This is a genomic window from Cylindrospermum sp. FACHB-282, assembly GCF_014697195.1.
GTDB lineage: Bacteria > Cyanobacteriota > Cyanobacteriia > Cyanobacteriales > Nostocaceae > Cylindrospermum.
Genome location: NZ_JACJRJ010000041.1, coordinates 1 through 56,365, shown reverse-complemented (window position 1 = coordinate 56,365; position 56,365 = coordinate 1). Strand labels below are relative to the sequence as shown.

Annotated in this window: 65 protein-coding genes (1 of these 65 cut by a window edge); 6 read left to right on the top strand and 59 right to left on the bottom strand. The window is 43.8% G+C overall.

Annotation, left to right across the window (positions count from 1 at the left end; translation table 11 throughout):
- The 8 genes from H6G32_RS19720 to H6G32_RS19685 form a co-directional block, all read right to left on the bottom strand.
- Nucleotides 1-150, bottom strand: partial view of a chemotaxis protein CheB gene (locus tag H6G32_RS19720; RefSeq protein ID WP_190461286.1) — the 5' portion only. It extends 510 nt beyond the left edge of the window; the window shows 150 of its 660 coding nt (coding positions 1-150); its start codon is at nt 148-150; its stop codon lies beyond the left edge, outside the window.
- 98 nt (nt 151-248) lie between these two features.
- Entirely contained in the window at nt 249-1,067 is an 819-nt protein-coding gene (locus tag H6G32_RS19715) for a peptidase (RefSeq protein ID WP_190461284.1), read from the bottom strand.
- Between the two features lie 19 nt (nt 1,068-1,086).
- Nucleotides 1,087-1,320: a preprotein translocase subunit SecG gene (secG, locus tag H6G32_RS19710; protein ID WP_190461282.1), complete on the bottom strand. Its 234-nt coding sequence runs from the start codon at nt 1,318-1,320 to the stop codon at nt 1,087-1,089.
- A 70-nt stretch (nt 1,321-1,390) separates the two neighbouring features.
- Nucleotides 1,391-2,989: a 2,3-bisphosphoglycerate-independent phosphoglycerate mutase gene (gene gpmI, locus H6G32_RS19705; RefSeq protein WP_190461280.1), complete on the bottom strand. Its 1,599-nt coding sequence runs from the start codon at nt 2,987-2,989 to the stop codon at nt 1,391-1,393.
- Nucleotides 2,990-3,209: 220 nt separating this feature from the next.
- Nucleotides 3,210-4,904 (bottom strand): ABC-F family ATP-binding cassette domain-containing protein, encoded by a 1,695-nt coding sequence (locus H6G32_RS19700; RefSeq protein ID WP_190461278.1) that lies wholly within the window; start codon nt 4,902-4,904, stop codon nt 3,210-3,212.
- A 321-nt stretch (nt 4,905-5,225) separates the two neighbouring features.
- A complete protein-coding gene (locus tag H6G32_RS26855) occupies nt 5,226-5,321 on the bottom strand; it encodes a DUF29 family protein (protein WP_255502571.1) in 96 nt (31 codons plus the stop codon).
- Nucleotides 5,322-5,464: 143 nt separating this feature from the next.
- Nucleotides 5,465-5,827 (bottom strand): helix-turn-helix transcriptional regulator, encoded by a 363-nt coding sequence (locus H6G32_RS19690; RefSeq protein ID WP_190461276.1) that lies wholly within the window; start codon nt 5,825-5,827, stop codon nt 5,465-5,467.
- 251 nt (nt 5,828-6,078) lie between these two features.
- Nucleotides 6,079-6,441, bottom strand: coding sequence for a helix-turn-helix domain-containing protein (locus tag H6G32_RS19685; RefSeq protein ID WP_190461274.1), 363 nt, complete (start codon nt 6,439-6,441; stop codon nt 6,079-6,081).
- A 190-nt stretch (nt 6,442-6,631) separates the two neighbouring features.
- Here H6G32_RS19685 and H6G32_RS19680 point away from each other — a divergent pair, with 190 nt between their 5' ends.
- Complete coding sequence (locus tag H6G32_RS19680) at nt 6,632-7,078, top strand: hypothetical protein (protein ID WP_190461271.1); 447 nt, start codon at nt 6,632-6,634, stop codon at nt 7,076-7,078.
- A 9-nt stretch (nt 7,079-7,087) separates the two neighbouring features.
- Here the strand turns inward: H6G32_RS19680 and prfA are convergent, their stop codons facing one another.
- The 31 genes from prfA to rplC all read right to left on the bottom strand — a co-directional run bounded on the left by prfA (nt 7,088) and on the right by rplC (nt 25,273).
- Nucleotides 7,088-8,188, bottom strand: a complete 1,101-nt coding sequence (prfA, locus tag H6G32_RS19675; RefSeq protein WP_190461269.1) for a peptide chain release factor 1 — start codon at nt 8,186-8,188, stop codon at nt 7,088-7,090.
- 125 nt (nt 8,189-8,313) lie between these two features.
- Nucleotides 8,314-8,553 carry a 50S ribosomal protein L31 gene (gene rpmE / locus H6G32_RS19670; protein ID WP_190461268.1) on the bottom strand — a complete coding sequence of 80 codons (240 nt, stop codon included), beginning with the start codon at nt 8,551-8,553 and terminating at the stop codon, nt 8,314-8,316.
- A gap of 111 nt (nt 8,554-8,664) precedes the next feature.
- Entirely contained in the window at nt 8,665-9,081 is a 417-nt protein-coding gene (rpsI, locus tag H6G32_RS19665; protein ID WP_190461266.1) for a 30S ribosomal protein S9, read from the bottom strand.
- Nucleotides 9,081-9,536, bottom strand: coding sequence for a 50S ribosomal protein L13 (gene rplM / locus H6G32_RS19660; RefSeq protein WP_190461264.1), 456 nt, complete (start codon nt 9,534-9,536; stop codon nt 9,081-9,083). The genes rpsI and rplM overlap by 1 nt, the downstream gene beginning before the upstream one ends.
- Entirely contained in the window at nt 9,536-10,459 is a 924-nt protein-coding gene (truA, locus tag H6G32_RS19655; protein ID WP_242046662.1) for a tRNA pseudouridine(38-40) synthase TruA, read from the bottom strand. The genes rplM and truA overlap by 1 nt, the downstream gene beginning before the upstream one ends.
- Nucleotides 10,460-10,645: 186 nt before the next feature.
- Nucleotides 10,646-10,996: a 50S ribosomal protein L17 gene (gene rplQ / locus H6G32_RS19650; RefSeq protein WP_190461262.1), complete on the bottom strand. Its 351-nt coding sequence runs from the start codon at nt 10,994-10,996 to the stop codon at nt 10,646-10,648.
- Nucleotides 10,997-11,029: 33 nt separating this feature from the next.
- The gene (locus H6G32_RS19645; protein WP_190461260.1) at nt 11,030-11,977 is read right to left on the bottom strand and encodes a DNA-directed RNA polymerase subunit alpha; all 948 of its coding nucleotides are present in this window, start codon (nt 11,975-11,977) and stop codon (nt 11,030-11,032) included.
- 344 nt (nt 11,978-12,321) lie between these two features.
- Nucleotides 12,322-12,717 carry a 30S ribosomal protein S11 gene (rpsK, locus tag H6G32_RS19640; protein WP_015208451.1) on the bottom strand — a complete coding sequence of 132 codons (396 nt, stop codon included), beginning with the start codon at nt 12,715-12,717 and terminating at the stop codon, nt 12,322-12,324.
- Nucleotides 12,718-12,774: 57 nt separating this feature from the next.
- Nucleotides 12,775-13,152, bottom strand: a complete 378-nt coding sequence (gene rpsM, locus H6G32_RS19635; RefSeq protein ID WP_190461258.1) for a 30S ribosomal protein S13 — start codon at nt 13,150-13,152, stop codon at nt 12,775-12,777.
- Nucleotides 13,153-13,263: 111 nt separating this feature from the next.
- Entirely contained in the window at nt 13,264-13,377 is a 114-nt protein-coding gene (gene rpmJ / locus H6G32_RS19630) for a 50S ribosomal protein L36 (protein ID WP_010998333.1), read from the bottom strand.
- 99 nt (nt 13,378-13,476) lie between these two features.
- A complete protein-coding gene (infA, locus tag H6G32_RS19625) occupies nt 13,477-13,701 on the bottom strand; it encodes a translation initiation factor IF-1 (RefSeq protein WP_006276978.1) in 225 nt (74 codons plus the stop codon).
- 217 nt (nt 13,702-13,918) lie between these two features.
- On the bottom strand, nt 13,919-14,473 hold the full coding sequence (locus tag H6G32_RS19620; protein ID WP_190461256.1) for an adenylate kinase: 555 nt from the start codon (nt 14,471-14,473) through the stop codon (nt 13,919-13,921).
- Nucleotides 14,473-15,786, bottom strand: a complete 1,314-nt coding sequence (gene secY / locus H6G32_RS19615) for a preprotein translocase subunit SecY (protein WP_190461254.1) — start codon at nt 15,784-15,786, stop codon at nt 14,473-14,475. Before secY ends, H6G32_RS19620 begins: the two co-directional genes overlap by 1 nt.
- Nucleotides 15,787-15,863: 77 nt before the next feature.
- Nucleotides 15,864-16,313 (bottom strand): 50S ribosomal protein L15, encoded by a 450-nt coding sequence (gene rplO / locus H6G32_RS19610; protein WP_190461252.1) that lies wholly within the window; start codon nt 16,311-16,313, stop codon nt 15,864-15,866.
- A 48-nt stretch (nt 16,314-16,361) separates the two neighbouring features.
- A complete protein-coding gene (rpsE, locus tag H6G32_RS19605) occupies nt 16,362-16,889 on the bottom strand; it encodes a 30S ribosomal protein S5 (protein WP_190461250.1) in 528 nt (175 codons plus the stop codon).
- Nucleotides 16,890-16,989: 100 nt separating this feature from the next.
- Nucleotides 16,990-17,352, bottom strand: a complete 363-nt coding sequence (gene rplR, locus H6G32_RS19600) for a 50S ribosomal protein L18 (RefSeq protein ID WP_190461248.1) — start codon at nt 17,350-17,352, stop codon at nt 16,990-16,992.
- A gap of 2 nt (nt 17,353-17,354) precedes the next feature.
- Nucleotides 17,355-17,903 carry a 50S ribosomal protein L6 gene (gene rplF, locus H6G32_RS19595; protein WP_190461246.1) on the bottom strand — a complete coding sequence of 183 codons (549 nt, stop codon included), beginning with the start codon at nt 17,901-17,903 and terminating at the stop codon, nt 17,355-17,357.
- A gap of 89 nt (nt 17,904-17,992) precedes the next feature.
- The gene (gene rpsH, locus H6G32_RS19590) at nt 17,993-18,394 is read right to left on the bottom strand and encodes a 30S ribosomal protein S8 (RefSeq protein WP_015208459.1); all 402 of its coding nucleotides are present in this window, start codon (nt 18,392-18,394) and stop codon (nt 17,993-17,995) included.
- Nucleotides 18,395-18,414: 20 nt separating this feature from the next.
- On the bottom strand, nt 18,415-18,963 hold the full coding sequence (gene rplE / locus H6G32_RS19585; protein ID WP_190461244.1) for a 50S ribosomal protein L5: 549 nt from the start codon (nt 18,961-18,963) through the stop codon (nt 18,415-18,417).
- Nucleotides 18,964-19,032: 69 nt separating this feature from the next.
- Entirely contained in the window at nt 19,033-19,383 is a 351-nt protein-coding gene (gene rplX / locus H6G32_RS19580; RefSeq protein WP_242046658.1) for a 50S ribosomal protein L24, read from the bottom strand.
- Nucleotides 19,383-19,751, bottom strand: coding sequence for a 50S ribosomal protein L14 (rplN, locus tag H6G32_RS19575; RefSeq protein WP_015208462.1), 369 nt, complete (start codon nt 19,749-19,751; stop codon nt 19,383-19,385). Before rplN ends, rplX begins: the two co-directional genes overlap by 1 nt.
- Nucleotides 19,752-19,793: 42 nt before the next feature.
- Nucleotides 19,794-20,045, bottom strand: a complete 252-nt coding sequence (gene rpsQ / locus H6G32_RS19570; RefSeq protein WP_190461242.1) for a 30S ribosomal protein S17 — start codon at nt 20,043-20,045, stop codon at nt 19,794-19,796.
- Nucleotides 20,046-20,051: 6 nt separating this feature from the next.
- Entirely contained in the window at nt 20,052-20,279 is a 228-nt protein-coding gene (gene rpmC, locus H6G32_RS19565; protein ID WP_190461240.1) for a 50S ribosomal protein L29, read from the bottom strand.
- 3 nt (nt 20,280-20,282) lie between these two features.
- On the bottom strand, nt 20,283-20,708 hold the full coding sequence (rplP, locus tag H6G32_RS19560; protein ID WP_015208465.1) for a 50S ribosomal protein L16: 426 nt from the start codon (nt 20,706-20,708) through the stop codon (nt 20,283-20,285).
- Between the two features lie 94 nt (nt 20,709-20,802).
- On the bottom strand, nt 20,803-21,570 hold the full coding sequence (gene rpsC, locus H6G32_RS19555) for a 30S ribosomal protein S3 (RefSeq protein ID WP_190461239.1): 768 nt from the start codon (nt 21,568-21,570) through the stop codon (nt 20,803-20,805).
- Between the two features lie 52 nt (nt 21,571-21,622).
- Nucleotides 21,623-21,976, bottom strand: a complete 354-nt coding sequence (gene rplV, locus H6G32_RS19550; protein ID WP_190461237.1) for a 50S ribosomal protein L22 — start codon at nt 21,974-21,976, stop codon at nt 21,623-21,625.
- Between the two features lie 71 nt (nt 21,977-22,047).
- Nucleotides 22,048-22,326 carry a 30S ribosomal protein S19 gene (rpsS, locus tag H6G32_RS19545; RefSeq protein ID WP_015208468.1) on the bottom strand — a complete coding sequence of 93 codons (279 nt, stop codon included), beginning with the start codon at nt 22,324-22,326 and terminating at the stop codon, nt 22,048-22,050.
- Between the two features lie 241 nt (nt 22,327-22,567).
- Nucleotides 22,568-23,431, bottom strand: a complete 864-nt coding sequence (gene rplB / locus H6G32_RS19540) for a 50S ribosomal protein L2 (protein WP_015208469.1) — start codon at nt 23,429-23,431, stop codon at nt 22,568-22,570.
- A 109-nt stretch (nt 23,432-23,540) separates the two neighbouring features.
- Complete coding sequence (locus H6G32_RS19535) at nt 23,541-23,855, bottom strand: 50S ribosomal protein L23 (protein WP_190461235.1); 315 nt, start codon at nt 23,853-23,855, stop codon at nt 23,541-23,543.
- Complete coding sequence (rplD, locus tag H6G32_RS19530) at nt 23,848-24,480, bottom strand: 50S ribosomal protein L4 (RefSeq protein ID WP_190461232.1); 633 nt, start codon at nt 24,478-24,480, stop codon at nt 23,848-23,850. Before rplD ends, H6G32_RS19535 begins: the two co-directional genes overlap by 8 nt.
- Nucleotides 24,481-24,631: 151 nt before the next feature.
- Entirely contained in the window at nt 24,632-25,273 is a 642-nt protein-coding gene (rplC, locus tag H6G32_RS19525; RefSeq protein WP_190461231.1) for a 50S ribosomal protein L3, read from the bottom strand.
- A 985-nt stretch (nt 25,274-26,258) separates the two neighbouring features.
- Here rplC and H6G32_RS19520 point away from each other — a divergent pair.
- Complete coding sequence (locus tag H6G32_RS19520) at nt 26,259-26,735, top strand: NAD(P)H-quinone oxidoreductase subunit N (protein WP_190461229.1); 477 nt, start codon at nt 26,259-26,261, stop codon at nt 26,733-26,735.
- Nucleotides 26,736-26,842: 107 nt separating this feature from the next.
- Nucleotides 26,843-27,463: a Uma2 family endonuclease gene (locus H6G32_RS19515; RefSeq protein WP_190461228.1), complete on the top strand. Its 621-nt coding sequence runs from the start codon at nt 26,843-26,845 to the stop codon at nt 27,461-27,463.
- Nucleotides 27,464-27,588: 125 nt separating this feature from the next.
- Here the strand turns inward: H6G32_RS19515 and H6G32_RS19510 are convergent, their stop codons facing one another.
- The gene (locus H6G32_RS19510; protein WP_309232612.1) at nt 27,589-29,403 is read right to left on the bottom strand and encodes a tetratricopeptide repeat protein; all 1,815 of its coding nucleotides are present in this window, start codon (nt 29,401-29,403) and stop codon (nt 27,589-27,591) included.
- A 380-nt stretch (nt 29,404-29,783) separates the two neighbouring features.
- Here H6G32_RS19510 and H6G32_RS19505 point away from each other — a divergent pair, with 380 nt between their 5' ends.
- Nucleotides 29,784-30,323: a DUF3172 domain-containing protein gene (locus tag H6G32_RS19505; RefSeq protein ID WP_190461226.1), complete on the top strand. Its 540-nt coding sequence runs from the start codon at nt 29,784-29,786 to the stop codon at nt 30,321-30,323.
- Here H6G32_RS19505 and H6G32_RS19500 read toward each other — a convergent pair.
- From H6G32_RS19500 to nfi, 11 genes are all read right to left on the bottom strand, one after another.
- Entirely contained in the window at nt 30,320-31,051 is a 732-nt protein-coding gene (locus tag H6G32_RS19500) for an AMIN domain-containing protein (RefSeq protein ID WP_190461224.1), read from the bottom strand. The genes H6G32_RS19505 and H6G32_RS19500 overlap by 4 nt on opposite strands.
- 78 nt (nt 31,052-31,129) lie before the next feature.
- Entirely contained in the window at nt 31,130-31,639 is a 510-nt protein-coding gene (locus H6G32_RS19495) for a hypothetical protein (protein WP_190461222.1), read from the bottom strand.
- Between the two features lie 8 nt (nt 31,640-31,647).
- A complete protein-coding gene (locus H6G32_RS19490) occupies nt 31,648-33,840 on the bottom strand; it encodes a cation:proton antiporter (RefSeq protein ID WP_190461220.1) in 2,193 nt (730 codons plus the stop codon).
- 576 nt (nt 33,841-34,416) lie between these two features.
- A complete protein-coding gene (locus tag H6G32_RS19485) occupies nt 34,417-35,010 on the bottom strand; it encodes a cation:proton antiporter domain-containing protein (protein WP_309232611.1) in 594 nt (197 codons plus the stop codon).
- A 409-nt stretch (nt 35,011-35,419) separates the two neighbouring features.
- Nucleotides 35,420-35,854 carry a hypothetical protein gene (locus H6G32_RS19480; protein WP_190461218.1) on the bottom strand — a complete coding sequence of 145 codons (435 nt, stop codon included), beginning with the start codon at nt 35,852-35,854 and terminating at the stop codon, nt 35,420-35,422.
- Between the two features lie 277 nt (nt 35,855-36,131).
- A complete protein-coding gene (locus tag H6G32_RS19475) occupies nt 36,132-36,854 on the bottom strand; it encodes a GDSL-type esterase/lipase family protein (RefSeq protein ID WP_190461217.1) in 723 nt (240 codons plus the stop codon).
- Between the two features lie 292 nt (nt 36,855-37,146).
- Nucleotides 37,147-37,818, bottom strand: a complete 672-nt coding sequence (locus H6G32_RS19470) for a Coq4 family protein (RefSeq protein WP_190461215.1) — start codon at nt 37,816-37,818, stop codon at nt 37,147-37,149.
- A gap of 127 nt (nt 37,819-37,945) precedes the next feature.
- Complete coding sequence (locus H6G32_RS19465; protein ID WP_190461213.1) at nt 37,946-39,805, bottom strand: alpha-amylase family glycosyl hydrolase; 1,860 nt, start codon at nt 39,803-39,805, stop codon at nt 37,946-37,948.
- A 333-nt stretch (nt 39,806-40,138) separates the two neighbouring features.
- Nucleotides 40,139-42,094, bottom strand: coding sequence for an FHA domain-containing protein (locus H6G32_RS19460; RefSeq protein WP_190461210.1), 1,956 nt, complete (start codon nt 42,092-42,094; stop codon nt 40,139-40,141).
- A 104-nt stretch (nt 42,095-42,198) separates the two neighbouring features.
- On the bottom strand, nt 42,199-42,771 hold the full coding sequence (locus H6G32_RS19455; protein ID WP_190461208.1) for an FHA domain-containing protein: 573 nt from the start codon (nt 42,769-42,771) through the stop codon (nt 42,199-42,201).
- Nucleotides 42,772-42,880: 109 nt separating this feature from the next.
- Nucleotides 42,881-43,546, bottom strand: a complete 666-nt coding sequence (nfi, locus tag H6G32_RS19450; RefSeq protein ID WP_190461206.1) for a deoxyribonuclease V — start codon at nt 43,544-43,546, stop codon at nt 42,881-42,883.
- A gap of 542 nt (nt 43,547-44,088) precedes the next feature.
- On the opposite strand from nfi, the gene H6G32_RS19445 reads away from it, so the two are divergent.
- Complete coding sequence (locus H6G32_RS19445) at nt 44,089-45,261, top strand: hypothetical protein (RefSeq protein WP_190461204.1); 1,173 nt, start codon at nt 44,089-44,091, stop codon at nt 45,259-45,261.
- Nucleotides 45,262-45,483: 222 nt separating this feature from the next.
- Here the strand turns inward: H6G32_RS19445 and H6G32_RS19440 are convergent, their stop codons facing one another.
- From H6G32_RS19440 to purC, 8 genes are all read right to left on the bottom strand, one after another.
- Complete coding sequence (locus tag H6G32_RS19440) at nt 45,484-46,275, bottom strand: endonuclease (protein ID WP_190461203.1); 792 nt, start codon at nt 46,273-46,275, stop codon at nt 45,484-45,486.
- Nucleotides 46,268-47,593, bottom strand: a complete 1,326-nt coding sequence (locus tag H6G32_RS19435; RefSeq protein WP_190461201.1) for a DNA cytosine methyltransferase — start codon at nt 47,591-47,593, stop codon at nt 46,268-46,270. Before H6G32_RS19435 ends, H6G32_RS19440 begins: the two co-directional genes overlap by 8 nt.
- Nucleotides 47,594-47,650: 57 nt before the next feature.
- The gene (gene lpxB, locus H6G32_RS19430; protein WP_190461199.1) at nt 47,651-48,811 is read right to left on the bottom strand and encodes a lipid-A-disaccharide synthase; all 1,161 of its coding nucleotides are present in this window, start codon (nt 48,809-48,811) and stop codon (nt 47,651-47,653) included.
- A 75-nt stretch (nt 48,812-48,886) separates the two neighbouring features.
- Nucleotides 48,887-49,705: an acyl-ACP--UDP-N-acetylglucosamine O-acyltransferase gene (gene lpxA, locus H6G32_RS19425; RefSeq protein ID WP_190461197.1), complete on the bottom strand. Its 819-nt coding sequence runs from the start codon at nt 49,703-49,705 to the stop codon at nt 48,887-48,889.
- Nucleotides 49,706-49,951: 246 nt separating this feature from the next.
- Nucleotides 49,952-50,479 (bottom strand): 3-hydroxyacyl-ACP dehydratase FabZ, encoded by a 528-nt coding sequence (fabZ, locus tag H6G32_RS19420; protein ID WP_190461195.1) that lies wholly within the window; start codon nt 50,477-50,479, stop codon nt 49,952-49,954.
- 80 nt (nt 50,480-50,559) lie between these two features.
- Complete coding sequence (gene lpxC / locus H6G32_RS19415) at nt 50,560-51,411, bottom strand: UDP-3-O-acyl-N-acetylglucosamine deacetylase (protein ID WP_190461193.1); 852 nt, start codon at nt 51,409-51,411, stop codon at nt 50,560-50,562.
- A gap of 390 nt (nt 51,412-51,801) precedes the next feature.
- Entirely contained in the window at nt 51,802-54,243 is a 2,442-nt protein-coding gene (locus H6G32_RS19410; protein WP_190461191.1) for a BamA/TamA family outer membrane protein, read from the bottom strand.
- Between the two features lie 172 nt (nt 54,244-54,415).
- A complete protein-coding gene (gene purC, locus H6G32_RS19405) occupies nt 54,416-55,153 on the bottom strand; it encodes a phosphoribosylaminoimidazolesuccinocarboxamide synthase (RefSeq protein ID WP_190461189.1) in 738 nt (245 codons plus the stop codon).
- Nucleotides 55,154-55,918: 765 nt separating this feature from the next.
- Between purC and H6G32_RS19400 the strand changes: the two genes are divergently transcribed.
- A complete protein-coding gene (locus H6G32_RS19400) occupies nt 55,919-56,182 on the top strand; it encodes a DUF7219 family protein (protein ID WP_190461187.1) in 264 nt (87 codons plus the stop codon).
- Nucleotides 56,183-56,365: the final 183 nt, after the last annotated feature.

Below are 56,365 nucleotides of genomic sequence, written 5' to 3'. Positions count from 1 at the left end.
TTTCTTATGGTTACAGAACTGTAAATATTGATGATTTGCAATAATTACAGCCCAATCATTTAAAAAACCATTTTTATGCAGTGCTTGATTAATCTTTTCAAAAGTACCCTGATTAACCGTAGAACCACCAATACAAAGAATTTTAGTCATTAGTTAATCCTTATTTAATAGCAAATTTTACTTTTTATTAGCTAATTCATTATTTTAGCGTTCTTCTTGGCGGCTTTGCGGCTTTGCGTGAGGTAAATTCAATCCTTCCCCAACACAGACCACCCCAAACTCGTAGGCTGTTCATAAACCCGCTTTAAAGTATTCACATCTCTAATAGAAATAGATGGCGGTGTGCGAACTTGGGAAAAATAAAGCGCATCAGTTTGTAACTGACTATGACCCCAAATTCCCAAAGCATGACCTAGTTCATGACGGGCTGCTGCTAATAAATATTCACCTGTTTGACTAGGATTTAATAGAATAGTAAAACGGTGATTTAAAATATTATTTTTAATGTAAAACTCGTAAGTAGTTAGAGCAGAACGCGCACTCTTAATTTTGCCATCGGGCGAAAACTGAAGCGGTGGGGCTTTTCGCACAATTGTAATATCAGCAAGTTCCGGCTGTTCAACTATTACTAAAGGTAAATAAATACTCCACTCCTGCACCGTTTGCAAAACGCTGTTAACCCATGCTTGGGATTGTTTCTCATTAACAGCTTTTGGTGCTTCTACCTTAACCCGCAGGGGAAATTTTGACCAAACTAAATAACCAACTTGGGTGGATGTAACTTGAGAAAAGTAATCACCACTGTTAGTTTTATCTTGCCACTGGGCCAATGTGGGCGGTAGGGGATGAGGTTTTTGTATTAATGTTTCGCCTAAACTGTAACTTGTAGAGATGTTGCTGACAACGTCTCCACATTTGTAGGATTGATTCAAAACGGCACTTGATTGGGAGTTAGTAAAAATAACTAACAGCCCTGTGCCTATAAATAAGACCAGGGCTGTTAAACACCGCTGTAAAAATAGATTTTTTTGGGTGTTAGATTTCGGGTGTTGGGTGATTTGCCCCATTTCCCTATCTCCCTATTGCCTATTTAGGCAACCAGCCGGCACTTAAAACCACTGTTAAACCTAGAAAAATCACTACTAATGCCCAAGTAACTCGGTTTAATGTATTTTCTGCACTCTTGGTGCTGCTGAACAACTGGGCTTGTCCACCAATGGAGCCAATACCATCACCTTTGGGACTATGGAGTAACACTAGGATAATTAAACCAAGGGCAGCAAATGCCCAAATACCTTGCACGACGGAACTAACTGTCATAAAAATTTGTAGGAAGTGGAGTGAGAAAACAGCTAACACTCAAAAGTTAACTGTTTTCTCTGAATCTATTCTACAGCCCTATTTGCGCGGGTGTACGAGTGCGTTGCAAGTCATATTCTGCAACTTTTAAAAGCGATCGCCCTGTCATTTCTGATGGCTGAGGCAGCTGTAAAATCTCCAGAATTGTGGGGGCAATGTCGGCTAGCTTACCATCGTTTCGCAGTTCGACGTTTGTGCCATATCCGGGGATTTTGACTTTCTCCCCTTCTACCAGGATGAAGGGAACTGGATTGGTAGTATGAGCCGTCCAGGGATTACCGTCATCATCTAGCATATACTCAGCGTTGCCGTGGTCAGCAGTAATAATTGTTGTCCCGCCGGCTTTGCCTATGGTATCAATCAGGCGACCCAAACAGCGATCTACCGTTTCAATGGCTGTAACTGTAGCTGGGATCTGTCCAGTATGCCCTACCATGTCTGGGTTGGCATAGTTCATCACCACTAGGGAGTAGATGCCCTGTTGAATAGCAGCGATCGCCACATCTGTGACAGCAGCAGCTGACATCGCTGGTTCTTTGTCGTAAGTTGCTACCATTGGACTACTGACTAGTTCCCGGTCTTCTCCAACAAAAGGTTCTTCCAAACCTCCATTAAAGAAGTAGGTAACATGGGCGTATTTCTCTGTTTCGGCGGTGCGAAACTGTTTGAGTCCATGATTGGCAATGATTTCCCCCAGAATGTTACTCAAATTCTGCGGCGCAAAAGCTACAGACACTGGTAACTCTGGATCATATTGAGTAAAGGTGACAAAGGACAGTGGGGTAATTTGCTGTCTTTCAAAACCGTTAAACTTGGGACTGACAAGCGCCTGAGTCAGTTGTCTAGAGCGGTCGGGGCGGAAATTGAAAAATATGACCCCATCCCCTGGTTCAATAGCGCCGGGGGCAATTCGTACTGGTAGAACGAACTCGTCGGTCACCCCTTCGGCGTAAGATGCTTGCAAGACTTGCACCGCCGTGAGTCCGTTACCTGCACCATCTTGTGAGATTACATCGTAGGCACGTTGGACTCGATCCCAACGGCGATCGCGATCCATTGCGTAGTAGCGACCGCTGATGGTGGCTATTTGCCCAACCCCGTTGCGGTCTATGTAGTCTTGTAGTTGACCGATTGCTTTTTTGCCCTCAGAGGGCGCAGTGTCACGACCATCGGTAATGGCGTGGATACAAACTTGTGAAAGTTGCTGATCCTTAGCTAAGTCAAGTAGTCCAAATAGATGGGTAATGTGGGAATGTACCCCTCCCTCAGAACAAAGCCCTACTAAATGCAACTTGCCATGGCGATCGCGAACTTCCTGGCAAATTTTGACAAGTGCTGGGTTTGAGGCAATAGAACCGTCTTCTACTGCATCGGAAATGCGTACCAGTTCTTGGGGTACTACACGCCCAGCGCCAATATTCAAATGACCAACTTCCGAGTTGCCCATTTGACCTTCTGGCAACCCTACGGCTTTTCCTGATGTGCAGATGAGGGTGTGGGGATAAGCCGCCCATAAACTTTCCACGATTGGAGTTTTAGCAGCGACAATGGCGTTTCCTCGTGTCTCCTCACAGTAGCCCCATCCATCTAAAATGACTAGCACCACAGGAGCAACAGGTGCTTTGGTCATAGTAAAATTGCCCTTTACTTTTTGTAATATCCGCATGATACCACTGCTAATCACAGCTGCAAGTTAATTTCTGCTGATTAACTTCTTTTATTAATGACTTGCAGTTGTTTAGATATCTTTAAATATCGCTAACTTTTGCGAGTTTTATGCAATAGCCGGCAATTAGTGATTACTTTGGTAGTAGCACTCAAGCGCTACTACCAAGCCCTTACCCAGTGCCTCATTTACCTTTCGTAGTAGATTTAGCAGCTTTTGCCGCTTTTTTGGCAGCTTTTTCGGCAGCTATTGCTGCTAACTTTGCCTGTTCTTTTTCTTCGGCAATTTTCTGGAGATAGTAATGATAATCTCCTAAGTAAACTCGGAATTCACCATCACGAATTTCCACAATTTTATTAGCTACTTGAGAGATAAAATAGCGGTCGTGGGAAACTACAATTGCCGTGCCATCATAGTTTTGTAGTGCTTCTTCCAACATCTCTTTAGCTGGAATATCTAAGTGATTGGTCGGCTCATCGAGAATTAGTAAATTCGCTGGACGCAAGAGCATTTTTGCCAATGCCAAACGAGCTTTTTCTCCCCCACTCAATGCCGCAACTTGCTTAAATACAGTGTCACCAGCAAACAAAAAGCGTCCCAAGAGTGTGCGGACTTCTTCATTTTTCCAGTCGGGAACTTCATCATGGATAGTTTCCATGACAGTTTTCTTTAAGTCCAAAGCTTCCGCCTGATTTTGCTCAAAGTAACCGGGGATGACGTTGTGATCACCTAATTGAACGCTGCCTTCTGTAGGTGGTTCCATACCCATAATCACGCGCAACAGCGTAGATTTGCCGGCACCGTTGGGGCCTAAGAAAGCAATGCGATCGCCTCTTTCAATCAAGAGATTCGTTGCCAAAAACAGGATTTTATCATCATAGATATGGGTTAAATCCTTAATTTCCACCACTTCCCGTCCGCTGCGGGGTGCGGGAGGAAAGCGGAAGTGTAGGGTTCTGACACCCGCAATCGGTGCTTCAATGCGCTCAATTTTGTCTAGTTGTTTTTCCCGGCTTTTCGCTTGGGTACTGCGGGTAGCACTGGCGCGGAATCTGTCTACAAAGGTTTGCTGCTTTTCTAGTTCTTTCTGCTGGCGTTCGTAGGCGCTAAGTTGTGCTGATTGATTTTCGGCTTTTTGTTGTAGGTATGCTGAGTAATTGCCGAGGTAACAAGCAGAAACGCCACGTTCAGTTTCCACAATTTGGTTGCAGAGACGGTCAAGGAACTCTCGGTCATGGGAAACTATCACCATTGGGGTAATTAGCCCTCTGAGGTAATTTTCCAGCCACTCAATGGTTTCTAAGTCTAGATGGTTTGTCGGTTCATCCAGCAGCAATAAGTCGGGTTTTTGCAGGAGGATCTTACCCAAACTCATCCGCATTTGCCAACCGCCGCTAAAAGCACTGACGAGGCGATCGCCATCTTCTAACTGAAAACCCATTTCTGGTAAAATTTTTCCAATCCGTGAGTCTAAGTTGTAGCCGTCCAAAGCTTCAAACTGCCGCTGTAAGCGGTCCAATTTATGGATTAGTTCATCCAGTTCTTCTGGATTAGCCGCTTCCATCTCTTGCGGTATATGAGCTAAAGCCATCTGGACTTCGTTGGCTTCTTTGAAAACAGTCCAAAATTCTTCTCTTACCGTGCGGGTGGGGTCAACCTCAAACTCTTGGTTGAGGTAAGCTATGTGTAAGCTAGAAGGGCGAATGATTTCGCCAGCAGTGGGTTCCATTTCCCCAGAAATAATTTTCAGTTGAGTGGATTTTCCCGCACCGTTGACGCCGACTAAGCCAATGCGATCGCCTGGTTTAACTTCCCAGTTAATATCTTTGAGAACTTCGCCTGTAGGATAAATTTTACTTATATGTTCTAGTCTTAGCATGAAGTATGTCTCAGGTAGGTGATAAGTTGGGGAGGAGTGCTAACGCTTTGTCCAAATCTTAACAAAATTTAACTACAAATACTCCCTTGATTATTTCACAGCAGCAATTAGGCATAAATCCTATTGCATCCCTCTCAAGACACATTTTTTGCCACTTCCCTCACTTTTTTTACACTGAAATCTAAACCCTCAGCAAGTTGTTCGCTTTAACTATCACTTGAAGAATGCTGCCTCCGCAACGCTCTGCCTCGCCTTTGCGTGAGACTAAATTCATCCTGTTAATCAGCAACGCCAAAAAGGGAGTAGGGACTTTCAGTTAATTTACCAATACTGCTGTCTCCCCAAAGCTTGAATTTCCTCTTGCAGGTTTCGCCAGTCTACTTCCAGAACTAGCCTCTGCTCTAAAGCTTTAGCCAGCTGCTGTGTCCTTCCCTAGAAGTTTTGGTCATACAAAAAAGGTTTGTCCATATCCATAGAGTTGAATCTTTGCAACAAAGGACATCACATTTAACATAGAGAGAACCGCATCGCTAAATTTGTAACTATTAATTTAAATAAATTTAACTAGTTTTTGCCCCATCTACAGACGCCTCAGCAGCAGCAGCCAATCTATCCATTACAGCTCTACCAATTATTGCTACTTCACTTAATGGCATAGACCTGATGTGCTTTACCATCTGGTTTACATCTGAGGATTCTGATGTAGGTTTAAGACCAAGATAGTTAAGCAGTTCTTCCATTGTGTAGCCTGCTCTATCTGCGATGTTAGCTAAATTATGTGTATCTGGAATCGAATCTCCCTTTTCCCATAGCTGCACCGCAGTAGCAGAAACGCCCAGAAGTTTCCCAAAGCCCCTCTGACTCATGGAGCCACGAGCAAGTTTCACTACTTCAATCAGTTTATTCCTAGCTTCTAAATCCACAACTGTAATATTTCTTCCACTGTACTTACTAGGGTTTTTCTCGACTATAAATATTTTATTTAGGTATTTACAACTTGGCTTGCCAATGCTAAACTAAATCTAGAATTGTAAGTTGCAAGTTTAAGTGCAGGTTTATCCAGAAAAACAGTCAGACTAACTTATTTTATCGTGGAACGTTCTAGCAGCCAGCTTTTAGTCAAATCTTAGGAAAAGGGTTATGTTCGGTGCATCATATCATGTTCAGTAATTATTTAACTAGCTTTTGTCCCATCTCCCAAAGACTCAGCGACAACAGCAAATCGTTCCGCAGCAGCTTGAGCAATCTGAGCTACTTGGTTTAGAGGCATATGCTGGATTTGTCTCAAAATTAGACTCAAATCGGAGGCTTCTTGTATTGGCTTACCATCCAAGCAGCTAAGTAATTCATCGAGTGTATAACCAGCTCTGGCTGCGATTTTCACCAAATATTCTGTGTCTGGCACGTTCACGCCCTTTTCCCACAACTGAACAGCAGTAGCAGAAACCCCCAAAAGCTTGCCAAACCCGCGCTGACTCATGGAACCACGAGCTAGTTTGATGATTTCAACCAGTTTTTCTCTGCTTTCAATGTTCACTGCTTATGTAGCTACTCAACTGCATTTACAAGTCTAGTGAGCCAACACTACAACTTTAGTTTATTATTGACATTTTTTGTTGTAGTTGGTATCCTAAAATGAAAGTTGTCGATATAAAAGTTTTAATTTAATTATTAGCTAACACTAGTAATACTTTGGGCCTTACTGCCAATAATTTCAACGGTGAATCATGTTTCGTAAGCCACGCACAACTAACCAATATCGCCGCAAAGGTAAAAACTTAATAACCGCTAATAAGATTAAACCAGAACAGTGGCAAATTTCCAATAACGAGGCCAAAGAAGCTCTAAAAGCCAAAGGCTACAAAGTTAAGCAAATCAAGAAAATCCACTGCCTAAAGCATCAAGTGTCTATTTCCTTCTGGGATACAAAAGGTAACATTTGCAGCAGCTTTTTCAGCTACCGGATTTTTGCTCGTTGGCAAAAAGAAGCAGAAAAGTTAATTTACCACTGCTCAAACCTAAAGGAGTGGACGAAATTAAATCACATCATGCAGTACGAATTTGCTTATTATAGTTATCCCAGTGAAATAGAAGATACACTTAGCACGGCATTAGAAAACCGCCTATATGTGTTAAAAGCAACTTTTCAACAAGCGGTTTTCCACGTTATTTAACAGCGGTAATTAGCTAGCAGTACCGGAAACGGCTAACTCTGCCAAACGTTCCTGCTGGTCTAGAGATATACAAGATTGGATAACAGTCTCTATATCGCCTTCTAGCACAGGGTTTAGGGAATAGTTTTGACCTAAACGGTGGTCAGTAACTCGGCTGTCTTTATAGTTGTAGGTACGAATTTTTTCTGAGCGTGATCCTGTTCCAACTTGCGATCGCCTCATAGAAGTTACAGCTTCTTGTTGTTCGCGTAACTTGATTTCGTACAGTTTCGCCCGGAGAATTTGCATCGCCCGTTCTTTGTTTTGCAACTGGCTGCGCTCTTCTGTACAGAAAATACGGATACCAGTAGGTTTGTGGAACAAATCAGCAGCGGTTTCCACCTTGTTGACGTTTTGTCCACCAGCGCCACCAGAGCGAGCTGTGCTCATTTCAATATCCTTCGGGTCAATATGGATTTCTACTTCATCCACCTCCGGCATAATTGCCACAGTGGCTGTAGAAGTGTGTACCCTTCCGCCAGCTTCAGTTGCAGGCACCCGCTGCACACGATGCACTCCAGCTTCAAACTTCAGCTTGCTGTAAACGCTATCACCTTGAATTTCTAGAATTGCCTCTTTAACGCCGCCCATTTCCCCCTCAGACTCGCTTACCAACTTGACTCGCCAATTTTGGGTTTGGGCATAGCGCGTGTACATTCGGACTAAATCCCCAGCCCAGATACTGGCTTCATCGCCACCAGTGCCAGCGCGAATTTCCAACATGATATTTTTATCATCATTAGGGTCACGGGGCAGCAGCAAGATTTTCAAGCGGCTTTCTAGGTATTCCAGCTTTTGACCCAGTTCCTCTACTTCCAGGGCTGCCATTTCTTGCCACTCTGGATCGCCATTGGCCTCTTTGAGTACCTGACGCGCTCCGGCCAAGTCTTCTTGGACAGTTCTCCAAGTCTCATAGGTATTTACTACCTCTTCCAAGGAAGAACGAGACTTGGCAATTTTTTGATATTCATCAGGGTTTTTGGCAGTATCGGGGTCAGCAAGGCGACGTGTTAATTCATTGAAGGTTTGTTCAACGGATTTTAGTTTCTCCAGCAGGTATGTTTCAGCCATAACGAGTGCGTTCACCTAGTGTGTGCGGAGCACATTCGCTCCTTAAAATAACAAGTTGGCTTGAGCATTAAATGACAATCGACCCAGCAGATGCAGGGCCGTCGTTAACAGCTACAGCCAACCGGCTACTTTTTATCTGTGTCCTCAGCGCTTTGAGTGCTGCTCATGCCATATTTACGGAGGAAGCGCTCCACTCGACCCTCGGTGTCAATAATCTTCTGAGTACCAGTGTAAAATGGGTGGTTCCCAGACCAAACGTCTACGTGCAGTTCTGGCTTTGTAGAACCAATGGTCATTACAACTTGACCGTTGCAGTAAACTTTAGCGTCTGGATACCATTTGGGATGAATATCAGATTTAGCCATTGTCTTTTTTGTGGTGAATCTATATCAATTATAACTTTCCGTCTTTGGGCGCTTGTATAACTTCAGATTTTAGATTGTTAGATGAATCCAAAATCTAAAATCCAAAATTGATTAGCGCTTGGAGTACTGAGGTGCTTTTCGGGCTTTGTGCAAACCGTATTTTTTCCGTTCTTTTGCCCGAGGATCACGAGTCAAGTAGCCTTCAGTTTTCAAAGGTGAGCGGTTATCTGGGTCTAGTTGGCACAGAGCGCGAGCAACACCCAGACGAATGGAATCTGCTTGTCCGGTCAAGCCACCACCTTCTGCTTTCACCAAAATGTCATATTCATTTTCTAGTCCCAAAGTCTCTAAGGGCGCTTTGATGACTCCCAGGTAATTAGCGTTGAATTGGAAGTACAATACTCCATCCTTGCCATTGACAACTAGCTTACCTTCACCGGGAACCAGGCGTACCCGTGCTACTGAGCACTTACGACGACCAGTCCCCCAGTACACAGCGCGACCGCTAGTAGTTTCTACTGCTACCATTAATTTTCTTCTCCAGGAATTGTATTAATGTTTAATTCTTTGGGTTGTTGAGCCTCGTGGGGATGAGTGGGGCCAGCGTAGACTTTTAGTTTGGTAAACAACCGCTTACCCAGGCTATTTTTGGGCAGCATCCCTTTGACAGCATGTTCTAAAATCCTTTCAGGTAGGCGCTGTTGCAGCTTGGCGAAAGTTTCCGTCTTCATCCCACCGGGACGACCAGAATGGCGATGGTATATCTTTTGGGTGCGCTTTTTGCCCGTGACTGCTACTTTTTCGGCATTGATCACAACGACGAAATCACCTGTGTCTAGGTGGGGAGTATATTCGGCCTTCTTTTTCCCTCTCAGGATCATGGCGATTTCGCTGGCCAGGCGACCGAGGCGTTTATCAGTAGCGTCTACTACGTACCACTCACGCTCAAGGGAATCTTGAGAAGGAAGGTATGTTTTGTTCATTAGGGTTGTAATTTTCTTGCTTGTGTGGAATTAAGATAAACGGTTTGGGTAGGGGAAGATGTACCCCAATCCTCCAGGGAATGTTCTCCTGGAATATTTATAGGACAGACGAACTGTGGCAGGGTGTCATACCAAATCTCTCTGTTCAAGGGAAAATCTGGATAGCCAACTCGCAATAAGCATAGTCCTTGGGGAGGTGCGGCATATTTCACTTCTTCCCGGCGTTGTTCTTTCCAGAGTTCGGTGAAGCTAGCCAGCGTGCGTTGCCCAGAACCTACTTGTACCAGCATCCCTACCAACAGACGCACCATCCCATACAAAAATCCATCTGCCTGAATTTCAATATGGAGAAATGGCCCACTGCGACGGCACTCTGCTGCTTGCACCTCTACCCAAGAATGCGATCGCTTCGACCCTGCACGGTGAAAAGCAGCCAAATGATGCTTTCCCATCAGAGGTTTTAGTGCAGATTGGATTAAGGATTCATCTAGAGGTGCATGATAATAATGCCAACTGAATGGTCTCACGAACAAGTTCGGTAGATTTTCAGTATAGAGTGTATAGCGATACCGTCGATAGGCTGCACTAAAGCGAGCGTGCCAACGGTCATCTACACTAGCTGAACCCCTGATTAATATATCGTGGGGCAGATAGCCGTTAAGTATTGTTGCCCACTTATGAGCAGGAATTAAACTTGTAGCTTCAAAATGGGCTACCTGAGCTGCTGCATGAACTCCGGCATCAGTTCGCCCAGCGCCATGTAAAGTCACATGATGGCCCAGAACAGTAGCTATAGCTGTTTCTATCTCTTCCTGAACTGTTCGCTGTGCTTTTTGCCTTTGCCAACCGTGAAAACGAGTGCCTAGGTATTGTATTACCAAGGCTACTCTGTAACTCGGTATAGACTGACAGCTTTCTAACATACAGGTTTTGTCTTTTGTCATTTACAGCGTATTTCAGGTAACTGTGGTACACCAATTTTTATCAGCAGTTGCATAGTTATTTTTTGAGGCAATTTGTGAGTCATCTGTTGGTGTACTTCATTTACCTGCAAAGCGCTGCATCATTTGTCCACGATTCTTGATCAATGACTAATGACTAAAATCTGATTAGACCAGTTCAATTATTGCCATCTCAGCATGATCGCCCCGACGCGGCACGGTATGCAGAATGCGAGTATAACCGCCTTGGCGGCTACCATACCGAGTGGGAGCTTGCTCAAACAGAGCATGAACCAGTTGTTTATCGTAGATGTAGCCTAGGGCTTCCCGGCGTGCTGTTAAGGAGCCATTTTTGGCTAGGGTGATCATTTTGTCCACTTCACTTCGCAATACTTTAGCTCGGATTAAAGTAGTGGTGATCCGACCATGACGGATTAGTTCGGTGGTCAGTGCCCGCAACAGAGCGCGGCGCTGGTCAGCTGGTTTACTGAGTTTTTTGACCCGACAACGGTGACGCATAATAATGCACTATGAATTATTAACGGTTTTGTCTTAGCTGTGTTTAGAGCTTCTTTCTTGGGGCAGGGTAATACCTAAGCGTCGCTGTAAAGCTTCAACTACCTCTTCGGCTGACTTCTGACCAAAGTTTTTAATTTCCAGGAGGTCTTCTTGGGTGTAATCCAACAAGTCTGCCACAGAGTTAACTTGTGCTCGTTTCAGGCAGTTATATGCCCGTACAGAAAGTTGTAACTCTTCAATGGGAATCTGGGCAGTTGGGTCATCTGGTATCTCAGAACCCGTGTCTGTTGGTTCAAGGGAAATATCTTTCAACGGGTTGAATAAATCTACCAAGATACCAGCTGCTGAGGATAACGCCTCTTGAGGCGAGATACTGCCATTTGTCCAAACTTCCAACAGCAGGCGGTCTTTAGTGATCGAGTCATCCCCACGGGCTTCTTCGACGCTATAGTTGACTTTTCGCACGGGCATAAAGACTGAGTCGATTTGTAGAAAGTCCAAAGATGTGGCTTCCTCACGCCCTCGCTCTACGGTGCGATAACCTTTACCTCTCTCGATCCGAAATTCCATTTCCAGCTTGCCGCCATCAGCTAGGGTGGCTACATACTGGGTTGGATCTATGACTTCTACTTCACTTGGCAAATCAAAATGTGCCGCAGTAATTGTTGCTGGACCGTTAACGAGTAACCGACCAATTTGGGGTTGAGAAGAATAGCTTTTGAGTATGACTTCCTTCATTTTCATGAGGATTTCCAACACATCTTCCCGCACGCCCGGAACTGTGGCAAACTCGTGGGAAACGCCGGCTATCCTTACTGCTGTAACTGCTGTACCCTCTAGATTGGAGAGTAAAACCCGCCGCAGTGCGTTACCAACCGTTGTTCCTTGACCACGCTCCAGAGGTTCCAGAACAAATTTACTGTAATGGCTTCGACTTTCCTCAGTATTAGACTCTACACATTCAATTTGAAACTGCGCCACGGAGTAGCCTCCCTTTTAAGGTGCTGCTAGCAGGCAAATCAATTGCCTCTCGAATTTACTTCATACCCTGAGCTTCTGCCGAAGTCTATCAAATGGCCAACATTCAATGCTGGTTGAATTTGACGCCCCTATTTAGCTCACAGGTGGTGATATTATTTTGGGTTGTCCGAAGTTTAGCAGCCCTCCCTGCGGGAAGATCTGATGCGCTTTTGGTTACCCAAGCCGTCTGAAGTTCTTTAGTATTCACCCTGCGAAAGCAGTTTATACGTTAAACGCCCAAGCAGCTATTGCAGGTGACTTACCTTAGCTTTAACTTCTTGCCTTCAGTACCTAATAGGTTTTGTTTAAACTCGACGGCGTTTGGGCGGACGGCAACCATTATGGGGAATAGGGGTAATATCCCGAATGAGTGTAATTTCCAGTCCTGCACCTTGGAGCGCCCGGATAGCGGTTTCTCTACCTGCTCCTGGTCCACTGACCATTACCTCAATTTGACGCATCCCTTGATCGATAGCTCGACGTGCTGCACTTTCAGCGGCGGTTTGTGCGGCGAAGGGAGTTCCCTTTTTAGCTCCCTTAAATCCACTAGAACCAGCACTTGCCCAGGAGATGACATCTCCATTTTGATCAGTAATGGTGACAATGCTATTGTTGAAAGTAGACTGGATGTAGCCAATGCCGTTGGGCACATTCCGTTTTTGCTTTTTGCTCCCAGATTTTTTAGTTGGTTGTCTTGCCATATTTGTTTCGTGAATTTAGGAGGGTACAACTTGCTCTCATTTGCAAGCGGGAAAAAATTATTTACCAGGGGCCTTCTTCTTACCAGCCACTGTCTGCCTTCTCCCACGTCGGGTTCTGGCATTGGTACGGGTTCTTTGTCCTCTTACTGGTAAGCCCATGCGATGACGACGGCCCCTATAAGAGCCAATGTCAATTAAGCGCTTGATGCTCATTGCTTCCAAGCGCCGCAGATCCCCTTCAACTTGATAGGTTTCTATCTCCCCACGCAGAGCCGCTACATCGGCATCAGTTAAGTCTTTAATGCGGGTATCTGGGTTTACTTTGGTTGCTGCAAGAATTTTTTGCGACCTTGATAACCCAATTCCGTAAATGTAAGTTAGACCTATCTCGACGCGCTTATCGCGTGGAAGGTCTACTCCGGAAATCCGTGCCACAATGAATATCTCCCTCTTGTTCTCGTAATTACAGTTAACAAAACGTGATTAATCGCGTCTTTTCGTTTTCATGGTGATTTTAGGCTGCACCTCACTCTGGTAGTCAGATCGCTATCCTTGACGTTGCTTGTGTTTAGGATTAACACATATCACCATGACGCGACCACGGCGCCGAATCACGTTACACTTTTCACAAATTTTCTTGACTGAGGCTCTGACTTTCATGCCTTTTGTACTTGACTCCAAATAGTAAATTATAGCATTTTTAGGGAAAATAGTTCAGTTAGGAAAAGGCGGGTTTATGGTAAAATTATTTGCATAAATTTACTTTTTCCTTAGTCTATAGGTAATTCTGCCTTTTGTCAGGTCGTAGGGAGTTAACTCCACTTTGACGCGATCTCCCGGTAAAATCTTGATGTAATTGCGGCGAATTTTTCCAGAAATGTGTGCCAGGACGTTAAAGCCATTGTCCAAGTCAACGCGAAACATTGCATTGGGCAATGACTCAGTGACAGTGCCTTCCATTTCAATCAGATCTTGCTTAGACAATTTGTTTTTTCCTCAACTCAACAGTCTCCTGTTCTGTAGCAGTACCTTCGTCTGCACAAGAACACAATTTGAGAAATATATCAACGGTTTATTAATATATCTTAGCTAAAATTGACCAGCTTCTTGCCTAAAGATGGAAGCATGGGGGCTGTGGGGGAGTGAGAAAAATTTTGAATTTTGAATTTTACATTCCCCCTTCTGCCTTTATCTTGTTTTGCTAGGCAGATATTACCTGTTTCAGTGCGTTAGTGACTTCTTCTTGGGACTGATTGCCGTTGACAGTCAGGAGCTTTTGGCGATCGCCGTAATAGTCAATCAAGGGTGCAGTCTCAGCGCGGTACACTTCTAAACGACGACAAATCACTTCTTCGCTATCATCTTTTCGTCCCCGACCTAGCAACCGGGCGATGACCACTTCATCTGGTACATCCAAGTTGACTACTCTTTCGTCACCTTGACTGATTTGATCCAGCAGTTCCCCCAAAAAAATAGCTTGTGTCACTTTGCGGGGAAAGCCATCAAGAATCCAACCCGATTTGGCATCTGGTTGATTGAGGCGCTCCTGTACCAAATCCTGTACTAGCTGGTCAGGAACTAACTCACCGCTATCAACATAACTAGCAGCCCTGATTCCTAAAGGGGTTTGCTCAATCATTGCTTGCCGTAATATTTCACCCGTAGAGATGTGGGGAATATTCCAGAATTCAGCCAATGTTTGAGCTTGAGTTCCTTTTCCAGCTCCAGGTGGTCCCAAGAAGATTAATCGCGTCACTATTGTTTCACCATTCCTTCATAGCGCTGAGAGATTACGTAAGTTTGTATTTGCCTTGCTGTGTCAATTGCCACACCAACCAGTATTAATAAAGAGGTGGCACCCAAACCCCTAAATGTTGGTACACCTAAAGCTCTTTCCACTGCAGTGGGGATTATCGCCACCAAGCCTAAAAATACCGCACCCAAAAAAGTGAGTCTGTTGGCTACGCGCTCAATATACTCACTTGTCGCTTTACCTGGACGAATGCCAGGAATACTAGAACCCATTTTCTTCAGGTTCTGCGCCACATCTACTGGGTTGAGAATCAACGACGAATAGAAGTAGCTGAAAAAAACTATGGAAATCATGTATACCAGGGCATAGACCCAAGAGCCAGTGCCACTTGGACTCAGATAAGTGTTAACGATATTCGCCAATTCGGCATTTTTGGTAAAATTGGCTATCAGCAGTGGCAAACTCAGGATGGCAGCGGCAAAAATGATTGGCATTACGCCGCCTTGATTAAGCCGTAGAGGTAAGAAACTACGCTGCTCTGCCAAAACTCGCCGACCTACTTGGCGTCGAGCAGAAATAATCGGGATGCGACGCATTCCTTCCTGCACAAACACAATACCGATAATTGTTGCTAGGAAGACTAAGACTAGTACAATGACGCGACCCACTATTTCCCGACCCCCGACTTGTACCAAGTCGATAGTGTCACCCAAGGATTTTGGTAGTGAAGCGACAATATTCACAAAAATCAACAAAGATGCACCATTGCCAATACCGCGTTCTGTAATCAGTTCCGAGGCCCACATGACGAACATAGAACCAGCAGTAAGAGCGATCGCGGTTTCAGCTACGAATATTGGTCCTGGGTTTAAGGCAAATTGCTGGAGGAATAATGCCGAAAAAGCCACACTTTGAACAATCGCCCAACCTACAGTGACATAACGTGTAATCTGCGATATTTTCCGCCGACCTGCTTCACCTTCATTTTTCTGTAGATTTTCTAAAGAGGGAATGGCAGCGGTGAGCAATTGGATGATAATGGAGGCATTAATAAAGGGCAAAATCCCCAAGGCAAAAACTCCCAAAGTAGAAAGCCCCCGCCCAGAAAATATATCCAATAAACCGAATATTGAATTGTTGCCCGATATTGCTTCGGCAAACCTCTGGCGATTAATTCCTGGAACTGGTAAGAAGATACCTAGGCGAACCAAAATTAAAATACCGACGGTGACAAGCAGCCTCCCTCTCAGTCCAGCTGCTTGCGCCATCTGCATAAAAGTTTCTTGAGCCGTTGGGGCTTTATCTCGACTGATCATAGAGTTCTACCTTTATAGTGAACTAGGCGCTGGAAGCAAGTTAGCTGGAATGAAAGTACGCTGTTCTGGAAACTGCTCTAAGACTTCACCACTTCACAACTCCCACCAGCAGCCTCAATTTTGCTACGAGCTTGGCCCGTAAAAGCTGCCGCTTGCACCTTGAGCGGGACGCCCAATTCTCCATTACCTAAAACTTTCAATGGCCCCTTGACAGCAGTGAGAATACCAGCAGCTTTTAAGGAGATCAAAGTTACTTCTGTATTGGCAGGCAGGGTGGCTAGCTTCTCTACATTAATCGTAGTGTAAATTTTCCGATTAATAATTGGAAAGCCTTTCAACTTAGGTAAGCGGCGGTACAATGGCTGTTGACCACCTTCAAAACCAGGTCGAGTGCCGCTACCAGACCGGGATTTTTGACCCCGCATACCTAGACCAGCACTAGCACCTTGACCTGCTGAAATACCTCTACCTACACGCTTACGGCGTTTTTTTGAGCCTTTTTGAGGCTTAACATCGTTGAGTCTCATGATGTAATTAGTAATTATTTACACTAATACTTTGCGAGATAGCCCCTACTAGATGTAGAGATTTTCAATGGGAACGCCTCGATCTTCAGCGACTTCGGCAAAGGTACGCAGTGTAGATAGGGCGTTAACGGCAGCTCTTGCATTATTCAGGGGATTATTAGAGCCGAGTTGCTTGGCAAGAATATTCCGAACTCCTGCCAATTCTAATACAGTCCGAACAGCACCACCAGCAATTACCCCAGTACCTGGTGCTGCTGGTCGCATCATCACCTTAGCGCCACCGCCAGTACCATTAATGGGATGAGGGATAGAGTTGGATTTGGTGATGGGGATATCTATTAGATGTTTTTTACCATCGGCAACGCCTTTTTTCACAGCACCAATTACATCTGAGGCTTTGCCTACTCCCACACCAACTTGACCACGTTCGTTACCGACGACGACGATCGCGCGGAAGCTGAGTTTCTTACCGCCTTTGACCACCTTACTCACCCGTCGGATTTGGATAACTCGCTCTTGCCAAGTGGTTTCTTCTTTTTTGGCACGCTTTGTTCTAGTTTTACGCTCTGTTGCCATAATTAATGCTCTCTAATTAGTCATTAGTCATTAGTCATTGGTCATTAGTCATTAGTCATTTGCTTTTTTACCAAGGACAAATGACACAGGACAAATGACTTTAGAAATCTAACCCAGCTTCGCGTGCTGCATCAGCTAGAGCTTTGATGCGACCGTGATAGAGGTTGCCACCACGATCAAATACGACTTTGGTGATGCCTTTTTCTAGCGATCTCGCTGCTATCAGTTTGCCAACTTGTACAGATGCTTCGCGGTTAGAGCCTGAACCTAAACTAGATTTCAACTCTGGTTCGATGGTCGAAGCTGCTACTAGGGTATGGTGCTGAGTATCATCTATTACTTGAGCATAGATATGCTCATTAGAGCGAAATACGGCTAACCGTGGACGTTCTGAGGAACCACTAACTTTACCACGGACGCGTCGATGGCGACGCTCTTTTGATTCTCTACGAGTAAGTTTCATTTTTATTTCTTACCACTCTTACCAGTCTTACCAGCTTTACGTCTTACCACTTCACCCGCATAGCGAATGCCTTTACCTTTATAAGGTTCTGGTGGACGAACGGCACGAATTTTTGCTGCTGTGTTGCCTACTATTTCTTTGTCATAGCCGCTGACGATGACGTTAGTAGTCCCTTCTACTGCAAACTGAATTCCTTCTGGTGGAACAATTTGTACTTGATGGCTGTAACCCATATTCAACAATAGGTTACTGCCTTGAAGTTGTGCCCGGTAGCCAACTCCTTGAATTTCCAAACGACGCTGAAAACCACTAGAAACTCCTTCAACCATGTTGGCAACTAAAGTGCGGCTTAAACCGTGCAGTTGCCTGGAGGTACGGGTTTCATCCCGACGTGTTACCAGCAATGTTTCCCCATCTTGGGAGCAGGTGACATTGACAGGAAGATTGCGTGAAAGCTCTCCTTTTGGCCCTTTCACTACAACCTTTGTGCCATCAATCGCCACTTGTACCTTAGCGGGAATAGTAATTGGACGCTTACCAATACGAGACATGACTTTTTGTCCTTTGTCCTTTATCCTTTGTCAGTTGTCAGTTGTCAGTTGATTGGATCTGGACTACTGACGATTGACGTACTTGACGACTACCAAATATAGCAAAGTACTTCACCACCCAAGTTCTGACGCCGTGCTTCGCGGTCGGTCATGATCCCACTGGATGTAGAAATAATGGCAATGCCGATGCCACCTAGTACCCTTGGTAATTCTTTTCTATTGGAGTAAACACGCAAACCTGGCTTACTCACCCGCTTTAAAGCGGTGATTAGGGGCTGACGATTTTTACCCTTGTATTTCAGGGAAATCACCAGATTGCGCTTTACCCCTTCTTCCGCTTCTACAAATTCAGCAATAAAGCCTTCGTTCTGCAACACTTTGGCAATATTACGAGTCATTTTTGTGGCTGGCACTTGTGTAGTTTGATGCCTTGCCAGATTGGCATTGCGGATGCGCGTCAGCATATCTGCAATTGTGTCGTTAGCCGCCATCGTTCCCTCTTTAGATGAACTTATTGATCGCGAAAGGGCATTCCCATTTCTTTAAGTAAGGCGCGGCCCTCTTCGTCATTTTTCGCTGTGGTAATAATGGAAATATCCATACCACGGATTTGATCGATGCTGTCGTACTCGACTTCTGGAAAAATTAGCTGTTCTCTCACACCCAGAGTATAGTTACCGCGACCGTCAAAGCTTTTAGGGCTGACGCCGCGAAAATCCCGAATTCTGGGCAATGCTAGGCTAACAAGTCGGTCGAGAAAGGCATACATCCGTTCGCCTCTCAGGGTCACCATGATACCAACAGGCATGCCTTGACGAATTTTGAAGCCGGCGATCGCCTTTTTTGCCCGCGTTACCACTGGTTTTTGACCAGTGATCAGCGCAATTTCGTTTAAAGACGCTTCTAGTGACTTAGCATTTTGAGCCGCTTCTCCCAAACCTCTGTTAACAGTTATTTTCACTACCTTCGGTACTTGATGCACGTTGGTGTATTGAAACTGATTGGTCAGTTTGGGGATAATTGTCTCTTGGTATAAGCTTTTGAGTCTTGTTGCCGCCATATTTTTTCGTCCTGATTATCCCTGGGCTTTGTCAGGGAAAGTTCTGTGTCTTTTGTGTGCTGCTATTGACTATTTATCAAGTAGCTCGCCGGTTTTCTTCAGCTTCCGTACTTTCTTGCCTTCTGGGGTGAAAGTGTAACAGACGCGACTAGCGACGTTTTGCTTGGTGGAATAAAGCATCACGTTAGAGCTATGGATGGGGAATTCCTGGGTGACAATCCGCCCTGATTCTCCTTCTTGCTGGGGTTTAACGTGCTTAGTTTTAATATTGACACCTTTAACAAGGACTTTGCTGAGTTGGGGGAGGGCTTTGAGCACTTCTCCAACTTTACCTTTGTCTTTGCCAGCAATTACTTGCACGGTGTCCCCAGCTTTGACGTGCATTTTATAAAAAACTTTGGGTTGCGGCTGTTTTGGCATTACAGCACCTCCGGAGCCAGAGAAACAATTTTGGTGAAGTTTTTGTCACGCAGTTCCCGTGCAACTGGTCCAAAGACCCGTGTACCTCTGGGATTACCATCTTTGTTGATGATTACTGCGGCGTTATCGTCAAAGCGAATACACATACCGCTGTCACGATTTATAGCTTTGCGAGTACGAACGATTACAGCTTCCACAACATCAGACTTTTTTACAGCCATGTTGGGTTGGGCATCTTTAACAACGGCGATAATTTTATCACCCACGCCGCCATAACGACGGTTGCCGCCCCCTAAGATGCGGATGCACATTAGTTTGCGGGCACCGCTATTGTCTGCGACATTCAGGTAAGTCTGGGGTTGAATCACAATTGGTCTCCCTTGGGTCGTTGTTAGTTTTGTAACAACTATTTATGTTGTAGCTTTGGCGTTGAGGATTTCTGTGACTTGCCAGCGCTTAGTTTTACTCAGGGGTCTGGTTTCCTGAATCCGAACGCGATCGCCTACTTTGCACTTATTATCTTCGTCGTGGACTTTATAGCGCTGGGTTTGAACTACAATCTTGCCGTACTTGGGATGGGGAGCTCGGTTTTCGATAGCGACTACCACCGTTTTTTGCATTTTGTCGCTCACTACCAAGCCAACTCGTTCTTTGACTGCCATAATCTCCTACTTTTCTGCTTTAGCCGATTCACTTGCTGCCCGTTTACGTTCTTCCTCTACCGTCAGCAATTGGGCTAGGCGATGTCGGGCGTGTTTGAACTGGTGGGGCTTTTCTAGTTGTCTGGTTGCTTTTTGCAAGCGCAACTGAAATAGTTTTCTTTTAACTGCGAGAATTTCCTCAGACAGCTTATCGTCACTTAATTCTCTAGCTTCTGAAATTTTGGGAAGCGGCATAACCTACTCCTGCTCCTGTGGTTGAGAGCGGACAAGAAACTTAGTTTTTATAGGCAGCTTATGCGAAGCCAAACGCATAGCTTCACGGGCGATTTCTTCGGTAACACCACCGATTTCAAATAAAATTCGCCCAGGCTTAACTACGGCTACCCAAAACTCTGGTGAACCCTTACCGGAACCCATCCGAGTTTCTGCGGGACGCATGGTTACAGGTTTATCGGGGAAAATCCGAATCCAGATTTGTCCACCCCTGCGGATATAACGGGTCATAGCCCGACGAGAAGCTTCAATTTGCCGGGAGGTAATCCAAGCCGGTTCTTGAGCTTGGAGTGCAAAATCACCAAAATTGAAGGTGCTACCACGGCTGGCGAGACCCTCCATCCGTCCGCGTTGTTGTTTGCGGAATTTAGTTCTTCTAGGACTTAACATGACTTGCTAATTGGTAATCGGTAATTGGGAAAAAGGTAATGGGGAAAAAGGTAATTAGTTCTTTGATTTCCTATTACCTATTACCCATGACCTATTACCCCTCATTGGAGCGGTCTTCAAATTGCTGGCGACGGCGTTGTTGTTGACGACGACGAGGTTCGCGATCGCGATCTCGATCACGGGTTGTGGGTGGTGGTGGAGTTTCTTCCTGTCCAGGGATAATTTCTCCTTTAAACACCCAAACTTTGATGCCGAGAATGCCGTAAACCGTTTTGGCTGTGCAATAAGAGTAGTCAATGTCAGCCCGTAAGGTGTGTAGAGGAACTCTACCTTCACGAGTCCACTCTGTCCGGGCAATTTCTGCACCGTTGAGCCGACCGCTAACTTGAACTTTAATCCCTTGAACACCAGCCCTTTGAGCACGTTGAATGGCTTGCCGTACAACCCGCCGGAAGGAAACACGGCGCTCCAATTGTTGAGCGATGTATTCCGCAATCAGGTAGGCATCAGCATCAACTCGTTGTACTTCTACTACGTTAATGCGAATTTGGCGATTGCTACCCAACAGTTCTTGGAGTCCCGTGCGCAATGCTTCGATACCTTGACCACCACGACCAACTACCACACCTGGTCTGGCTGTGCGTACTTCTAGATCGATTTGGTCAGCCTTGCGCTCAATTCTCACCTCGGAAATCCCGGCGTTGTTTTGCGCGAGTCTGCCCAGTTTTTGTTCTATGTATTGACGAAGTTTGTAGTCTTCTTGTAGAAGTTCTGGATAACGGTCAGGAACGGCAAACCAACGGGATTGGTGCTCTTGGGTAATACCCAGGCGAAAACCAACTGGATGTATCTTCTGTCCCACAAATGCTTCCTCTAAAATTTCTTACTTTACGCAATTTTTCGTGTAAGCGTGCTTATTGGGCTGCGGCACCAACAGCAACAGTGATATGACACGTGGGCTTGCGAATTTGGTAAGCTCGTCCCTGAGCTCTGGGCTGGAACCGCTTCAGAACCGGGCCTTGGTCGGCATAAGCCTGGGTAATTACTAGGTTGCTTCGATCTAGCCCAGAGTTATGCTCGGCATTAGCGGCGGCGCTTCTGAGAACCTTTAATACTGGTTCACAGGCACGATAGGGCATGAATTCTAGGATGATTAACGCTTCTCTATATGATCGCCCCCGAATTTGATCGAGTACGCGACGCACTTTGTAGGGAGAAATGCGTATATAACGGGCGATCGCCTTTGCTTCAGTAGTATCAGTAGCCATAATTTTCTCCATTTGTCAATAGTCATTAGTCACTAGTCATTAGTTAAGGACTAAGGACTAAGAACTATTGACTACCTGCCTGCTTTTTTGTCACTTTTCCCATGACCCCTGTAGGTACGAGTTGGGGCAAATTCCCCCAACTTATGCCCTACCATTTGCTCATTTACAAAAACTGGGACGTGTTGGCGACCATTGTGAACCGCTATGGTATGACCTACCATCAGGGGTAAAATTGTCGAAGCTCTCGACCAAGTTTTAATAACTTGTTTTTCGTTTTTAGCGTTCAGCTTTTCAATCTTACTGAGCAGATGATCAGCGACGAAAGGACCTTTTTTTAGAGAACGACCCATAGTTAGATTTTGGATTTTGGATTTTGGTGATGCAGCGCTGTCTTGGGTATCTCCATGCCACTTGCTTTAAGCCAGGGAACCCTTCCAACGCAATGGCTCCCTATGAGCGACTGCGGAACCTGGAGGAATTTTGGATTGAGAATTTCGGATTTTGGATAATTAGGCTGCTGATCAGAGTTCGCAAATTTTGAATACTTAAAAGTAAACCCAATCTAAAATCCCAAATTTCAAATCTAAAATTCTAAGACTGACGACCACCACGACCGCGTTTAGAAGATTTGCGGCGACGACGCACAATCAATTTGCTGCTGAGTTTCTTCCGGTTCCGTGTCTTAGCACCCAAGGTAGGTTTACCCCAAGGTGTCACAGGGCCTGGTCTACCGATAGGCGCCCTACCTTCACCACCGCCATGTGGGTGGTCAACTGGGTTCATGACGCTACCTCTGACCTTAGGACGGCGACCTTTCCAACGGTTTCGCCCTGCTTTACCTGCACTCAGGTTTCTGGCGTCGGTGTTGCCTACTTGTCCGATGGTGGCGTAACACTCACGCCGAATCAAGCGAACTTCTCCTGAAGGCAACTTGAGAGTTACATAATTACCTTCTTTTGCCACTACTTGGGCGGTAGCACCAGCAGCACGCACGATTTGACCGCCTTTACCAGGAGTCATTTCTACGTTGTGAACGCTAGTACCCAAGGGTATGTTTGAGAGGGGCAAAGCATTGCCATCCTCAAAGGGTGCATCAGAGCCAGCAATCACGGTTTTACCCACAGTCAACCCGTTAGGTTGGAGGATATAGCGTTTTTCGCCATCTGCATAAAGCAGCAAGGCAATCCGCGCGTTCCGGTTGGGATCGTATTCAATTGCCGTAACTGTAGCCGGAATATTCCGCTTATCTCGTTTAAAGTCAATAATGCGGTAAAGCTGTTTGTGTCCGCCACCCCGGCGACGGCTGGTTATCCGCCCTTGATTATTCCGACCTTTGGGACGATGTACCGATTCAGTTAGTGATTTTTCTGGCTCGGATTTCGTGATTTCCGCAAAGTCGGAGATTGTAACTTGGCGAGTACTGGGGGTATAAGGGCGATAAGAACGAGTACCCATAAACGATTTTTGATTTCAGATTTTGGATTTTGGATTATCCGCTGGTCTGTTGTTAATTTTGGATTTTGGATTTTGGATTAAATAAATCTAAAAACTAAAATCTAAAATTTTAGACCTCTGGGAATAGAACCTGTCTAATCTTTTCTTCGTCCCCAGGTGCGACGGTGACAATAGCTCGCTTGTATTGGGGCTTGAAACCAACGAATTTGCCAACGCGCCGTTTTTTACGCGGTGGCATATGAGTATTAACTTTGACAACCTTAACTTGAAACAAGTCTTCAATTGCTGCTCTAATTTCCAGCTTGGTTGCTTTGGGAATTACTTCAAAAGTGTATTTATTTTGCTCCATTTGGATGGTCGCCTTTTCGGTGACAATGGGGCGACGCACTAAATCGGCAAGGTCACGGGGGTCAAACTTAGCCACTGTAGACCTCCTGAATTTTTTCTAGGGCTGATGCTGTAACTACAACCTTGTCAGCGTGCAGCAAATCATAAACATTTAGCTGGTCAGCGGCAATTAGCTTTAAATTTTCTATATTGCGGGCTGATAAACGGATGTTTTCGGCAATTTCCGGCAAAATTAACAGCGCCTTCATTTCTGGTGCTGCTCCCCAACGTGCCAATGCTGCTACCAATTCCTTGGTTTTGGGGCGTTGTAGCTCGGCGCTAAATTCTTCTACCACAATCAAGTCTTCGATGCGGCTTACTAAGGCTGTCCGCAGTGCTAAACGCCGCTCTTTGCGGTTTAACTTTAGGTCAAAATCTCTGGGTTTGGGCCCAAAAATTACACCACCACCACGCCAGAGGGGTGAACGAATAGAACCTGCACGAGCACGACCGGTACCTTTTTGTCGCCAAGGTTTGCGACCGCCGCCTCTGACTTCAGAACGAGTTTTTGTACTGGCGGTTCCTTGGCGAGCATTGTTCAATTGTCTGACTAATGCTCTGTGTACAATATGAGATGCGGTTTCTGGTTTGGCAACCCGCAACTCGAAGCTTGTCTCTCCGACTTGCTCTCCTTGCCAATTTTTAATTACACTCTCAACCATTTTGCCATTTGTCCTTTGTTAGTTGTCAGTTGTCAGTTGTCAGTTGTGAGTCAGTGCGGTCTTGGGGTTCTCCCTCATGAACAACTGACGTTCCCTGAAGGGTCAATTGTCAGTTTTCCTGAGTTTTGCTGCTGACGCTGACAGCTAACAGCTATTTTGCTCTACCTACTAGGGTTGCAGGCACGATACTTACTAGAGCACCTGGTTTACCAGGAATTGCTCCCTTAATTAGTAATAAGTTGCGTTCCGTATCTACTCGCACCACAGTCAGCTTGCTAATTGTGACGCGTTTACCACCCAAACGCCCTGCCATCCGCTTACCTGGATAGACACGACCTGGTGTAGTACCAGCACCGATGGAACCTGGCGCTCTGTGATTTTTGGAACCATGTGACATGGGCCCGCGACCAAAGTTGTTACGCTTTTGGTTGCCTGCGAAACCACGTCCGATGCTTGTGCCGACTACATCGACAATTTGACCTGCACTAAAAATATCTGCTTTAATCTCTTGACCTAAGGCGTAGTCGCTGGAGCTATCGGTGCGATATTCGTTCAAGTGACGCAATGCTGGGGCAGATGATTTGGCCAAATGTCCTAGCAGGGGTCTGTTTAATGCCTTTGGTTTAACTTCGCCGTAACCAACTTGGATGGCGGAGTAACCGTCGGTTTGTTTCGTTTTAACTTGTGTAACAGTGCATGGCCCGGCTTGAATAATCGTGACAGGAATAGCTCTTCCTGCCTCGTCAAAGATTTGAGTCATGCCCAGCTTGGTGCCGAGAATACCTACAGACACAGTAACTGGTTCTCCTTTCTAGTTGCTGACCTTGGAATCGGACTTTAGAGGACACACTTTTTCAGCGTCAGCTGAGGGTGGACGAGCCTCTGGGATTTGCACTAGCTGATACTAGTTCAAATTCTTTGTGACGCAACAAACCTTGTCCCTACTGTTTGGTGAATCTGTCTACTTTTACTCTCTTGGTCACCAGAACAGCCATAGGTGTCTTCCCAATCCTTGGGAAGGAATTACTTCTGGAATCAATGCAAGGCGCTACTGCTTTACGCTTTGTGCAGCAATGCTTTCGTCCAAGCAATTACTCTGGCACTCTGGAGGTTTTAGTTGGACTTAAGCGGCTGATTTCCGCTCAGTATCCTTTTCGTGAGGCTGATGCAATGCGATTAAACCAACATTGCTGCTCATTTTCTACTTCACTAATTACTTTAAACTATTGTTTAAGGTTTTGCCTGTTTTTTTTTCAGGGGCTTCAGGTGTGAATGTAGTCTGGATCTGAGGTTTAGCTGTGGTTTTTTTATCCGCCAGATCCTCAATTGACCGGAAAGCTTTATTTAGTTTACCAGTCTGCTTCGTAAAGCTTAGACAAGTCTAGACATTTACTTCTTTCTTCAATGGGAGCATGGGAGCAGTTATCCCTCCGAAAGCTTACACGCTTCAGCCAAGCGTGATCAACTGATTGCTCTTACCGATATAAGCTAGCTCATTCCCTAGGGAATTGATTCATCAGCCCTTGATGCTAACACTAGCTCAGAATTGCGAATAAGAGTACACTCTATTTTTACTGTTTGGTCACAATCTCAAAATATAAATCATTTCTTTACTTTTGTCCAGTATTTTGCCAGGGATTTTTTGGCTTGGGCTAAGGGAGAGAGACGTAAGTTCTGTCTTTAAAACCATTTTGCTTAAATTATGTCACTTAATCTAACTTAATCTATTGGCAAACGGTAAATAATAGAGATATCTAAGTGGAATAAGACGAAAATCTATGGCACTACTTACCACTGGCAATGCGTTAATTCGGGATCTGGAAAAATTTGGCGCTCTTGGGGTGTATGTTCCTCTGGAAGGGGGTTATGAGGGTCGATATCGCCGCCGACTACGTGCGGCTGGCTATGCTAACCTCCACATTACGGCTAGGGGACTGGGGGATGTGGCTGCTTATCTGACGAGGGTTCATGGTGTCAGACCACCGCATCTTGGTAAAAAAAGTACTGGTAGTGGTGCGGCTGTGGGTGAGGTATACTATCTACCCCCGATTCTCAGTTATCAGCTAGAACAGTTACCACCCAAGTCTAAGGGGTTGGTATTGTGGATTATTGAGGGTCATGTTCTGTCTGATCAGGAAATTGAGTATTTAGCGACTTTGCCTAGTTTGGAACCACGGGTGAAGGTGGTTATTGAGCGGGGTGGCGATCGCTATTTCCGTTGGACGCCTCTGGAAAAAACACTGGTAGCAGCTTAGGCATTGCGAGGGCGGGGTTTCCCCGCCCCTAGGTTTTTTTGTTTCGTGCGATCGCCATTAGGGGTTGAATTTTGAGTAATTTGAGGGTTGACAAAGGTAGGTAAGTTATGAGCCAAGCTTTACCAAAACCAGTAACTTTTGCAGATTTTGTCGAATGGAAGCCAGAAGAGAAGCGTTATGAACTGCATAATGGGGTAATTGTCGAAGTGAATCAGCCTATAGGAGAACATGAAGATATTAAAGGGTTTTTGATTGTCGAGTTAGGTTTTGAATGTAAACGATTAAATCTTCCTTACGGCATACCTAATCAAGTACTAGTCAAGCCGCCTGAGGGTGAATCATGCTATTTACCAGATGTAGTGGTACTAAATCGCTCTAATTTAGTAAATGAGCCGTTATGGAAAAAAGAATCTACTGTTACTCAAGGTGCATCAATTCCATTAGTAATAGAAGTTGTTAGTACTAACTGGCGAATTGATTATTTAACTAAAGCTAGGGATTATGAAGAGATTGGTATTCAAGAATATTGGATTGTTGATTATTTAGCTTTGGGTGGGACTCCCTACATAGGGAATCCGAAACAACCAACTATTTCTATTTATGAATTGATTGATGGTGAGTATCAGGTTAGTCGATTTAGAAATGATGAGCGGATAGTTTCACCATCTTTCCCGGAGTTGAATTTGACTGTTGAACAGATTTTTCAAGCTGGTAGTATTTTGGGTTAGCGCTTTTTTGTTTCACGCAGAGGCGCAGAGGCGCAGAGAGGAAGGTGAGAATAAGGGAGGATTGGGATATCAAAAAATAAGTTATGCAATTTTGTGTGATGGGCATTTTACCTGCCTAACTCTCGCTAAGAATGGTAATTATCCCGCAATAATTGCAGATTTTTACGAGTTTTGATTGTGTTGGGATGATTTACGCCTAAGCTGAGTTCAGCAATTGCCAAAGCTTTAAGGTACAAAGGTTCAGCTTCTGTGTATCTGCCTTGGTCATAGTAAAGTTTAGCCAAGTTGTTAAAACTAGAGGCGATATAGGGATGCTCATCTCCTAACAGCCTTTCCCTGAGTTTCAAAGCTTTAAGAAAAAGACATTCAGCTTCTTTGTACCTGCCTTGGAAATTGTAAAAATTAGCTAAGTTATCACAACCAGTGGCAAAATCGGGATGCTCATCTCCCAGCAGCTTTTGCCATATTTTTAAAGCTTTGAGGAAAAGAGCTTCTGCTTCTGTGTATTTACCTTGAGAATTGTAGAGTAAAGCCAAGTTGTTGAAACTTTCAGCAACATGGAGATGCTTCTCTCCCAACAGTTTTTGTCTGAGTTCTAAAGCTTCGAGGTGAAGAGATTCAGCTTCCGTGTACCTGCCTTGGAGATAGTAAATATAAGCCAAGTTGCTGAAACTAGACGCGACATCGGGATGCTCATCTCCCAAAAGTCGTTGTCTGAGCTTCAAAGATTTGAGGTAAAGATGTTCGGCTTCTGTATACTTGCCTTGAGAGTCGTAAAGATAAGCCAAATTGTTGTAACTGGATGCGACATCGGGATGTTCTTCCCCCAGTAGGCGTTGGCTGAGTTCTAAAGCTTTGAGGTAAAGATGTTCAGCTTCTTTATACCTGCCTTGAAATTCGTAGAGTGCCGCCAAGTTGTTGAAACTGGCTGCGACATAAGAATGCTCTTCTCCTAAGCGGGATTTTACTACTGATACAGATTGCTCACGCCAAGATTCTGCAAGCTGATACAATCCCTGTGCTTCATAAAATTTCCCTAAACCAACAAAAGGCAAAATTAAAGTTTCATCACTAATAGCAGCAGTCATATTTTGGGCTACCTCTGCTAAATGAGGGATAGCATTTTTTACTGATTTAATAAACTCTTGGGTTGGTGATTCGGGTATTTCTTTAGCAATGTCCACAAAAACAGATGCAAAAGCCTGTTTCAATTCTTCCGCTTGCGGTGATGCTGTGAGTTTGGTTTGCAGAAATTCCCGAATTAAGGGGTGAATTTTATAGCCATCTGCGGTATCTTCGACAAACTGAATTAAATGGCGTTCATAAAGTTTGTCGTTTGCGGTTTCTACATCAGCAGTATTCCAGTTGAGTAAATTAGTTGCAGACTCTACCCATTCCCAAACAAAGATATCTGGTGCAAACAAGCTTAAGAACTCAGCAATACTCTGTGTCATGGGTTCGAGTTCTAGCCAACTTAACTCAAATGCGGCTTTTAGTCCTCGTTGTGCTGTACTCAGAGTTTTGTGCAATTCCGGGTTGATGGCTTCATCTTCTAGTCGCTGTGCTTTTAGCCGTTGCAACATTTTGGCTAATGTCCAATGAGGCGGTTTTTTTGCTAAATACCGTCCGACTAACTCTAAACCCAATGGCAGATATCCCAACCAAGCACACAATTCTTTTGCTGTTTCTGGTTCTTTTTTTACCCGCTTTTCACCAGCTATGGCTGTGAACAACTGCAAAGCTTCAGTCGATGACAACACATCTAGCAGTATTTCCTGAATATTGGCGTCTAGGTTCCGCAATCTGGTTGTCATCAAAAGGCGGAAACGGTTGGTTTTGGGGAGGAAATCTCGACAATTCCCTAAGTCTGTTACATCATCTAAAACGACCAATACCAGCCCTTCTGGGGGTTGCCAGTGCTGCCAATGGCTCCATTTCACAGCTCTTTTAGCAGCATTCAGGATATTTACTTAGTATTTCATTGTTTTTGCTGACTGTCTTGTTATACAAGAGACAACATAGTGGTTCTCGTTTGGATGCAAGACGGGTGGGGACACAGCATTGCTGTGTCCCTACGAATGGTGTGTATTGCAAACGGTAGCAAAGGCCGAATGGGTGAGACAAAAAATTAAATTGGTATTATTGAAAGTGCGATGGTGTGAAACGCCCGCACTAAGAGCGATCGCTATTCCTCGTAAGATCAGCACGATATACTGGGAAAAAGAAAGCGGGTAATTACTCTCCAAACTCGGCATACTAAATGAGGGAGAGAAGTTGAGACCACTCTCTACCAATTCGGCGCGAAGGTGAACAAGCAAAAATGAGACGTAAATCAACTGGTAGATCGGCTACTACTTCTAAACCCCCTGCTTTCCAATCCCCAGTACTTAATTTCACCATGATCGCCATTTTGGGAGGGGTGTTAATTCTGGGAATTGGTATTGGCATTGCTTTTAGTTCTACAACCACGTTAACTCCATCAAATGTGGCTTCTCGTGAATTTATTGACACCAAAGCTCCAAATCCTGATCTTTGCGTACAGTATGGAGCCAGCGCTATGGTAATGGATGCCAGACTGTTTGTGACTCTCAACCCGTTTAATGTCTATGTTGCTCAACCGAGTATGCGTCCTGGATGCGTTCTGCGTCAAAATAACTGGGCACTTTTAGAACAGAAAAAGCTGATAACTTCTGATCAAGTAAGAGAATGTAAGAATCGTCTGAATACCTTTGGTTTTACGGGTAATTTAGACAGTGAGAAACCTGATATTCGATGCATATATCAGAATGAATCTGCTCAAAATTTCTTTTTATCTCAACCTGGTGCTGTCGGAACGCCTCAGGATACGGAGAGATTTTAGTTTTGGTTTTGGGGTGATGGCGATCGCTTATTTGCTTTGGGAAGCGGTTGACCAAACTCAATCACTTTGATATCAGGAACATTGGCTGGATAGTTCCCAGAATTAGGAACACTAGGCACATAGTTGGGGACTGTAACGCGATTAAGGTTACCAGATTGATTGGGGAAAGTAGCTGGAGGGAGAGTAGTGTCGGGTAGTTGAGAGGGGTTGTTAGGAGTTAAGGGCGGTACAGTAACAAAGGGTTGCTGTTGGTAGTTATTTGGTGAAGAAGTGCTATCATTAGCAATGACAGAGCTTAATATCCAGCGCGTGGGGTTCTGTCGGGAAACAGGTTGTAGTTGCACCTGATTTTGATCTAAAACAATCCCTGGTGCTAAATCCAAAACAATGCGAGTAACACTAGCGTTTAGTTGGGAAACTCGAACACTTTGGATGGCTCCAGAATAATTTTCTTGGGTAAGAACACGTCCCAATTTAGTATTCGGTATATCGACGACAAGACGCGGGGGTTGAGCAAGATAGAAGTAGCTGGGAGTGGTACCTGCGGAGAGGGTAATTTCTAGTTGCAGTTTATCTGGGTTAAAGCGCCAATTATCTAGGCTGGCTGGGGGTGCGGCGATACTGCTGCTAGTTTCAAAGGCAATCGCAGTGTACAAGCTAAATAAGGTAATGCCAAATATCTGTTGATATGACGGAGAAAATTGCTTATTTCTAAGTAACTGATTCATTTTTTAATCTCTTATGTAAATAATGGGTAATGGGTAATGGGTAATAGTAAAACTCTTCCCAATGCCCAATGCCCATTTTTAATGGCTGGTTGACTTCGGAGATTTTTCCTTATTTGTTTGTGGTACAGCGGTGAATTCCAGAGGTTTGGAAATGCCATTAACAGTTAATTGACCGAGAATACTAACTTTATCTACTAGTGGTATTTGAATTGTGATTGAGTTAATCGGCTCTTGTTGAGATTGAGGATCGTTACAAAGAATGGATTTGTCAACCTTGCCAGATAAGCTTAACTGCTGATCGCGCAGAAGTCCTGAAAGAGGAAGTTTTTGTTCAGTATCTGCGTTGGTGTTTGCTGGTAATAGAGAGGCATTCAAGTAAATACCTGATTGTTGAATATTTAACGTTAGGGCGTTAGATTTCTCACAGTTCGGCAGGTTCTCAGTGAGTGTCAGACGATAGCGACTGTTAATTGAAGTAGCGGTCTTGAGATTATTTTCTCCATAGGCGGTGACAGCTTTAAATAAGATGAGAACTGAACTGATTGCTACTCCATAAAAGGCTAAGGATTTGAAATTGAAATGAGTCATTTTTTTACCTATCTAATGGCTGGACTTTGAGGGTTAACTTCAGAAAGTACAGAAGCAAGATGAGAGGTAACTTGACTGTAGCGGCGGGTAATCAGCAGTGAAGAGCGACATTGGATGGCGAGTTCGTCTGTGTATCGTCCCAGGGTTTGACGCTCGATACCCCAAGCGCGGCTAGTACCTGCAATAGTGAGGTCAACCTTTTCTGAAGCGGCGACTACGGCTTGAATTGGCTCTGGGGCTTCAATGGTCTTGATCTCGATGCGATCGCTTACACTTTTGGGCAATTGCCCCATCATCGTGTGCAGTTCATAACTCAATTCGTCTTTGACTTGGTTTTCTGACACCACCTGTAAAATCTGCAACATACAAGTATCACGATTGATCAGCAGTCTCAGAGCCAGAATTAGCGCCAAATCATCATGAATATTTGCAGAGTAGGGAACCAACAAGTTTTCTAATCGCTCTCCTCCTCTGTCAACAAACACCGCCACATCCACTGGTGCAGTAGAGAGAATTTGACCGACTCTTCCACCTAAGCGATTAGTACTAAAAGCTGGACGGTGCCATCCCACTAAAATTAAATCAGCTTGCTCATCTTTGGCTATCTGTGCTGTTTCCCTAGCGACATTGCTCGATATCCGCACGATAGGATGCACATGAGAGCGTGTTGTTGGTGGTTCTAAAGTATTAATCACTTCTTCAAGCTGTTGGTGACGCTGGGTAATTAATCGGTCAACCTCAATGGGGGTACTCTCAAAGCCATAGTCTTCTTCAAATTCAATCAGGCTGAGAGGATTAACAATGGTGGGTTGTCGGTAGTTGAGAGAGATAGCTACTGCCAACTGTAGCAACCCTTTTTGCGTACTGGGATTAGCAACTGGTACTAAAATCCGGTAAGGACAAACGTAAGATTCACCACCAGCAGTGACCTCTGTAACCGTTTCTGCTTCCAAATCTGGTTCTACTACATCTAACCTGATCAGCTTTTTCGGATATGTCCATTCCAGCAGTGGTGAGGTCATAAATGTGGTGACTAATGCCATGATTACCAGCATGGTAAACAGTAAGGGTGAAATTACTCCTAACTCCAAACCAATATTGAGTACGATCAACTCAGTCAAACCACGAGTATTCATTAACCAACCGAGTGCAGAGGCTTCCCGTTTATTAACGCCACCAACACGTGCTGCTACATAAGTACCAATATACTTGCCTGCGATCGCCACTCCCAACACCAATGCACACAACAGCCATAACTCAGGACGGTTCAGCAAGCCGATTTGCGTCCGCAATCCACTGTAGGCAAAGAAGATGGGTAGCAGAAATATCAGGACAAAATCTTCAGTTTTGATCGCCAATTCCCTCACTAAATCTGCGTTCTTGGGCATAGCTGCGCCCAGTAAAAATGCCCCAAAAATTAGGTGAATGCCAATTAGTTCGGTGATTAAGGCAGAAGCAACCACTGCCATATAAATAAGAGCAAGAACAAATTGGCTCAAGCGTCCAGTGCGACGGTAGTAGGTAGCAAGACGTTTGAGGAACCAGCGCCCTACAGTGAACATAAAGCCGATATAGACCAAGCTTTCGAGAATGGTGAGGATAGCTTGTTGATCGATGCTACCATTCCGAGCTACAGCGATCGCAATTGCTAACAAGCACCAAGCCGTGACATCATCTACAGCTGCACAAGTTAACGCCAATGTCCCCAAGCGTGTCCCTTGCAAATTATTTTCCGTAATAATTCTTGCTAGCACCGGAAAAGCTGTAATCGACATCGCCGCCCCCAAAAATAGGGCAAAGGCGGTAAACGAGACAGTACCGTTAGAAACCAGAGGATAAAGCACTACCGCTAGCAGCGTTCCTAAGGAAAAGGGCACCAAAATACTGACGTGAGAAGTCAAAATTGCTATTTCTAACTGCCCACCGAGATATTTTGGATTTAGCTCTAGCCCAATGAGAAACATGAAAAATATCAGTCCCACCTGAGACAAAACATTGAGATAAGGAATAGTTTCTGGTGGAAACAGGGTAACTGCGGCATGGGGAGCAATTAAACCAAATAAAGATGGGCCAAGCATAATCCCGGCAACAATCTCACCAATTACCAATGGTTGCTTAATTGAGCGGAATGCTAGCCCTACTAGCCGTGACAGTCCAATAACAATCAGCACCTCAACCAGGACAAGAATAACTATGTGCATGGTTTCCTCTAAAGCGACTACCCAGGTTATCTAAGATGATCCTTTAAATAACTGGAAAATATTAAGTTTGTTAAACACACCCTAGGTTCATTTGCACTCCGTTGTGATGTTAATTGTTGTTAGGTCTAATATCAACAGTAAAAAATTAATTGTTATTAATTTAATAGCTTACGGTAAAAGAAGTTAAAAACTAGCAATCTCAAGTAATCTCAAGATAAACAGACGATAAGTCTTAAATTTTAGATTTGTAGTAGTGGCGTTTAAACGATAATACAAGTAAATTGTTAACAAAAACAAAACTCTAAGTATATTGTTCTGCCAAAATGCTAGGTAATGAGCAGCAAACGATTAACAACTCAATCATCTGATTAAATTTGCTTAGAGGATGTTTTAAAAGTATTGGGCGAATATAATTCGCTACTACACAAACGAAGTCCACCTCCGTGGACTAATGAAAAATTAAGGGTTTTTAACCCACGTTCGCGTAGCGTTCCGCAGGAAAGGTGGGTTTTGTCTGTGTAGCCGCGATTTCTAATCGCCCTGGGGAGTATGAATTTAGACTTTTAAAACATCCTCTTAAGCAGAAAATTTTGCGTAACTTGTACCTTGTAACAATAAGGCAACTAGCGGTGATGCCATGAGTGTAGTAATGATGGCCATAATAACCATGATAGTGAATAAAGTTGGAGTAATTATACCTTGTTCAAGACCAATATTGAGGATGATTAACTCCATCAAACCACGAGCATTCATCAAAGCGCCAATAGTTGCAGATTCACGCCAATTTTCCCCCGCAAATTTTGCTGCCAACATACAAGCGATACCTTTACCGAAAATTGCGATCGCTACAATTAAGATAGTAATTCTCCACAAAGTCGGTGTGTTGACCAATCCAATTTGAGTATTGAGTCCAGAGAACACAAAAAATATTGGTAGTAAAAATGCAGTAGTTAAATACTCAGTGCGTTCCTGTATTTGTTGGGCAAATTCACCCCGTGGCATTGCTGTACCTAAAATAAACGCCCCAAACACTGCATAGATGCCTATTGCATCAGTAAGCCAAGAACCCAACATCAAAACAATCAAAACTAAAGTTAGGGTTTGAACTGTTACACCACCGTCACGATTTGTTATTCGAGTGAAGATAGTAAGGGCAGGACGTCTATTCACATTTTATTTAAGATCGCTATAGTAATTTTAAGTCAAGAGAACACAAAAGAATAATAAGAATAGCTAAAATTATACAATTGGGAAATTTAACACCTAAAATTTTACTAGAATGTTCAAAATATATAAAGACAAATTAATGCTTTTAGACTTTTTATTAGCAAAGAAAGAGTCAAATACTGATTCCTCTACAATCGGGGTTGAAATCCCAGTCAAAAAAGTCTTCAATTTTTAATTGTTTAACAGTTCAATTAAGGCTAATATATTGACCATGAATATTAAGGAGATAGGGGATTATTTGACAGTCCTAACTCTAAAATGAGGGTGAGTTCATGCTTCCACGCTTTTGACGCTGACTTACTGCCGAAAATGATTTTAGCTAGGGTTACTATTGAGTTTCTAGTTTTAGGTATTACAACCACTCACCACCCCGAAAACGCCAACGGGGAAATATAATTCGCATGAGACTTTGTGAAGTGATAAAAACTGCTAGCCAGACGACGCTGTAGTGCAGCATAAAAGCTCCTAGTGAGAGTTCATCTTTGGGTACAGGTATTGGTAAAAAGCCAAAAAGTTTGATGCCGCAAAAGATAAATACTAATTCCCAAATGCCAGCAAACAGTTGATAAACTGCGGGCCAGTCTCTGTCCCAGCGGAATTTTTGCAGATAGTCATAAAGCGCATCCCAGCCCAAACCAAAGATGGCGACATAAGCAAGTATCCAAAAATAAACTGAGTTAGCACCAGGGCCAATCAAACCAGTTGCAAAGGGTAAAGATACTAATACACCGACAGTTGCAAGTAGTAATAATCGAGTTTGCCAGCGACCAAATAAAGTTGGAGTCATGGGAGTGCTGAGTAAATAACAAGAGCGGAATTAGAATTTCTATCAAGGAGGTGTCGAGCTTAGAGGATGTTTTAAAAGTCTTGGGCGAATATAATAGAGCCTCCGGCTCCCGTCAGGGATACGCTACTACACTGGCATTGTCCACCGACTTGGTCTAAGGAAAAATCAACATTTTTAACCCGCGCAGGCGGACTTCTCCTCCGGGAAGACGCAAAGCGTCTTGTCTGTGTAGCCGCGACTTCTAGTCGCTAGGGCTTAAGAATCTGATGACTTAGCACTATGGTTTTAGCTGGTAATCAAATTTAGCATGGTAGGTGGCGATCGCTTGCCAATTGATTACGTCCTCGAACAAAGCTTGATAGCCTAGGGTATTGGGGTGAAGACCATCATCGCTCAAACGTTTGCGCTGCCAAGCTTGACCGCGTTTCATCCATTGATCGAAAATATCCAGATAGGGTATCTGCCTTTTGTTGCAAGCAATTCGAGTTGCTTCTTTGTAGCGGTACTGATCAGCATGATTGAAGTGGAAGCAATCGAGAAAAGGCATTTTAGCTTCATCTACGGGTACCATGCCTACAAATAGCACGGGACAGAGTTGCTGCGCTTGTTCTAGTAGAGAAGCCATTTCTGATTCAAACATAGCAAAATCGGTGTGGTTTCTGCCATTTCCACGAGCTAACCGGGCTGAATCATTAACGCCGACTGACAAAATAATCAAGTCAGGGACACGGTTTCGCAGTTCACCCCGATGGCGAAATTCTACCTCTAGCCTTTGAGCGACTTGCTGGGTGCGATCGCCCCGCACTCCTAGATTATAAAGCACATGACCGGAACTATCCGGCAACATCCACCACCGTCGCAATTGCTCAACCCAGCCCCCTTTTTCAGGGTCGCCAAATCCATATACTAAGCTATCTCCCAGGGCAATAATTTTCAAAGGCTGACATTGGTTTGGTCGTATAGACAGCTGCATTGAGGAAGAAGCTAAGAAAGTTTGCATTTTATAAAGACTATATTTTATATCTTTACAATATTCTATACATTTCTATACCATAGTTTTTATGTAATTTCCAGCCTACCTAATAATAGTTCTTCCTCAAATAGCATTGCTCTCAGCAACTGGCAGAAAACAGAATTGGTGTTGACGACTGATTCAGAAATTTTCTGGCAGTTTCAGAGTAACTAACTCTATCTTCCACCATTTACTGGAGAATTTTTTATTTAGTCTTGTGGGAAGATGCTGCTAAATAATTCATTTTCTGTTTGAACAAAACCATTTTAAAAAACCAGTTTTACTCCATCGAATTCAATCCTAAATGGGCACGAATTTCCACAACTTTTACGTCCCACATTTTATCCCATTTTTGAGCTATAAATTTACCTGGAGTATGAGAACCCAGTCGATAACCACGAGCTATTTCATGCATTAAATCCTGGAATTTAGTCGGTTGATAAAGACTAACTATCACCATGCCAAAACTCACAAGCATGACACTAATAGGAATTGGAGTTTGAGCCAAGAAAAAAGCTTGTAACCCAATTTCACCAATTGCATTAGTATCAAATCCAGCGACGACATGGTAAATGTCATGGGTGGATCTCCAAAGCATTTTGAGATAAGAAATGTCATCAACGACAGGAACTTTTTTGTAGAAGTAGGGATCGAAGCCTCTAGCTTTCATTTCCCTGGCATAAACATTACCTAAAGTTCCCTCTGGAAGCTTGCCTAAATCATCAAGATTGAAAGCAGCAGGGAGCCAGCGTTCTGTAAATAAGGCGTTGACTTCAGGAATTTTTTTCAACGCATCAACAGCTAGCTGCGCCATCTCTGTTTGATCAAGTGCATCCTCGAAATCAAAGACTGGATCAGTATTACCTTCTCCAAGTTTCAGTGCCCTAGATACCAGAAACTGAATATAAGCGAGGAGTCCTTTATCGTTGTTGTAATTAATTACGTTGTTCATAGTGATTTTCTCTTTTAAAAGATAGATCATTAATTCAAATGTCGAGACATTAAAACTCTTGCAAGAATACTATTTAGCCTAAGCTGCTAGTTATGTAGATGTAGAGTCTCTAAATTTCCCTGATTTACTACACTAAAATCGCCATTCCAGAGGGAGGTAAATCAATTCTCACAGATGCCCGACTATCATTGTGATGTTGCACAGATACAATTTGATTTTCTGGTGGATAACGTAATTCTGTATGATTCCAATCACCTTTGTACAAAAAAGTCATTGTTGAGCCGTTGGGATGGATGAAAGTATCTACTGTCACTTCTGCACCCCGGTTTTCTAAGCCGTGAGTGTTGAGTACCATTAAAACTTCTGTATCAAATAAAATCTGTGACCAAGCAACCAATTCTCCTTGTCCGGGAATCGAGAATGGGTAGTTACAAAAGGATGTTTCGCGCAGGTAGTGATGTCCACGGCGCAGAGCTTTGCCAATTTTATCTTGATTGTTGCGAAGACGAGCGATCGCAGAAATCCGCAAATAGGTAGGATGATCTGGATTGAAAAAATGACAGCCTGCCGTTTGAAAGGCACCAAAAGCGCCGCCGAACATAGCTTCTCTGATGTATCTATCTACAGCAAAACGACCACCTTCTACGTTGTAGTCGTGATTACCTTCATTGCCATCAAAAGCCTGTTCTGTCCCATAATATATAGCAGGAATTCCCGGCATAGTTAATTGCACGCCGACAACATGGGCGACCTGTTGATAGAGGTTAGGGACATTGCTATGGGCGGCAAACCGCTGCTTGCTGGGACGGGATATCATATCATGGTCATCCAAAACGGAGACATGATACAGCCCTATTTGCCGATATTGGCCTGCAAGATTATTTTCGCCATACAAATCGAAAAACTCTTTGGGATGTACTAATCCCTTCACCATTGCCCCCAATTTATTAGGAGCATGCATAATGTCTAGTATGGCGCTAAGGTTACGACCAATAATGTCAATGTATGGGCCCGCCATGCTATCGGAAGTTATCTCTCCTGTCAGTAAGAAATTTTCCTTCCCGATAGATTGGGCATATTCGCGAATTGCAGTACAGAATTGACGGGAATCTTGAGGAGAAACCTGCTTTATTGCATCCATCCCCAAGCCATCGCAGTCAGAGAGAGCAATCCAATACTGATAAACTTTTGCTAAAGCTGCAATTACTTCATTTTTATCTAGGTTCAGGTCTTTGAGATCATAGAAGTCGCCACGCCGAAATTCTGCATAGGCGCTGAGAACATCTTCCCAATATGAAAATTCCCAGCTGGCAATTTCTCCAGAACGGGAGTACCAGTTGAGATTTTGAAATTCCTCTGGCCAAACGCCATCGACGAGAGTGGTGATTTCGGGGATGCTTTCGCCTGTGCTAGAACGCCAACCATGAACAGGATAGGGAGGCCATTGGCGGTAAGGCATGGTGTCTCTGGGACTGCCATTGTTTTCGTCCCTGTAGAACCAGTTATTGCCACTACGGTTGTAGACTACACCTAAGATGACATACATGCTGCGATCGTGGGCAGCATCGATCAAATCTCTTAAATCTTGGCGAGTCCCAAAACGGGGGTCAATATCCAAAAAATTTTGAATGCCGTAGCCGTGGTAAGTTTCTAGTTCCGGGCGTTGTCGCCAAGGTGGGTTAATCGAGAGTGTTGTTACTCCCAGGCGGTGCAAGTAGTCCAGTTTACTTTTAATTCCCCTGAGAGTGCCACCTACAAACTTTGTGCCTGCTGCCATCCAGTCAGCTTTGTCTTTAACCTTGTATCTTAAAGGGTTGGTGGGGTCAAAGAGTTCCCGTTCAGCTTCATTACCGTCACTAAATCTATCCGGTATTAGCTGGTACAAAAATTGATCTCGCCAACTGACAGGACTCAGTTGAACTCTCCCTCGCGGTTTTAGGTCTGCTTCGGAGAGTTTTTCAGGTGCAAATTCTTCAACTTTAGCCATGAGGATTTATGCACTGATGAAAAAACTAGAATATGCTCTATTTTTGAAGCAACTAATTCCTATTTTCATGAATCCGCAGAGGGATTTAGTTAAACAACCTGACAGACAGAAGAGGCAGGGGGCAGGGGGAGGATTCATGAGATTCCCCTACCAAAAGGGTTTCAATCGCCTAAATTTATTTATGGGGTTTTCCCCCCTGCTAAGAGATCCCTGCCCCTTTTCCTCTTCGCTAACAGGCTTTCGGGCCTCTTCTACGGGATGATTTATAGCGATTTTCTAGGGGTTCCGAGAGTATGGCAATGAAGCGAGAAGCGCTATATTTTTTGGAGTTCTCTAGGGTGACTGATTTAACGCCCACTTCAACCACTGCCTAAAGGAACTTATAGCACTCAAACGCTGAACTCCTGGCGCACGGGCGGTGGCGAGTCCATCGACGGCGACTAGGGCGGCGTACTGCAAGCCGAGGAAACTATCAACGGCTGCATAGGGGCCACCGAGGGTAATTGCCCCAGCTGCGTACATCTGCCCTTTGCCACTACGCATTTCTACCAGTTCAAAATTGTTCGCTACTACTAACCGCCCTAGATAATTCAGCGGTAGGCTGTAATGCTTGACTAAGTCTTCTAGTAGGGGACTGGCATTTACTTTGGCATCTAGTCCGGTGGCGTCAATAATAAAGTCAGCGGCTAGCTTCATTTCCCCAAAGCCTTTTTCTTGGATACTGGTAATTGTGCGGTTTTGGCCATCTTGTTCTACGTCTAACACTTCACCAAAGGCAATTTGATACCAGCCTTCTTTTAAACCTTGTTCGGTGATGCGCTGCCAGTCTTGACGATCTGCTGTGGTTGTACCGCCCCAGTCTGCTAGTAAGCTTTTGCGTTCTTCGGGAGTTGCTTTTTCTAACATAGCCCGGAGTTCACCACCCCAACAGGCTTTTGGCCAGTTAAAGGGTTGAAATTCGTAATGATTTTTGACTAGACGTGTTGCTGTTTGAAATTTGTTGCCTTGGGGTTTAGGCGATCGCATTAAATGCAAAACTGTAATCTGGCGATTTTGCTGTCTGGCCTGATAAATCCGCTGAAAAATCCGCGAAGCCACAATTCCCCGGCCCCGAATCAATACAGTTCCACCCTGTTGCTCCAACTGTTGATAAACATGATCGTGTGCTTCATAAGCATTGACGACAGACTTAAAATCTTGATATTTTTCGCGATAAGCCTGCAAATCTGGAAGAAATTGAATTGCTGGATACCCAGGAGACAAATGTAAATAACGAGTAACAACAAAAGCATGATTTCCGCCTCCTTGACGAGAATAGGCTACACAATACCTACCATCATCAGTTTTGCGAATTGACCTAACTCGCCCATAACGATAAATTTGATTCCAGCCAATGCGCTGGGCCTCTCGATCTAAAGAATCAAAGACGTTAGCCGCACGGGGTGTATAAGTTTCTATAAAAGTTGGTTCAGAAAATACTTGCCACAAATACTTAGATGCTGAGTTTATCTGACCTTTGGTGAAATCACGCCAAGATTCCCGCAAGGCATAGCTAGGCCAGCCCCAAATATTATCAGGACAAGAGTCAGAATTAGAGCGCAATCTTTCCTGTAAGGGAATTTGCGAATTTAGACAAAGGCGTTTATAACGTGCGTAGGGTTCCGCTTCTAATCCCAAAGCCAAAATTTTGTCAGGACGGACGCCACTAATTCGCAGCAAATCAACCCAGACAAAACTACCAAGTCCCGCCCCAATTGCTAGATAATCAAATTCATCAACTGGTAAGCCTGTAGCATGAAGCGCTTGTACAGAGACATTTTCCGCCTGAAATGCTGGTGGGGGAAAATTGCTACCTAGAGGCGTTACCGGACGGGCTAGCGGTAAACTGGGGTCTGGGAGATTAGTATTTGGGTTAAACTGAATTTCTGAACGGTTGCTGATGATTTGGGCGGTGACGTTGATACCAAAGGTCACCGTGATTATGTAGGGGCCAATTTGTAACGTATCGCCATTAGCTAAAATACTGCGCGTTTGCCGTTGACCATTGACAATTACACCATTAACGCTAGCTTGGTCAATCACTACCGGTTGGTTTTGTTCCCAGTCAATTAAGGCATGATAGCGAGAGACTTCGTTACTATTCAGCAGCATCCGCGAAACACGCTGCCCCCTGAGTTCAGCAGGTAATCGGGCGAATTCTCGACCAAATGCGATCGGTACGCTCAAATTTGGTTCTCGCCGTTCTCCGGTTGCTGGATCTTCCCAACTTAATTTAATTTGGTTAGTCATTCGCTGCGCTCTAATTCAAAATTCAAAATTCAAAATTCAAAATGAAGAATCCAATTTTTGACTTTTACATTTTGAATTTTGAATTGATTTGTTTTCCCATGTCCCTAATTACTGGGTGCTACCAGTACACTTACTGCTGCTGCTAAAGATGTACCACACCAAGGACAGCCTACTTGCAGATTTTCAGCGGGGGAAACTTTATGGCATCGAGGACACTCTAATCCATAAACGCCTCGCGGATGTGTTGGGGATGACTGTTGATGGTGGTGATGTCCTAAATTTGCCTGTGGTTTGGGCTGTGCAACGGGTAGTGGCAATGGTGCCAAAATTGTTGCCGGAATGCTGTTGATGATCACAGTAGTAACATAGAGTTTCATTTGTCCCAAATAGATCATGCTGCCCTCAGTCAAAGGCATTTCACCTTGGACTAGTTGCTTTCCATCTACAAGGGGGGGATTTGGCGATCGCAAATTTCTAATATAAAAGCGTTGCTGCTGGCTGTGAAAAAAAATTTCCACGTGCAGACCCGATACAGTTGGATTAGTCACAACAATATCGCACTGTCGTGGATCACGACCAATACGCACAGTACCAGGATTTTTACTTGGCTGTTGTTCGTAAATATTCTGTGTTTTATTTTGACCTGCATCTTGCCACTGTAAAGTTAGTGCGTTCATTGTTCTAACTTAGGTAAATCGTATTTAGCTACTTCAACTCCTTTCTGTGCGATTCCTAACACGATTGAGTTGTAGCAAGCAAGTCTTGAGAAGAAACTTCAATAAATCATTATCTCGCCGAGGCTAATTTATCAGCAATACGCGTAGTTTCTGGCAGGCGATATTTTAGTGTGCAGCGCAATACGTAATCAATCGCCGTCGGTAAGCTGATTCGATGACCACTGGAGACATACACAGGTTTAACCCCCGTCCGCGTCCGTAGAACTGCCCCTATCTTTTCACCGTGATGTATCAATGGCTGCCAACTACCTTTCTTGTCTGGTAATTCCTCATGCTTGCCAATGAGCAACGATTTTGCTACGCCAATGGTCGGCATATCCAGCAGCAATCCTAAATGGCAAGCTATCCCAAATCTCCGGGGGTGAGCGATTCCCTGACCATCACACAGGATGATATTTGGTGTAATTTTAATCTTTTCTAGGGCATCGAGAACAGCGGGGATTTCCCGAAAAGAGAGGAAACCAGGAATGTAAGGAAAAGTTGTGGGACGATATGCTAGGCTTGTCTCCACCAACTGCAAATCGGGAAAACTCAGCACCGCTACAGCAGCACGGCTAATCGTACCATCTTCGAGAAAACCCATATCCACACCCGCAACATACTGGACAGGTTCTTTTAGTTGGTCTGTAGTGATTACCTGTGTTTGCAGGCTTTCTTGGATAGCTATGGCTTCCTCTAGTGTCGAGGGCCAAGCATGATGCTGATAAATTTTCATGTTTAAAGCAGGAATTAAAAAATTTTCGGTTCCGAAATCGGTTCTAGTAACGGTGTAGCTACAGATATCTTTAATTCTAAAGATAATGTAACCCTTTGCTAACAGGCAAATGCCAAATTTATTGATAATTTGCCCAACATTAGCAATCAGTTAACCACAACTTACTTACAAAAACATAAATATGCGTAACAGTAATCCTGAAAATTTAGCCAGTGCCGAAAAGAAAAACTACTTTTTGGTAACGTACAATGGGCGATACTTTTCAATTTACCCCTGCTAAAGCAGTCCTAAATTAATTGTAAATATTCTTCTTTCTTCTCTCTGTGTACTCTGCGGTTCCTTAACCAAGCAATTTCCCTGAATGAAAATATGATTATTATATATGATATGTGAACAGTTCAGTAATTTTACTTACTTGTTTCAAACTTGTAATTATATTTTAAATAAATCACCTAAAAAATTATCGAAATATTACTTAGTGCTTTAAGAGGACAATTCTGAGAATATAAGACTTAGTTCTCAGTTTTTATCTTTCACTGATTATGACCAAGCCAAATAGTTTGGAAGCTACTAAGCAAAAAATACAAAAGTTCCATTGGCCTGCATGGTTCCCATACCCTAGTTCTTGGTTTAGGGCAGCTATCCTAATTCCTTTAGCCTTTCCAGGTGCGGGTTTGATATTCTTTGGATTTACAGGAGTCATTGTATCAGCTATCGCAAATAGCCCTTTATTATTAATATTTTCTATTCTATTTGGCTTATTAATACCAACAATTTTCTTGTCATTTATTTACCATATTTTCTGGTTTATTTGGAAGAAAAACGAATCAAATAAACGTTTATGTTTGCCCAAATGGATACCCCATTCAAGTAGCTTATGGGAAGGGTTTTATGCCACAGTTGTCATAGGATTGTCCTTTATATTAATCCTAACTATTTTTTCGGAATTAGCATTTGTAGATTGCAAATCACTCTATCAAACAGGAGATGTAATAAGTGGATGTGCTGGACGCATGACTGGACGTGCTGCAAAGGTGGTTTTTAGTAGCATTGAAAATAATGATTTCGTAAACAGACCTTGGTTTATAATTTGGACTATTATTACTGTATATCTTTATCAGGGTGAATATATTTTTAGGAAAAAACTTATACCAAAGCTGAAATTGATGCTTCAAAAATATCAAGGTAAACATAAAATTTATATTAGTAATGCCACAGATTTAGAACTTGATCAATTGCGTGCTGATATGGGTTTAACTCAAATCAAAAAGGGAAAATCGCAGTTAACAGAACTGGTAGCGGTATCTGAGCAAAATTCACGAAATTATCTTAAGATTAAGTTAAATAAAAAATTGCTCCTCATCCTTGTAACTCCCTTAGTTGCTGTCGGCATCTACTTGTTTTCGCAATTACTAAATATTCAAAAAAATATACCTCTTGCTGTCATTTCTCAGCCTCAATCAGCACCTTCTACATTAACGCAAACTGATAATTTTCGAGAGGCTGTGAATCAAGCAATCATTGCAGCGAACCTCACCCAATCAGCAAAATCTAAAACTGAATGGAATAATATTGTCAATGGGTGGAAAAGAGCCATTGAACTAATGAAAAATGTACCAGCTTCTAGTTCTAATTATGCACTAGCCCAACAAAAAATTCTAGAGTATCAGCGAAATCTCAGCTATGCTGAGAAAAATGCCCTAGTATGGAAATAATCTAGCTTCTAGGGGGCTTTGCATCATCTTAACCCACCACTAAACGAGAAAAAAATGTGCTATTTCTTGATGAAATATGCTCACTCTGCATAATCTTGTTGTCATGGGGTGATAAATAAATTATGGATGCCCTCGTTGAAAGAAGTGGATACCCCCTAACAACAGGGGGTTTTTACTAAAAACAGGCAAATTTTATAAAAACAAAGAATTCAAGCTAATTTTCTATTCATAATTTCTATAATTTTTTAAATCTGCTTCAGAAATTTGCTCTGCTGGAACCAGGTTAAAATGTTTCTCTTGCACAATTTTTACTTCACCTTCTTCTATTGCTAATTCAAACATAGCAATTAGATTTTTTTCCATAAATTGTGCTGATATGGAACGACAAATTAGATCAGGAAATTTTTCAGTACAGTAACCAATATCTTGTTTTGTCTGAACAACACCAATTTGATCATTACCTGCTTTAGCTTGAACAGGGATTATAAATTGCACACCATTACTATTTATGGCTACATAAATTTCATCTATTTCTATTTGACCAACTCCTGTCACTGTAGTTCTTAAGTGATTTTGTAAAGAGTATGCTGTAATGCCTAAAAATATATCAATTAATCTGTTGTAACGTATTTTAGTTAAAAGTGCCTGTTCATCACCTGACATATACTTATCAATTATTTCAGGACTTGCATCAGGAATTTTAATTTTTATTAGATTTTTATTAGGGATAATTCGATTCATTTGTACCAGCCGAAAACTATAATTACTACTACCTTTTGACTCTATAATCCATTCCATGCCTTCAGGTACTTTATCTGTTATAGCTTTAGGTAGTGGTCTTCTATAACGAAAACAATAGAGAAGATCACCAAGGTTTTTAGGGGGTTGAATACCTAGCTGATTAGCTATTTCTGGAAGCTCATCGCGGTTAAATTCAAAGTTATCCAAATTAGGTTGATAATAACGGTTGAAAATTCCAGTGATAATTGCGTTATATATTCCTTCTTTACTCATTAATGCTTACCTGTTGATGCTGATGGTTTTGTTTAATACTTGGCTGTCTTATTCGGGGTGCAATTACATGGGGATTTACACCAAAACATTTAGCTGCTTCTGACATACCAAATTTCAGAAAACTACTATTTCCTAAATCTTGTGTAGCTATAGGTTTATGTGGAATAATATCTAGAGATTTGAGAATCTCTGATGCTACTGCTTTAGCTAAAAGGGGTGGAACAGAGTTTCCTATTTGGCGGAAACCATGCCATTTTGTTACATGGAATCTGAACCAGTCAGGATAAGAATGTAAGCGTGCAGCTTCCCTGACGGTGATACATCTTGGTGTATGTGGATGTATTGGTCTAGGAGAAGTGTATGCTCCTCTATTACTAGCAGTTCCCGCTCTTAGTGTATTGCATATACCTTCAGGGTCAAGTTTATAGAAACGACTTATTGATTCTGTTTTACCATGTGGGGTAGACTCGAACCTTTTGACGGATTCTAGAGAATGTTTTGTTCTTAAACTTGATGTGAGCATTGTAGAATCATATCTACGTTGATATGAATAGTTATTGTCTGTAGTGCAAAAATCACGGAGCTTTTTGGCGTAATCACTGGGTTTTCCAAAATCTGCAAATACCCAATCTTGTTTATAGAGTTCTAGATAATCTTCTACTTCAGGAAGGTCTTTAATAGCATCCCAGACTGTGGGAGTTGATGGAAGTTGATTAGGCGTAAATGATTTATTTGATTTTGCTATTTTCGTTATAGGATTTGGATAATTTGATAGTTGCTGATCATGGCGGCAACCGATTAAAAATAATCTCTCACGATTCTGTGGAACTCCATATTCAGCAGCATTTAACACCTGATAAGTGCTATGTGATTTATAACCATTTTGCTCAAAGATATTGAGGATTTCTGCTATAAATGCTTTATGCTTTCCTATGGTCATTCCTTTGACATTTTCCAAAACAAATGTCTTTGGTTGTAATTCCAAAACTAACCTAATAAAATGAAAAACTAGAGAGTTTCTGGGGTCATCAAAAGAGCGTTTACCTATTAATGAAAAACCTTGGCATGGTGGGCCACCAAATACTACATCAATGTCACTATTACCAATCTTAGACTTATTCCTAATTTCTACCCCTGTTGTCTCCTCAACGCTTTTACACAAAACTGTCCAAAAGGGAAAATTAAATTCGTGAATTGCACAATGAATTGGATCTATTTCTACAGATGCAAGCACATCAAAACCGGCTTGTTCAAAGCCCAGGGTCATTCCACCTGCACCCGCGAACAAATCAACTGCAATCGGCCGTTGTTTTTTCATATTTCTAAACTAATTCTCAATTGTAACGAATCACCCGCAACTGCAAAGTTGAAACTTCTAAACTGGTAGCATTTGCAGAATTTCTTGGGCGGCGCGATCGCATACTCCTACTTCTCCCAAACACTGCCGCATTTCCTGATAATCTGCCAAAGTTTGCGCTCTACGACTGGGATTGAGTAACAATTCCATCACCGCTTGGGTAATATTTTCTGGTGTGGCTTGCTCTTGTAAGAACTCTGGCACAATCGGCTTCATCAGTACTAAATTGGGTGGTGAGGCGAAGGGAATAGAACCTTTGAGAATTTTACGGGCAAGCCAAGCAGTAATTGGGCTGAGGCGGTAAACAACAACTTGGGGCACATTGAACAGAGCTAGTTCTAAGTTAACAGTACCAGATTTAGTAATGGCGAAATCAACGGCGGCAAAAACTTCTTGTTGTTGAGCTAATATCACAGTAGCTCGTAGGCCGTAATGCTTGATTGCCGCTTCAATTGGCTGTCTGTAGATTTCTAAAGATAGAGGAATCCAAAAATGAACTTCAGGTAATTTACTTTGAATAGTTTGGGCGGCTTGGAAAATTACTGGTAATAAATATTTTATTTCTTGGTGGCGAGAAGCGGGCAAAAGTGCGATCGCCATTTGGTCTGGCTCAATTCCCAATTTAGCGCGGGCGGATGTACGACTGGGAGCCTTCTCCATCCGGTCTACAAGAGGATGTCCCACCCAACTAACTTTAGCGCCATTTTTTTGATAATAACGGGCTTCTTCCGGAAAGATGGCCAACAGCTTGTCGGTAAAATTGACAATCCGCGTGGTGTTATCCACATTCATCGACCACACCCACTCTTGGGGAGCGATGTAATAAACTACAGGCACTTGGGGCAAATGCCGGCGCATATAGTTACCAATACCGATATTTGGCCCCATATAGTCAATTAGTACCACCAAATCAGGGGGATTTTGCTTCAGGGATGCGATCGCCACTCGTTGTACCTGGAGAGTCGGCAAAACATAAGGTAGGGATTCAATCAGACCCATTGAACCAATACCACTAGTATGGCCCAGAATAGTTGCCCCGGCCTCTGCCATTTTGTCACCACCCAGAGCCACAATTTCTAACTCCAATCCAGCAACTACAGCTTGACGCTGTAGTGCTGTAATTAGTAGCGACCCTTGCAAATCGCCAGAAACTTCGCCAGTACTGATAAATATCCGCATTTACTCACAGAAAATAGGGCATAAGAACTAGGTAACGACGAATGAAGAATCGCAAATTAATTCATCATTCATCAGTCAAGATTCATAACTTACACCCTTTTTCCCCTTTCCGGGAACCAAACCACGCCTTCCTGGCATTTGAGAAAGTAGCAAAAAGCGACGTAGATGCTGCAATTCTGCGGTATCCCCTAGCTGTTCCAGTTCTTCCAAGGCTTCCTTAAAAGTTAAGTTAGAGCGGTAGAGGATGCGGAAAGCTTTTTTCAGGATTTGGAAGTCTCCTGAGTTCATACCAGAGCGTTTGAGTCCCACTAAGTTGAGGGTTCGTATCAGCGCTGGATTTCCCTCCACTAGCATATATGGGGGTACATCTCGGTCAATGCGAGCCATACCTCCCACCATTGCCATACCACCGATATGCACAAATTGATGCACACCTAAAACCCCACTCAGCCTAGCGCGTGACTCTATGTGAACATGACCCGCCAACGCCACAGAGTTGGCAATCACCACAGAGTCCTCAATCACACAGTTATGACCCACATGGACATAAGCCATCAGCAAGTTACCATTACCAATTACAGTCGCTTCACCGCCCCCGGTGGCGCGGTTAATGGTAACGTACTCACGAATCAAATTATTGTTACCAATTTTGACCCAGGTTGGTTCTCCCACATATTTTAGATCCTGGGGTTCCATGCCGATAGCTGCTCCCGGAAAAATCTGATTTCGCGCCCCAATCTCACACGGTCCTTCTAGCACGACATGGGCACCAATTACAGTTTCAGAGCCGACTTTGACATGCGCTCCAATCACAGCATAGGCACCGATTTGCACTGTTGGGTGGACTTCCGAGTTAGGATGAATTACAGCAGTTGGATGAATAAGCGTCTTCAAGGGTGAATCTCCAGAACTGTCTTGAGGAACCAGCGCCGCCCTCATGGCGTGAGTTAAGGCAACTGGCGTTGCTGTGTATTAAATATTCAGTGTCCGAAAGTGTCGGGCAAAGTAAGTGAGCGTGTGAGGGCGTCGAAAATCAATAAATTATCAAATGCTACTATGGCTTGTTGATTTTGCTGCCAGCTTTTGGCAAAAATCAGTTAGGGCACTTCACGGTTATGCCCACACCATGCAAGCAAATTATTAGCTAACTAGAGAAAACATGAGTTCGCCTTCAGCAGCTAGTTGACCATCAACTTCTGCCATAGCTCGAATTTTACTGAAACGACGTTGTTTTATCCACAACAGTTCCACGGTCATCACTAGCTGATCTCCTGGTACTACTTGGCGACGGAAACGGACTTTATCGATCCCAGCAAAAACGAATAGTCCGCTTTCAGCAGTGGGTATTTGTTTCATGACAATACCCCCGACTTGTGCCATCGCTTCGACAATTAGCACTCCTGGCATTAATGGGCGTCCTGGAAAATGCCCTTGAAAATGGGGTTCATTGAATGTAACATTTTTAATGCCCACTGCTCGTTTACCGGGTACGTAGTCAATAACTCGGTCTACAAGTAAAAAAGGGTAACGGTGGGGTAAGATCTGCTGAATTTCTTCAGATGTAAAAGTCGTTTTAATCTCAGATATAGGCGTATTTTCATTATTTTCCTGAAGTGTCGTAGATGCTGGTATGGTCTCGTCGATGGAATTAGCAGTGGAAATTGACATTGGTAGTGTAGTTGATTTGCAATCTGGAAATTAAGTAGGCTGGCAGTTGCCATATTGAATTCGAGGTTTTAGATTGGGATCTACAATCTCAAATCTAAAATTTTCTTGGCTAGTTGAATGTGTAAATTGTGACTAGCCTTATACATGATGAAATGAGCTAGGGGAAAATTTCCCAATAAACTCAAATCTCCTACTAAATCCAAGATTTTATGACGTACTGGCTCATTTGCAAATCTTAATGGCGGATTTAACCAACCTTCAGTTCCACAAATGAGTGCATTATCCAAGCTGCCACCTTTAATTAATCCTGATTGTTGCAGATATTCAATTTGGTGCAGCAACCCAAAAGTACGGGCGGGAGCAATTTCCGCAGCAAAGCTAGTAGAGGTATTTTCTAAATCCCTAGCTATTGACCAACTATGCCATTGATTACCAATAGCGGATAACTCAAAGTCAATGCCATAGCTAAAGCGGGTTTCTGGTGCTGGGAGGGCGCAGGCAAAAGCATCACCTTGATAAACCCATAAGGGCTGCTCAATAGCCAGAGGTACCTTGTTGGCAGTAACTGGTTGTGATACTAAGCCAACTTGGGCGATGCTGACTGTCCACACCATTGCCGAACCATCTAAAAGCGGCACTTCTGGCCCATCGATTTCAATGCGGGCGTTATCTACACCCATCCCCACCAGGGCCGCCAATAAATGCTCCACCGTACGAACGCATATCTCACCTTCACCCAACTGAGTTGATAGAACAGTCTGACTAACCGCCGCGACTTGGGCGGGAATAATTGGCAAGTCTGGCAAATCCACCCGCACAAAGTAGCGTCCACTTCCCACCTCAGCGGGTAGTATCCTTACGTGGGTACTCACACCGCTATGCAGTCCCACGCCTGTTTGGGTGATTTCCCCAGCTAGGGTGTGCTGTTGCATAGGTGGAAATTCAAGATATTCAGGTTAGTATTGTTCATGTTCAGTTTTTGGTAAAAACCCTGATCTACCCCTAAAAATGTCACTAATCCCTTTATGGGTATAGTATTAGGGCAAAAGTAAAAATTAGCAAGCCAATAGGAAAATAGATTCATCAAAAGTCAAGAGTACTTAGCTTAGGGGACTCTTTACTGGGGACAAGGATGATCATGGAGAATTATTGATCTCCAATCACTAATGCCTAAGCCTCAATCCCTAGTACCACGGGTATGGCTAGAGCTTTGGCGGAGCGTCTCGTTCGCGGAGCGTCTCGTTGGCGGAGCGTCTCGTTCGCGGAGCGTCTCGAAGAGAAGAGAAGAGAAGAGAAGAGAAGCGCTCTAACTTATCACTAACTTAAAACCTTTCACCAATACCAAAATTAATGCGGCTGTCGCCATCGTCGTTGAGTCCATAGTCTATGCGAATTGGCCCAAGTGGGGACTGTATACGCACACCTAAACCATAGCCGTAGCCACTGCCGCTTTTGTTCAGCACCTGGGCTGTTTTGGTAGTGGTTCCCAGGTCACTACCAAAATCAAAAAACAGTGCGCCGCTGACTACGGAGAAGACAGGGAAGCGATACTCAACAGATGCTTGGACATAACTGCGTCCACTGCCTAATCCTCCTTCTTCATAGCCCCGGACAGAATTGCTACCACCAATAGTGAAGGCTTCGTAGGGAGGTAAATCACCGAGGACAGTGCCCCCTTGCAAGTTAAATGCTAGGGTTTGTGGTTTTTTGCCGAGAAATTTTACGGGGAAATATTGGCTGTAGTTACCCCGTAATCTAGTGAGGAGAATATTACCTGTTCCTATGGGCACGGACTGATCGACTCCCAAGCGGAGGTAAGAACCGCCGGTTGGTTGCAAGGGGTTGTTACGGCGATCGCGCTGTGCGCCAAATTGGAATAGTAGCAAATCATCTTCACCTTTTCCCGATTGGCTCAGGGGAATGAGTTCTCCAGGTACTCCATTTGTGAAGACTGTCCCATCTTTTCTGATATTGCCATCGGCATCACGGGTTGAAACTCGTTGATACTGCAAGCCTGCTGAAGCTGTCCATTCAGATTCTTTGTAGGGATTGGCGGAAAGGGGACGGGTAAAGGTGATACCACCACCGAGCCGGGTAATACGGGGGCGATCGCCTTCGGTTTCACCTACTTTATAAGTCTCAATGTCATTATCTTTACCATCAAAAATCAAAGAAATTGAACGGCGGCGGAAAACATTGGCTGTATAAGAAGTCCGGTATGGGTCTCCCGCTATCCATGGATCTGTAAACCGGAGGTCAAACAGTAGTTCCCGTTGTCCCACTTGTACCTCGGCTCCCAGTTTTTGGTTTCTTCCCCCTAAGTTTTGCTGCTGATAGCTCACAGTACCAAACAGTCCACTAGAAGAACTAATCCCTGCCCCTGCGGCGATAGAGCCGCTGCTGCGTTCAGCCACATTCACTACTACATCCACCTTGCTGGGGTCAGTACCAGGATCGAGAGAGACATTCACATCTTCAAACAGTCCTAGTCCAAATACCCGCTGTAAGTCTTTTTGTACTAGGTTGCGGTTGAATACTTGTCCTGGTTTTAACTCCAATTCACGCTTAATAATATACTCCCGCGTCTGACCACGAATCGCTTGTCCCTTGTCGTCTGTCTCCTGACCTTCTTTATTGCGGAACCGGACTTTAATGTTCTCCACTACCCCTTCTGCTACTTTGAGGGTAACAACTCCATTCTCTGCGACTTGCGGTGCGCCAATCACGTTGGCCAGCACATAACCTTGGTCTTGATACCGTTTGGTTAACTGCTTGACCCCTTCCTGCAAGTCACGCAAGTTGAGGATTTTGCCATACTGCTCGCGAAAGATTTCATCTACAGTATTGGCAGGGAGTACGGAGGTAACGCCAGTGCCTGGATTTGCCTGCACCTCTACCTTTGTGAGTACTGGGTTAGGCTGTACAACAAAGCTCACCCGCACGCCCAAGGGAGTATCTTCTGGCACTGCTTGGACGTTGGCAAAAAAGCCTGTACCAAAGATGGCATTAATATCTTCTTGTAGTTGAGAGCGAGTTGTCGTCTGTCCTGGTTGGGTACGAATTACTTTGTAGACTTGGTCTTCAAGTTCCGTTGGGATTTGCCCAGTTTCGGATTTGACTAATACTTCCGACACCAGTACGCGGGGTTCAGCTGCTTCGGGAGTCCCTGGGAAGACAGGTTGAGCTGTTGGTGGATTGATTTCCTCTGGAGTGGGATTGGTTTGAGACTCTGGGGGAGGCGTTGGTTGAGGGGTGGAGTTTGGGGTGCTTTGTGGAATTTGTGCAGTTTTTGCCGCGATTACATCCTTTGGGGTGATGGGGGCGATCGCATTTGGGAGGATGACATCTGCTGTTGTTAATACTGCGGCCTTGGCATTTGGGGTGATGGGGGCGATCGCATTTGGGAGGATGACATCTGCTGTTGTTAATACTGCGGCCTTGGCATTTGGGGTGATGGGGGCGATCGCATTTGGGAGGATGACATCTGCTGTTGTTAGTGCTGCGGCCTTGGCTGTTAAGACTTGGACTACTGGGGACTGGTGAGGCTGTGTCTCCAGAAGTACTTCAGTTGGCTTGGGGTGAGATTCTCCACTTTCACTAGAGTCTCTTTGAGCAATATCTGTTTCCTGCTGCTGATTTATTCCTAATGTCAAAACCTCTTTTGTCTGCTTTACACTGTTAGCGGTTTGTGCATTTGCGCTCAGAGAGCCGCCCAAAGGGGTTGCAATGGCTACCGCTACTATCCATCCGGGAGATAAACGCATTTTATTTATATTCCTCTTCACTACCACACACCATTACAAGGCAATCATGCTCTCAGGCAAAAGATAAAAGTAAACACATAGTTTCTTACTTTTGCCTTTTTACTTTACAAGGCGTCAGCCAAAAGGCAAAATTCACAAGAAATCCTTTTTACTTTTTATAGTTTTTACCTGTTTAATTTGTAGCTTCTACTACTTTTAACACTCGTTGTAATACCTCCTGGTAGGCATTCTCTACATTGCCTAGATCACGGCGGAATCGGTCTTTGTCCATTACCCGGCGGTTAGGGTCTTCTTCGGCTATGTCCCATAGACGGCAAGTGTCGGGGCTAATTTCATCTGCTAACAGCACCTGTTGTTGTGAGTCCACACCAAATTCTAGTTTGAAGTCTACTAGGGTAATGCCGCACTGCTGCCAAAAGCCGATGAGAAAATCGTTGATTTGCAATGCAAGATGGGTAATGGTGTCAACTTGTTCCGCAGTGGCTAGTGCCATCAGCAGCAGGCGATCGCGTGTCAGTAGAGGATCTCCCAAGAGATCGTTTTTGTAATAAAACTCTACTAAAGGCGGTTGGAGCAGGGTACCCAGTGGCAGCCCTGTCTGCTGACAGAGACTACCAGCGGCAATATTTCTGACAACCACTTCTAACGGCAAAATCTTCACCGCCCTCACCCGCATTTGATTTGGGGCTGGGCTATCAATAAAGTGAGTCTTGATGCCGTGAGCTTCTAACTGTTGAAACAGCTTGCTGGAAATGCTACAGTTGATAATGCCCTTTTCCTTGATACTGCCACGTTTTTGGGCGTTAAATGCAGTGGCATCGTCTTTGAAATCAGCCAACAAGACTTCGGGATCGTCCGTTGTGTAGAGAATTTTCGCTTTGCCTTCGTATAGCTTGGAATTAACAGACATGGTGACTGGTATTGTCCTAGTCGATGGGCAGATTTTGTCGTTTCCGGCTTAACCATTTTATAAGAGATGGCGGGAAGTGCAAAATCCTTAAATAACTAGCCTCGTATCTGCCGCGTTTTATTAGTAATAATTAATACTAATTAAACATTTAGCAGCGGTCAAGGGTGATGTTCTTTGCCGCTGGTTAAATTTTGCATAAAACTACATTTTTTCACAGTTAATTTTGTCAAGGTTTGATCGGCATCAAATTTTTATTCCGAAAAAGGTATCTATTAATACTTTTTAGCTGGCGTTATCAGGTGAAGTTGATTAAAATCCAAATTTCCTCAATCATGGAATAAGATCAAATATGTTGGTAACTTAGATAATAGTGAAGTAACATATTTTGTAAATTTGGCATAAACTTTCTTTGCAAAGCTTGCTGTTCAATAATTTTAAGCTTTATTATCTTTTGCCAAAATCAGAATCAACCTAATTACCCCATCACCAAGTCGCCAAGGGAGTGGAACCGCTTGATTAATCCTGATCTGACAAAAAAGCGATGACGGACAATCAACAGTAATTGATCGAGGTTTAAATGCCTCTATCAATTTGAGCCAGTGTGTTGCTCTGGTTTCCAGAGTTGTAGCAACTAGTCTGCAACAGGCGGTAATTTCTACCGTGTCACGCTGTGGAATGGATAGCGCCGACGCTTCCAGCTTTAAGCAAGAAAAAAATGTTAGCTCTGGATAGCATTTTTGGAATGGTTGAATAAATGGAGAAAAAATGGTGAGCAAAGACGATTTTCTCTATCCTCGTGGTCGCTACTATGGTCATATAAAGCCAGAGAACTTGGTTTTTAATGCCAATCTACAGGAATTCGCCCAGCGAGTCAGCTACATCTGCAATTTAGAAACGGGTGGAAAACTGCCGCCAGATCAAGCTTATAAAGAAATAAAAGCCCTATGGAAGCAATTAAAACGCACGAAAAAGCAACTTAAAATTGGTGAAGACCCCTTTCAAGCTGATACCCCTGAGGCTGAAGGCTGAAGTGGGAAAAGCTAGGGTTAATTAACAAAAGAATTACCAACTCGAAAATAAATCAATTTGAATTTTACCTTTTAACGTAACGCGAAAGTCCCCACCTTGCGAGTACGCTCTTATGTGGGGATGAATAGCGGGAAATTGCGAAAACCTCTCAAATGTTTTTGAACGTAGTTCAAACAGTGCGGA

Bases quoted from the DNA above. Each gene is read 5' to 3' on its own strand.
- rplP (WP_015208465.1), bottom strand. From the start codon at position 20,708: ATGTTAAGTCCTAGAAGAACTAAATTCCGCAAACAACAACGCGGACGG.
- truA (WP_242046662.1), bottom strand. From the start codon at position 10,459: ATGTTAGAAAGCTGTCAGTCTATACCGAGTTACAGAGTAGCCTTGGTA.
- H6G32_RS19460 (WP_190461210.1), bottom strand. From the start codon at position 42,094: ATGACTAACCAAATTAAATTAAGTTGGGAAGATCCAGCAACCGGAGAA.
- H6G32_RS19440 (WP_190461203.1), bottom strand. From the start codon at position 46,275: ATGAGTAAAGAAGGAATATATAACGCAATTATCACTGGAATTTTCAAC.
- rpsK (WP_015208451.1), bottom strand. From the start codon at position 12,717: ATGGCAAGACAACCAACTAAAAAATCTGGGAGCAAAAAGCAAAAACGG.
- H6G32_RS19715 (WP_190461284.1), bottom strand. From the start codon at position 1,067: ATGGGGCAAATCACCCAACACCCGAAATCTAACACCCAAAAAAATCTA.
- rpsH (WP_015208459.1), bottom strand. From the start codon at position 18,394: ATGGCGGCTAACGACACAATTGCAGATATGCTGACGCGCATCCGCAAT.
- rpsI (WP_190461266.1), bottom strand. From the start codon at position 9,081: ATGGTAGCAGTAGAAACTACTAGCGGTCGCGCTGTGTACTGGGGGACT.
- secG (WP_190461282.1), bottom strand. From the start codon at position 1,320: ATGACAGTTAGTTCCGTCGTGCAAGGTATTTGGGCATTTGCTGCCCTT.
- H6G32_RS19455 (WP_190461208.1), bottom strand. From the start codon at position 42,771: ATGAACGCACTAACTTTACAGTGGCAAGATGCAGGTCAAAATAAAACA.
- H6G32_RS19435 (WP_190461201.1), bottom strand. From the start codon at position 47,593: ATGAAAAAACAACGGCCGATTGCAGTTGATTTGTTCGCGGGTGCAGGT.
- gpmI (WP_190461280.1), bottom strand. From the start codon at position 2,989: ATGACCAAAGCACCTGTTGCTCCTGTGGTGCTAGTCATTTTAGATGGA.
- nfi (WP_190461206.1), bottom strand. From the start codon at position 43,546: ATGAAAATTTATCAGCATCATGCTTGGCCCTCGACACTAGAGGAAGCC.
- rplB (WP_015208469.1), bottom strand. From the start codon at position 23,431: ATGGGTACTCGTTCTTATCGCCCTTATACCCCCAGTACTCGCCAAGTT.
- H6G32_RS19410 (WP_190461191.1), bottom strand. From the start codon at position 54,243: ATGCGTTTATCTCCCGGATGGATAGTAGCGGTAGCCATTGCAACCCCT.
- lpxB (WP_190461199.1), bottom strand. From the start codon at position 48,811: ATGCGGATATTTATCAGTACTGGCGAAGTTTCTGGCGATTTGCAAGGG.
- rplV (WP_190461237.1), bottom strand. From the start codon at position 21,976: ATGGCTACTGATACTACTGAAGCAAAGGCGATCGCCCGTTATATACGC.
- H6G32_RS19680 (WP_190461271.1), top strand. From the start codon at position 6,632: ATGTTTCGTAAGCCACGCACAACTAACCAATATCGCCGCAAAGGTAAA.
- H6G32_RS19500 (WP_190461224.1), bottom strand. From the start codon at position 31,051: ATGAATCAGTTACTTAGAAATAAGCAATTTTCTCCGTCATATCAACAG.
- H6G32_RS19505 (WP_190461226.1), top strand. From the start codon at position 29,784: ATGAGACGTAAATCAACTGGTAGATCGGCTACTACTTCTAAACCCCCT.
- H6G32_RS19465 (WP_190461213.1), bottom strand. From the start codon at position 39,805: ATGGCTAAAGTTGAAGAATTTGCACCTGAAAAACTCTCCGAAGCAGAC.
- H6G32_RS19490 (WP_190461220.1), bottom strand. From the start codon at position 33,840: ATGCACATAGTTATTCTTGTCCTGGTTGAGGTGCTGATTGTTATTGGA.
- H6G32_RS19495 (WP_190461222.1), bottom strand. From the start codon at position 31,639: ATGACTCATTTCAATTTCAAATCCTTAGCCTTTTATGGAGTAGCAATC.
- secY (WP_190461254.1), bottom strand. From the start codon at position 15,786: ATGATCAGTCGAGATAAAGCCCCAACGGCTCAAGAAACTTTTATGCAG.
- H6G32_RS19480 (WP_190461218.1), bottom strand. From the start codon at position 35,854: ATGACTCCAACTTTATTTGGTCGCTGGCAAACTCGATTATTACTACTT.
- H6G32_RS19475 (WP_190461217.1), bottom strand. From the start codon at position 36,854: ATGCAAACTTTCTTAGCTTCTTCCTCAATGCAGCTGTCTATACGACCA.
- H6G32_RS19470 (WP_190461215.1), bottom strand. From the start codon at position 37,818: ATGAACAACGTAATTAATTACAACAACGATAAAGGACTCCTCGCTTAT.
- rplQ (WP_190461262.1), bottom strand. From the start codon at position 10,996: ATGCGTCACCGTTGTCGGGTCAAAAAACTCAGTAAACCAGCTGACCAG.
- rplX (WP_242046658.1), bottom strand. From the start codon at position 19,383: ATGCCAAAACAGCCGCAACCCAAAGTTTTTTATAAAATGCACGTCAAA.
- rplR (WP_190461248.1), bottom strand. From the start codon at position 17,352: ATGAAACTTACTCGTAGAGAATCAAAAGAGCGTCGCCATCGACGCGTC.
- rplF (WP_190461246.1), bottom strand. From the start codon at position 17,903: ATGTCTCGTATTGGTAAGCGTCCAATTACTATTCCCGCTAAGGTACAA.
- rpmE (WP_190461268.1), bottom strand. From the start codon at position 8,553: ATGGCTAAATCTGATATTCATCCCAAATGGTATCCAGACGCTAAAGTT.
- rplD (WP_190461232.1), bottom strand. From the start codon at position 24,480: ATGGTTGAGAGTGTAATTAAAAATTGGCAAGGAGAGCAAGTCGGAGAG.
- fabZ (WP_190461195.1), bottom strand. From the start codon at position 50,479: ATGTCAATTTCCACTGCTAATTCCATCGACGAGACCATACCAGCATCT.
- rplM (WP_190461264.1), bottom strand. From the start codon at position 9,536: ATGAACAAAACATACCTTCCTTCTCAAGATTCCCTTGAGCGTGAGTGG.
- rpsQ (WP_190461242.1), bottom strand. From the start codon at position 20,045: ATGGCAGTCAAAGAACGAGTTGGCTTGGTAGTGAGCGACAAAATGCAA.
- rplE (WP_190461244.1), bottom strand. From the start codon at position 18,963: ATGGCGGCAACAAGACTCAAAAGCTTATACCAAGAGACAATTATCCCC.
- H6G32_RS19515 (WP_190461228.1), top strand. From the start codon at position 26,843: ATGAGCCAAGCTTTACCAAAACCAGTAACTTTTGCAGATTTTGTCGAA.
- prfA (WP_190461269.1), bottom strand. From the start codon at position 8,188: ATGGCTGAAACATACCTGCTGGAGAAACTAAAATCCGTTGAACAAACC.
- H6G32_RS19520 (WP_190461229.1), top strand. From the start codon at position 26,259: ATGGCACTACTTACCACTGGCAATGCGTTAATTCGGGATCTGGAAAAA.
- lpxC (WP_190461193.1), bottom strand. From the start codon at position 51,411: ATGCAACAGCACACCCTAGCTGGGGAAATCACCCAAACAGGCGTGGGA.
- rpmJ (WP_010998333.1), bottom strand. From the start codon at position 13,377: ATGAAAGTCAGAGCCTCAGTCAAGAAAATTTGTGAAAAGTGTAACGTG.
- rplO (WP_190461252.1), bottom strand. From the start codon at position 16,313: ATGAGACTCAACGATGTTAAGCCTCAAAAAGGCTCAAAAAAACGCCGT.
- H6G32_RS19400 (WP_190461187.1), top strand. From the start codon at position 55,919: ATGGTGAGCAAAGACGATTTTCTCTATCCTCGTGGTCGCTACTATGGT.
- rpsS (WP_015208468.1), bottom strand. From the start codon at position 22,326: ATGGGTCGTTCTCTAAAAAAAGGTCCTTTCGTCGCTGATCATCTGCTC.
- rpmC (WP_190461240.1), bottom strand. From the start codon at position 20,279: ATGCCGCTTCCCAAAATTTCAGAAGCTAGAGAATTAAGTGACGATAAG.
- rpsE (WP_190461250.1), bottom strand. From the start codon at position 16,889: ATGGCAACAGAGCGTAAAACTAGAACAAAGCGTGCCAAAAAAGAAGAA.
- H6G32_RS19445 (WP_190461204.1), top strand. From the start codon at position 44,089: ATGACCAAGCCAAATAGTTTGGAAGCTACTAAGCAAAAAATACAAAAG.
- H6G32_RS19700 (WP_190461278.1), bottom strand. From the start codon at position 4,904: ATGCTAAGACTAGAACATATAAGTAAAATTTATCCTACAGGCGAAGTT.
- purC (WP_190461189.1), bottom strand. From the start codon at position 55,153: ATGTCTGTTAATTCCAAGCTATACGAAGGCAAAGCGAAAATTCTCTAC.